The sequence below is a fragment of the Gardnerella sp. c10Ua_244 genome, assembly GCF_055818055.1.
The window spans coordinates 57,672-115,342 of sequence record NZ_JARFVS010000001.1 but is presented as its reverse complement, the minus strand read 5'-3'; the positions used below and the strand labels follow the sequence as shown (position 1 = coordinate 115,342).

The window sequence follows — 57,671 nt, the reverse complement described above, 5'->3', positions numbered from 1 at the left end:
GGTGAAATTTCGCAAATTCAAGCTGCAGTGCGGAAATTAGTTGAGAATGCAATTACGTATTCTCCAAAAAATTCTACAGTTTCGCTATCTGTGTCACTTTCAACAGATGGTCAATACGCTGTGATTCGTGTTGTAGATCGCGGAGTTGGCATTGATTTGCAAGATCAGTCGCGAATTTTTGAACGATTCTATCGTGCGAATAATCAAAATAGTCAAAGCCAGGATGGCGTAGGTTTAGGGCTTGCAATTGCTAAGCATGTGGCACTTACACACCACGGAAATATTACTCTTTGGAGCATGCCAGGGCAGGGTACTACCGTAAGTTTTGCGCTACCAATTGTAAATAAATAAGTAGTAAATAATTCAGCAAGTAGGAAAGTTAGCGGTAAGTTAGCAAATCAGCAATAAACTATTTTCCTAAACGCCTATAGTCCCAGCGGTCAAAATGTTCCCAAATTAATAGCAGAACGCCAATAATTGTTCCCGATGCGCAAAACAACACAGGAAACCAAGTTGTAATATGCAATAATGCAACAATAAGCGCAATTATTGTTGCGACTAACCACGCGATCGTTCCTATAGAAAAAACCTTTCGCAAATCAACTTGCAGCGGTTTCGGCGCTGCTTTTCGTGCATCAGGATTAACTATAGGTGCGAATTTCATACTTCCAACCATACAACTTACCGAAGTCTAAGTGTGACAAGTGCAGCTTAAGCGCGAAAATTGGCGGATTTAGGTTGTGTGCGTTTCTTACATCCTAACCACGTTGTAACCTTTCACATAGAAGATTGAAGGAAAGTCAGTTGGGGGTGTAGCGTTTGTGCGCTGCGTTCCACGTTTAACATAAGAAAGTGATTAGTATGAGACATGCTGCACATGGTGCCACAAAAGCAAAGAGGCGTGGTGATTCGCCGCTTTCGCTGTTTGTAGCTCAGCATGGTGCGCATGGTGCGCATAGTGTGCGCGGTATGCGTTCTGTTCAGACTAATCGTGTTAGTGAGCGTTTGGCTGCGGTTGCTACTAGCAATGGTGCTGTTGTAGAGCTTCCAGAAGCTGTTTCTGAGCGTTTACAGGAGCTTGTTCCTCAAAGCAGGCGCGCGCTTAGGTTGTCTAAGCTTGCTAATGAACGTCGTCGCAATGTAATACTTTCGGCTTCTCTTGTTGCAATGGTTGGTACTGTTGCAGCTACTATGGCTTTAACTAAGGTTAATAGTTTTGCTTCTCGCGCTTCCGAATTTGAGCCGTCTATGACTGCAGTTGGCGACGCATCTTCAACAGTTTCGCGTTCTAGCCAGCGTGAGTCTCTTGATCCTATGGCGACTATTAATAACACTGTTGACTCTATTGAGAATGCTGCTAAGAAATTGCATAATGCGGATTCTGCTGATGCTGCAAATAGCGCGAATGAAAATAGTTCTGCCCGCTCGGATTCGAAGCATAAAAACTTAGCCAGTAAGGTTGCTAATTCAGTACAACCTGGCACTTTTTCTACTATATCTTCGAAGTCTGATTCGTGGAATTTAGGTTCTGATTCAGGCTTTAATATTGCGGAAATGTCGCGTTCTGCTGCGAATAATCCTAAGGTTGCTTTGTTGATAGATAAAGACTTTGACGTTTTGCCGAAGGGCTTTAATCCAAATCACGCAACTGGGGATACCGGTAACGCGTATGAGTTCAGCCAGTGCACGTGGTGGGTGTATATTCGCCGCCATCAGTTAGGTTTGCCTGTTGGCTCGCATTTTGGCAACGGAAATATGTGGGCTGATTCTGCGCGCAGTCTTGGCTATTGGGTAGATAATTCCGCTCGTCATGTTGGCGATATCATGGTGTTCCGCTCAGGTCAGGCTGGTTCTGATCCATTCTATGGGCACGTTGCAGTTGTTGAGAAAATTAATTCAGACGGTTCTATTGAAACTTCTGAATGTGGCGCTTCTTACCAAGGACGAACTTTCTCGCGCAAGTTTGACGCTAAGAAAGTTTCTCAATATCAGTTTATTCATTACTAAAGCTGCATTACTGAAGCTTCGTTACTAGAGCTGCTTTGTTTGTTACTAAAATTAGTTTGTTTATTACTGGCGTTGCTATTTTTCTCGTATGTAATACCCAGATGATACACTACGGAAAGTATGCTAAAACAAAGTAGAATTTTCTCAGTTTTTGTATCAGCTGCCGCTGCAGCTTCAATGCTTACTGTTATGGTGCCATTCGCCATGGCAGAATCTTCGCATGAGCTTTCCGACTCAGCTGTCACTTCTACGCGCGCATTTCCAAAGGTGACGAATGTGCGTCGCGATATTTTAACTGAATCTACTTCTACTGATGTCGACGCAAATTCCCATTGGGGTGGTATAGAAAGCTTGAATGTACCTCAAACTAAGACTCCTAGCGAACAAGCTGCTGAAACGGCACGCCGTGCTTTTGCTGGAAATGCCGCTGCAAGCCGTTCTGGTTTCCGCAGTGGTGCTGAGCAGGTTCCTCTTGCTTCTGTAGTTCCTCCTGACGGTAAGTCTGTTGCCTCTCTTTTGAATTTTGCTACTCAATTCTTAGGCAAAGTTCCGTATCGTAGTGGTGGCAATACTCCTGCTGGATGGGATTGCTCCGGTTTTGTGCAGTATGTTTTTGCTAGTGTTGGTGTTTCTTTGCCTCGTACTTCTGGAGCGCAGGCAACTGTTGGAACCCCAATCCCAAGTTTGGCTCAAGCGCAGCCTGGAGATATTATCGCGAATGCGCAGCATGCTTCTATTTATGTTGGTAACGGCATGGTAATTAATTCGCAGCTTGCTGGCACTAAGTACGATCCTATCCGCTGCGTGTTCCCAGGCGGATACTCTATTCGTCGCGTTCTGTAGTTTCTATAGCTTCTGTAGAGTTTCTGTAGTCATATATCGCAAAACTGGCCAACACTCAATCTAAAATTACGCTACAATAGTATTTACAAGTTGTGCGCGAGTGACGCTGCTGTCGCAAGTGCAAGTATGAGGAGGTTGGCAATGATCCCAGAAAAAGCTGTATTGGTTGGAGTTGACGGCTCGCACGCGAGCTATAAAGCGGTTTGGTGGGCTGCAAATTACGCAAAGCATGCTGGGTTGCAATTGCAAATTGTTTGCGCTTATTCGTTGCCGAGTTATGCTGCTGTTTCTTTTGATGCCACTTACACTGCGATTGGTGACGATAATGCAGCTCATCACGATGCACAAGAAATTCTATCTAAAGCAAAAGCTGTTGCTCTTGAGCAGGGTGTTGACGCGACTACGCTAATTGTTACGGGCGATCCTTCTTCGGTTTTCGTGGAGCTTTCTCGTAACTATCAGCTTATTGTGATTGGCAATCGCGGCAAAGGTGGCTTGGCAGAGCGTTTGCTCGGCACAACTAGTTCTTCGCTTCCAGCTTATGCGTATTGCCCAATTGTGGTTGTGCCTTACACTGACGATGACGGTCAGCGTATTCATTTGAATAATACGATTACGCGTGTGGCTGTTGGCTCTGACGAGTCGAAGTGGGGGCTTAAAGCTCTTGAAATTGCGGCTGATTTGGCGGATAGCTGGCATGCTGAGCTTGATGTTATTTCTGCAGTGCCAAGAGTGCAAGGTGCTGAGGGCGATACCGCTGTTATGGGCTCGTACATGGAGGATCTTGAGGAGCGCGTGAAGCCAATTTTGCAGCGTTTGCCGGATTTGCAAATTCATCGAACTGTTGTGCCTGGTTCTGCTGTTGAAGCTTTGACTCAAGCTAGTTTGAATCATGATCTTGTGGTTGTTGGTTCTCGCGGTCGCGGTGGCTTTACCGGTTTGCTGCTTGGCTCGATTAGCCAGGGATTGTTGCAGCATTCTTCGAGGCCTGTGTACGTTGTGCCGCGCAAGTATGTGGAATTTAGTGCAGCTCAGGTTGCGGCAGCGCAAAAGCAGCATTCTGAAGCGTCTATTGACGATATTTCCGGAGTGCATGAGGTTGATGTGCCGAAGGCTGGTAAAGAAGCTGCTAAGGAGATTGAACAAACAATCGATCCGCTGCGATAATGCAACGACTGCTTGGGATAACGCTCGCGTTGCTGCGACGACCTGCTTGAGCGCAGCACAGCGCGCGCGAAAGCAACTCGGAGCGCCGAGCTTGCTTAGGGTTGAAAGCACGGTGTGCTTTCAACGCAAGCGAGGTCTGCCTTCGTCTCGATTGACGAAGGCAGGGCAGGTTAGTGTGGTTATGCTTTAGAAACTAGGTTGTGTTTTGTGTGCGCTGACGACCTGCTTGAGCATTGAATTACTAGCGTTGACTTGCTTTCTGCGCGCGTGTCTCATTTTGCCCATTTTGAGACACTGGTGCAGATGAGTTACTGCGTTATTGTCTCTGTTTGGTTGTTTTCGGACATTAGTGCAGATTGCGTACTGCATTAGGGTCTCATTTTGCTTGTTTTGAGACATTCGTGCAGATTGCGCTCGCGCTGATTACGCTCGCGCGCGAAACTCGCGTTGGAAGTCCACTGGACTTCCAACTTAAGCGAGTTTCCGCTCCGAATTGCCTTCGCGCGCTAAAATCGCAGCGCGAAAGCAGGTCGTCGCGCTGCGCGCGTGTCTGAAGACCGGCGTAGTGAAACATTTGCCGGAGTTTTTACTGGCGTTTGTTGTTGGTTTTGCCGAAGCTGACCACATTTGCCGGGGATTTTATCCCACATTTGGAGCGCGCAGGTCATCTAGTCTTGCGGCTTTTGCGGCTCTTGCGACTCCGCTTCAGTATTCTCGCGCTTTTTCAGCATAAAACGCGCGCGCCTGGCATCTCGCTTAGCTTTCTTTTCAGCGAGCTTTTCTTTATTCATCTCGATTGCGCGCTTGTAAATCTTAAGCAGCTCACGCGCTTGGCTCTTAAAATCGTTATTTTTCGAATACTCGAGCACGTTCGCCTTAAGCTGAGCCTGCTCAGCCTCGCTCATATTCAAAACTTTACTAAAAACAGTTTTAAAATCTTCCTTAGTATCCCACTGATACCCGTTTTGACCGCTGATAATCTGCTTCTCATTCGGTACATCATGCTTTACAAGCGCAAACAGACCGGAAGCCATTGCTTCTAACATCGAAAGTGAGTGCATTTCGGAAAGTGATGCGGTTGTGTAGTAGTCCATTGCGTGCAAATACTTTGGAATTTCCGTGTGAGCAATAGGCCCAAGCAAGCAAATTCTGTCGTCAAAACCATTATCTGCCACGCGCTTGCGCAACGATTCCAAATCAGGACCGCCGCCAATAACAAATAAGCGCGCTTTTTCGCGAGGAAAATCGCAATACATAAAGTTGTCAATTAATTCTGAAATATTTTTTTCAGCGCCGATTCTACCAACGAAAACAAACAGCTTAGTAGAGTCAGAAACGCCATATTTTTCGCGGAAAGCTTTGCGGAATGCAAGTCGCTCAGGCGTTGGTAGGAACTTTTTATATTCCACAGCATTATTCAGCACAATTACTTTTTTATCAACCTTCTGACGGTCAATATATGCCTGTGCTTTAGGAGACATGCTCGTAATAATTGTGGCATTTTTCGAGAATCGCATAAAATATTTCGCCGAAATATTGCGAGAGAACTCAGTAAAATGCTTTAAGCCAATGTAAAACAGGAATTTATCGTATTCTGTATGAAGCGTGTAAATAACGGGAATATGCTCTTTTTTTGCTACTTCCAAGCCGATTTCGCCAATGCCAAATTCGTTTTGAATATGAATGACATCCGGCTTAAATTTAAGAGGAAGTTGCTTTCGCATGTGACCAATCGGAAGCGCAACGCGGTATTTGTAAAGCTTTTTAAGCAATATGCCCGGAACGTAAACAACTCCATCTTCAAGCTTGGTTTTGCGCTGTTTTTCGGAGCCGACCGTGACTACTAGCACTTCATGCCCAAGCTCTTCATACATCTTTTTGAGCATATAAGACTGTGTTGCGACGCCATTTATGTACGGTGGATACGTTTCGGTAAAAATAGCGATTTTCAAAGTTTCCTCCGGTTGCATACATGCATGCGTAGCGTCATTATTGCGCAAATATCTTGTGTACTCAATTGTGCCACACGTGGTGAATTTTAGTGTGATTTTTCGCGACTTTTGGTGCGACTTTTGGCTTATTCTAGCTGCGAACCGTAACGTTTACGCTAACTTGCGCGCCTTTTTCGAGCGTATGCTTAACAGTACAACCCCTGGAAATGTGGCGTTCCATGCGCTCTTTTAGTGCGGACGCATCTTCCTCGCTCAGCGCAGGTTTTGCCGAAGTCGCGTCAAGAGTGACGTCTTCTTGAAAACGCAAGTATGCGCCTTCCTCCGCGTCGTACGTGCCGTTTACTACAACTCGCGCTCCAGCGCCCTCGCCAATAGCGTGTTCTGCAGCGTACTGGCTGCTAAGAGCTGTGCAACCAGCTAAAGCGATTTGCATTAATTCAACCGGGTTGAACATGCCTTCGCCGTGACCAAACTTCAAGCTCACACCGTCGTCGCTGTGTGCTTCCCAAGTGCCGTCCTCGTTGCGCTCTACCCATAATCTTCTAGACATTTTTGCTCCTTTGCTGTAGTCGTATTTGTTCATGTTATCGTAAGGATTGTAACTTTGCGTTCAATTGCAGAAGTTAGCGTTTTGCGTGGTATGCATATGGTTTTACGAGCGCAATTCTTTAAATTTATTAGCACTTTGTTAACATGGCAGCATGGCTTTAACAGAAGAAGAACTTGCAGCAATTCGCGCGCGTGTACCACAAAAACCGCTTTCCAGCATCCCAACTCCTTACGAGGATTTAGTGCGAAAAATCCTTACGGAAGGCACCCTAAAATCAGATCGCACAGGCACTGGTACGATTTCGCTTTTTGGTCAGCAAATCCGCTTCGACATTAGCAAATATTTCCCGCTTATCACCACGAAAACCGTGTTTTTCAAAGGACTTGCGTACGAGTTGCTTTGGTTCCTTAAGGGTTCGAGTAACGTGCGTTGGTTGCAGGAAAATGGCGTTCACATTTGGGACGAGTGGGCGGACGAAAACGGCAACTTGGGTCCTGTTTACGGTGTGCAGTGGAGGAGTTGGCCGGCGCCAACCGCGGAAAATCCAAACCGCACAATCGACCAAATCGCAAACGTGCTGGATCTTATGAAGAATCACCCGGATTCTCGTCGCATGATTGTTAGCGCTTGGAATCCTGCGGAAGTTGAGCATATGGCGTTGCCGCCTTGCCATTCGCTTTTCCAATTTTACGTTGCTGACGGCAAGCTTTCGTGCCAGCTTTACCAGCGCTCTTGCGATATGTTCCTTGGCGTGCCGTTTAACATTGCGTCTTACTCGCTTTTGACGATGATGATGGCTCAGCAAGCAGGTCTTGAGCCGGGCGAGTTCGTGTGGACGGGCGGCGATTGCCATATTTATGACAATCACGTTGAGCAGGTGCTTGAGCAGCTTTCGCGCGAGCCGTACCCGTATCCGCAGCTTGAAATTCGTAAGGCGGATTCGATTTTTGATTACGATTACAGCGATTTTAAGGTGGTTGATTACAAGCATCATCCGACGATTAAAGCACCGGTTGCGGTGTGATTGATTGCAAATTATTTTGCTTGATTTTGCTTGATTTAGTTTAATTTTTAGCTTGTTTTAGCGTGTGAGGTGCGTATATGGCAAACAGCGTGTCGCATAATTTCCCTGTGCGACTGATTTGGGGCGAGGCTTCTGGTTTGGACGGCAAGCCCGGCGCTATGGGCGTAAACGGAGGCATGCCGTGGCGACTTTCGCCGGATTTGCGCTATTTTAAGGCGATGACTATCGGCTGCCCTGTGATTATGGGTCGCGGTACATGGGATGCGACGCCTCCGAAATTCCGTCCGCTTCCGGGTCGCGAAAATATTGTTGTTACGCATAATCCTGATTTTGTAGCAGATGGAGCGCGTAGTTTTACTAGCATTGACGCGGCTTTGGATTACGCGCGCGAATGGCTGGAAAATAGGGAAGTGCTGGAAAGTCAGGAAAGCGTATCTCAAAACGTATCTCAAGACTCGCCTCAAGATGGCCCAGCAATCTGGGTTATTGGCGGAGCTGCGATTTTGCGCGAAATGCTTGCGAATTATCACGCAGACGCAGCTTACGTAACGCAAATTGATGCGAAAGTTGCAGCGGACACATTTGCTCCGAATATTCATGCATTAGTTGATGCAGGAAAATGGCATGTTGTGCGCGAAGGCGAGTTTGAGGAAGCGCCGCTAAAAGTTGGTAGCGAAAGCAATCCTGCACGATACCGGTTTATGGTATATGAGCCTGCTTAGTAAACGAGAAATCGCAAAGTAAACGAGACAGCAAAATAAACGAGGAAGCATGACTGAAGAATCAAGCAAAATCAAGGTAGACGCACGTCACCCATACACTGTTATGACGGTTTGCACAGGCAATATTTGTCGCTCGCCAATGGCGGAAATTGTGTTGCGCAACGAGTTTCAATTGAGGGGATTGGGCGACGTTGTTGCCGTGCGTTCCAGTGGTGTAAGCGACGAAGAGTACGGAAATCCGATTGACCGTCGCGCGCAAAGGGAATTAACTAAGCGCGGATACAGGCTTCCTGCGTCGCATTTTGCGCATCGAATTGAAGCGGATGAGATTGCGGAAACGAACCTGTTTTTGCCTATGACGGCTTCGCATATGCGTTCGCTTTTGCGTTTGCTGCCGGCGCAAAAACGCGAACTTGTGCACATGTACCGTGCGTTTGACCCGTCACTTCCTAAGCCGCAGTCTGGTCGCGAGATGTTGCTCGACTTGGCAGATCCGTGGTACGGAGGTCCTCGCGAATTTGAGGTTGCGATGGATCAGGTTGAGCAGTGTGCGCCTTATATCGTCGATTGGGTTGCCACGCGCATTGAGAGGGCTTGAAAGCGGCAGAAACTTTACAGCCGCGCGCAGTTTATGTCGTTTGCGCGCCAAAAAGCGGTAGAAACTTTATGTGCGTGTAAAGTAATGGTCGGTTGTGCGCTTGAAAGTCCAGTGGACTTCCAACGCGAGTTTCGTAAGCGAACGCTTATAGCGCGAGCGTTTTCTCACGTTTGCGAATATAGTTTAAATTTGTAGGTATAGTTTTACAGGCATCAATTACCGCTCTGTTACTTTTAGTTGGGAGGATTTATGGCAGATTTGGCTGTCGAAGACGTGCGCGCTCGCGTGCAAAACGCCTGGAATGACGTAGTTTCCGTGCTGAATAAGAAGATTTCGCTGGCTGCGGTGTCAGCTAAGGGCATTGCTGGCGAGCATATGCGCAAGTCCGCGCAATACGTGGCTGGGGTATTGCGTGAGGTTGGTATTGACGCGCGCGTCGAGCAGTCCACGAATCCGGACGGCACTCCTGGAGCTTTCGAAGTGGTCGGCTCGCGCATCGTAAACCCAAGCGCGCCAACGGTTTTGCTCTACGCGCATCACGATGTGCAGCCAGTGCCGGACCCATCTGAGTGGGAAACCAACCCATTTGAAGGCACAGAGCGCGACGGTCGCCTCTATGGACGCGGCTCAGCCGACGACGGCGGCGGAATCGCAATTCACTACGGAGCTTTGCGCGCACTGAGCGACGATTTGCGCGTAAATATTAAGGTTTTCATCGAAGGCGAAGAAGAAATGGGCTCGCCAAGCTTCATTCCTTTTATCGAGTCGCATAAAGCCGAATTTGAATCAGACGTAATTATCGTTGCCGACTCCGGCAACTGGTCCGCCGAAATCCCAAGTCTTACAACGAGTTTGCGCGGAAATACCGACGTGGACGTGAAGGTTAAAGTGCTCGGCCATCAAGTGCATTCCGGTCAGTTTGGCGGCCCGATTTTAGATGCTTACACGCTCGCTTCCATGCTTATTGCCTCGCTTTACAACGAGGCTGGCGATCTGGCAGTGCCTGGAATTGAAGCACAGGAGCCGGTTGGCGGTTTGCAGCGCGATTTGGACGAAGCGCAAGTGCGTGCCGACTCTTCCGTGGTCGATTCTTATAAGCTTGCCGGCACCGGTTCTCTCGCAGCGCGCATGTGGACTAAGCCGAGCTTGACGGTAATCGGCATGGACGCACATCCTGTTGAGGGCAGTTTTAATGTGATTGCGCACGAAACTAAGTTGCGTCTTTCGCTTCGTACCGCGCCTTCGCAGCGTCCGGAAGAAGCGCAAAAAGCTTTGTGCGACTTCTTGGTATCTCACGCGCCTTTTGGTGCAGAAGTTACTGCAGAGCCGATTGATAACGGCATGGGTTGGGCAATGGATCCGGATGCTGTTGCAACGAAGGATGCGCTCGCTTCTATGCGCGATGCTTTCGGCGTGGAGCCGGTAAATAAGGGCGAGGGTGGTTCGATTCCGTTTATTCCGGAGCTTCAGCGCATCTTCCCGAAGGCGCAGGTGCTGGTGACGGGTCCGGAAGATCCTAAGTCCAATGCACACAGCCCGAACGAGTCGATTTCGCTTTCTGGTTTGCGCGGAAATATTGTGACGGAAGCGCTGCTTTTGGATCGATTGGGCGAGTAATTCTGGCTAATTTTGCGCGCAGGCGGCATAAACTTTGCAACGCTGTAAAGTTTCTGCCGCTTTTTGCTGCGTAGCCGACTTTTTCTTTACACGCGCGTAAAGTTTCTGCCGTTTCCTCCGCGTCTGCATGCGTCTAGTCTGTTGAGTAATCTGCAAACATGACATGGAATCCATTTGCAAAGAAAACTGCCAATAATGAGGGCGCGTCTACTCCTTCGTTGCAAAAGAAAGTAGCGGATGCAGAATCGTCTGTAGCGACGAAATCTCGCGAAAAAAACGCGCCGACTCCTAAGCGCAACGCTGCTCAGGCGCAAAAGCTTCGCCCACTAGTACCAGCAGATCGCAAGGAAAGCGCAAAACGCGCGCGTGCTCGTCTTCGCGAATCTGAGAATTTGCAATACAACGCAATGCGCACTGGCGATTTGGCGCATATGCCAAAAATTGAGCAGCTTCCGTGGCGTGTGTATATTCGCGATTACGTGGATGCTCGAATTAATATTGGCGAGTTTTTCATACCAGTTGCAGTGCTGATTATGATTTGCTTGTTTGCGCTATCTAAGTTTGTGATTGTTTATTTTGTTTTTGCAGTGTTCTTGTACGCGTATTTGTTTGCATCTGTAATTGACATGTTTGTTATGTGGCGTAAGTTGCGTAAGGAGCTGATTCGTCGTTTTGGTGATGTGGCTGTGTCGCGCAAGTCGCGTTCCGGCATGTACGCATTCAGCCGCGCTATGCAGCTTCGTCGCTGGCGTTTGCCTAAGCCGAGTAGCGCAAAGCGTGGTAACTGGCCGAAGTAAGTGCAGAAATAAGTGCAAATTTATTAATATTTGCACAAGCTACTATTATTATTTGAGATACTCAAAATAACGCGAATATCATGGGGTAAACGCATGGCACAAGATAAAGCACAAAGCAAATCGCAAGGCGCGTCTCAGAGCGCGACGCAAGGTATGAAGAAGCCTAAGAAAAAGCAGGGCATGTTCTCGCAGATTATACGTATTTATAAGTACACGCATTCTGACGATAAGCAGCTGCCTTTGTGGTTGTCTTGCGCGTTTGCTGCACCGATTTTGGTTGCTGTAATTCTTGGAATTGTATCTCGTTGGTCCATTTTGATGTGGATTATGATGTTTATTACAGCGGTGATGCTTGGCTTGCTGCTGTTTACTGTTGTGCTTACGAAGCGTGCAGATAAAGTTGGTTACGCAAAGTTGGAAGGTCGCCCGGGTGCGGCTGCTGGCATTATTTCTGCGATTAATAAGGGCGGTTTTACTTTTCCGCAGCAGCCTGTGTGGGTGGACGCGCGCACGAAGGATGCGCTTTGGCGAGGCACTGGTTTTAACGGAATTTTCCTCGTTGGTGAGGGTAATTACGAGCGTTTAATGCATGCTATGGATCGACAGGAGCACGCTATTAAAAGCGTTACTGCCGGATCTAATATACCTGTATACCGTATTGCTGTTGGTAATGGCGAAAATCAGGTGAAGCTTAAAGAATTGCGCGGAAAGGTGTTGCGCTCGAAGACGCTACAGCCTGTGAAGCACAAGTTTGCGTTGTTCGATAAAATTCATCCGAACCGCCGATTCTTCCTTACTAAGACAGAGCTTGCGATTTTGAATGAGCGTTTGCGCACGTTGCAAAGCAAGAGTGGATTTGGCATTCCGAAGGGCATCGATCCAACGCGTCCTCAGCGCATCAGCCGTCGTGCAATGCGCGGTAAGTAAATTAAGTAAATTTTAGTGTTTTAGCCTTATTGTTGCGTGCGTAAGTGGCGTTTGTTCGTCGCTTGCGCACATTTTTATTGATGCGACGACCTGCTTGAGCGCAGCACAGCGCGCGCGTTTGGAGGGTTGGCGTCGACGCAGTGCCGTACAATCGTCAATCGACACGGGTGCTCTGTGTTATCTCGCTTATGCAAGCGCGAACATTCAGAGCTGAGAGAAAACCGCTTGAACGTGAATCCGGGTAATACCGGCGCACGGAGGTCTGTTTTTCCCGTGCCTGGAGAGGTGTTGCAAGGTTTCTTTGTAACGCAAAGTATTGCATGTAACGCATCACGATGTAACGCGTTTGACGCACAACATCGTAATGTACACATGTAACGCAAAATATTGCATTGCGCACAATGTAACGCATTGCAACACGTAACAAGAAAGGCACATTTTTATGTCAGAAGAAAATTATCAGTCCAACATGCAGTGGCGTGTTGCAGACATCGCAGTTGCTTCCGTAATTGGCGTTGTTTCTGCTTTTATTTATTGGGTTGTTGCCATTTTTAGTGAGGTTCCATGGACTGCGCTAAACAGCATTCTTCCAGGTTTTGCAGGTCTTATTAACGGTCTTTGGCTCTTCGCTGCTCCTTTGGCCGCAGTAATCGTGCGTAAGCCGGGTGCTGCTATTTACGCTGAAGTCGTAGCTGGCGTGCTCGAAGCTTTGATGGGCAATCAGTGGGGTGGTGCTGAAACCTTCGCTATTGCAGTGGTTCAGGGTTTGTTTGCTGAAATTGCGTTCATTATTTTCGCTTACAAGAAGTGGAATTTGAACACAATGATTCTTTCCGGCGCATTGACTGGTATTGGTTGCTGGGGTTACACCTTCCTCGGTAAGTTGCAGGCTGTTAGCGTATTCGGCAAGTATGGTCTTCCATACTTCGCCAGCACAGTGGTTTCCGGAATTGTGTTTGCTGGTGTTTTAATGTGGTTCTTGTATGTGGGAATCGCTAAGACCGGCGCGTTGGATCAGTTTGTGTCCGGTCGCGAAATACGCGAAAAATAGCGAATAACGTATTAAGAAATAACTAAAATCTATCATTGCCATAAAGGATTTACTATGCCTGATGCTACTCAATCGCAAGAATCTGAAACTTTCCTTCCAACAGATTTAAGTGATCGCAAGAGTATCAGCAACGCTAGTGACGCAAGTAGAGCTAGTGATAACGCTTCTAACGCAAGTAACGCTGAACTTCGTTTTGAGAATTGGGGTTATCGTCATGCTTCCCGTCGCGCTTTTGCTGTGCGCGGGTTGGACCTCACGATTAAGGCGGGGCAGCGCGTGTTGCTGCTTGGTGCATCAGGCATCGGTAAATCCACGATTTTAAGCGGCGCGGCAGGTCTTATTGGCAATGATTTTGTGGCGAAAAATAGCGCAAAATCCCAGCAAACCACTCTCGTCGAAGATGCCGATGGTGGCGTGAGTGAGGGTTGCGTTTTGGTTGACGGCGTGCCAGTTCGACGTGCGCGCGGTCGAGTTGGTTTGGTTTTGCAAGATCCGGATGCACAGGCGATTTTCCAGCGTTTGGGGGATAACGTTGCGTTTGGTCCGGAAAATATGAACGTTCCGCGCAGCGAGATTTGGGATCGCGTGCGCAAAAGTCTTAAAGAAGTTGGGTTGGATGGCTTGCAATTGCATCGCTCAACTTCGCATTTAAGTGGCGGTCAGATGCAGCGTTTGGCGCTTGCTGGCGCGCTCGCTATGCAGCCGAGTGTGCTGCTTTTGGACGAGCCGACTGCGAATTTGGATCCGGATGGCACGCAGCAGATTGTTGGTGCTGTGCGCGCGGTTTTGGATTCGACGCATGCCACGATGGTGCTTGTGGAGCATCACGCGGAACCGTGGATTGACATGATTGACCGCGTGGTTGTGCTTGGGCTTGAGAATGATGAAGCTGCGAACGGAAAAGCTGCGAACAACGAAACCGTTCACGACGACGATATTGCGCGCGCGGCTTCTTCGCGCACGGTGATTGTGGCGGACGGCACGCCAGACGAGGTGTTTAATCGCACCGATTTGGACTTTGAGGATCTGGGTATTTGGCTTCCGGAACGCTACAAGAAAAACGTAAAATCTTCTGCAAATGAATCTTCCGTAAGTAATTCTTCCGCAAATGCAGAATCTTCTGAAAAATATTACGAAAACTGCAGTCCAGCAGAAGGCTACGGAGAAGTGCTACTTTCCACGAAGGACCTCGCAATCAGCCATAATAGCGAGCCGATTGCGCGTCACATCAACCTTGAGTTTAAAGCCGGACAGATTACGGCTTTGGTCGGCGCGAACGGTGCTGGAAAATCAACGCTTTCGCTCACTTTGGCTGGTCTTTTGCCGGCAGTAAGCGGCGAGGTTGTGGCGAGTGATGCTCTTGCTCAAGGCGCGAATGGTACGGATCCAATGAAGTGGAAGTCGCCTGATTTGGCGAAGCGCATTTCGTACGTTTTTCAGAATCCGGAGCATCAGTTTGCGTGTGGTTCGGTGTTGGATGAGGTTATGTTGGGGCCGCTTCGCACGGGTGTTTCGGCGGATGAGGCGCGCGCGAAGGCTCAGGAGTTGCTGAAGCGATTCCGTCTGGCTCGTTACGCGAAGGCGAATCCGTACACGCTTTCGGGAGGTGAAAAGCGTCGTCTGACTGTGGCGGCGTCGCTTGCTGCGGCTCCGCGTGTGCTGATTTTGGACGAGCCGACTTTTGGGCAGGATCGCAAAACTTGGTTGCAAATTATTCGCTTGATTGCAAGCCTTCGTAGCGAGGGTGTGAGCATTATTGTGGTGACGCACGACCGTGAGCTGGTTGAGGCGTTGGGTGCGCGCTTGGTTGAGCTTGTGCCGGATGTGAAAGCTGAAGCTGCTGAAATGAGTGCTGCTGAAGTGAGTGCTTCCGAAGTGAAATCTTCCGAAGCGCTTTCCGCAACTACCGGTGCAACCGACATTTCGCGTATCAAAGTGAGTGCTGTAAACAATCGCGACGAGGAAGCGAAGCTTTCCAGCAAATCGCCACTTCTTGCGTCAATTAATCCAGTATTTCGTATTTTTGGAGCGTTTGCGGCTTCGATTCCGCTGCTTTTTACGCTTGATTGCGTTTCTGCTTCGGTTGCGTTGCTGCTGGAATTTGTGATTTTTGCGTGCATTAAGCTTCCGCCATGGCGTGTGATTCGCCTTTCGTGGCCTGTGTGGGTGGGCGCGCCGACTTCCGCGCTCACTGTGTTGCTATACGGCAAAAGTGGCGGAAATACTTGGTTCCAGTGGTGGCTGATGCATGCTACGGATCGTTCGGCTATGTTGGCTGTTGCAACTTCGCTTAGGATTTTGGCGATTGGCGTGCCGTCGATTGTGATGGTGATTGGGCTTGATGCTACGGATTTGGCGGATGCTTTCAGTCAGGTGCTACATTTGCCGGATCGATTCGTGTACGGCGGTTTGGCTGGAATTAGGCTGTTTGGCGTGCTGCAGGATGATTGGGCGGCGCTGACTGCGTCGAGGCGTTCGCGCGGTTTGGGTGATGAGCATCGCGTGAGGGCGTTCTTCCCGCAGTCGTTTGCGCTGCTTGTGCTTTCGATTCGACGTTCGACGACGCTCGCTACTGCTATGGAAGCACGCGGTTTTGGGGGAGTTGGTGCGCGTTCGCACGCTAGGGTGAGTCGTGTGCGTGCACGCGACTGGTGGATTTTTGCTGTGTGCGCGATTGTGCCGTCGGTTGCTGTTGCGGCTGCGCTTTACTTCGGCACCTTCGCCTTCCTCGGCGGCGCGTGAGTTTTTCTGTGCGCGCGATGGCTGCTTTTGATAGCGGCTTTTGCTAGCGGCGCGTTATTTCCTTTACACGGCTGTACAGTTTCTGTCGTTTTTTCACGCGCAAACGACCTTTCCTTTACACGGCTGTACAGTTTCTGCCGCTTTTTGCTTCGCGTTCCCAGTCACAATCTAGTTTCTAAAGCACAACCACACTAACCTGCCCTGCCTGCGTCAATAAAGCCGCAGGCAGACCTCGCTTGCGTTGAAAGCACACTGTGCTTTCAACGCTAAGCAAGCTCGGCGCTCCGAGTTGCTTTCGCGCGCGCTGTGCTGCGCTCAAGCAGGTCGTCGCGCATCCTCACTAGCGTGTATACTTTCTCGAGTTGCGGGCCTGTAGCTCAGTGGATAGAGCGTCTGCCTCCGGAGCAGAAGGTCGTGGGTTCGAATCCCATTAGGCCCACTTTTGATTTTCTACTTTTGGTCGTGCCTGTCTATTCGTTGCTTTTCGTGTAGTGTTTTGTAGAATATTTGCATATGCGCTGGTGCATTTAAAGAGTCATCGAATGCTATTGGGGTAGTATTCGCAAAAATAAAAGATATTTATCCATAGTTTGGAAAAGGGGAATACATAGTATGGACAATCAATGCGATTCGGGTATAAAGAAAACATGTGCAATTAGTAAATTGCCTGTGAAGCTTTCGTCAATAGATCAGATAAAACATCTTAAGAAGCAAGGTATAACTTTTAACAAACAATCTGAAGATTCTGCAATTTCCTACCTTTCAATCTTCTCATACTATTTTGAGACTTGTTCATATAAAAAATTGTTTAGCAAGAGAGTTGGTGGATCTAGAAACGGTCAGTATATTGACTTGGATTTTGATCAATTATGCAAAATAGAGCAGCTTAATAGGATGTTTCAAATACTTTTGCTTCTAATAACTTTAGCTATAGAGCATGAGGCAAAAGTTAAGTTAATGAAAATGTTTACTGAAAATCCTGAAGAAGATGGATACTCCATTGTTGAAGATTACATGTCTAGTCTTTATAACGATGACCGCAAAATACTAATTGCTGAATTAGAACGACTTAAAGATGGGAAATATAGCAGAGAATCGGCGGCAAAGTATACAGGTGGAATGCCAATTTGGGTATTTGTTGAAGGTATTACATTTGGAACATTGTTAAGATTTTATCGTTTTTGCGCAAAAAGATGGGGTAGTAGAGAGATGCAGAAGGAGCATCACTTATTGTGCAGGGTAAAATCCGTCCGTAATGCTTGTGCTCATTCTAATTCAATATTGGATGGAATTACTGAAAAGAGTTTTGACAACGTGCTTTTGCTTGAAGAAGTAAGTAAAGCTATTGAAGCTGTAGGGTTCAATAAGCGTGCGAGGCGATCGAATATGTGTAATGCGAAGATGAAAGAAATAGTGATAACTGCATATATGTATAAGAGATTTTTGTCTAGGAATTATCAATGTGATGAATGCGTGAATGATCAAAAAAGCATTATTAGATACATTGCAGGAGGATTTATAAAAAAGGCATCTGAGTACACAAAAGAGTATGATAAAGCGAGTAAATTTAACTCATTGCTTGCTTTTATTTGTACTGTTATTGACAGTTGGATATGTGAAAGATAGAATTGAAAATGCTTGAAAACCTTAGGGTTTTGGGGGGCGGAAGTGCGAGAGTGCATCTGCCCCGATTTTTTTTTGCGCGCAAACGACTTTTTCTGTACACGGCTGCACAGTTTCTGTCGGATTTTCTTGCTGACGCGACGACCTGCTTTCGCGTTGCACAGTATATATAGCATGGCATATAGTGACGAATCTCACACAGTATATAGCGACGAAGCACACAGAATACAGCAGCGCAGCACACAACACACACAGCATATACCAGCACAGCATATAGCGGTGCGATGCATGCGTTATAACAACATGTAGTGCTTTGGGTTGGGGAAGTGGTCGGTTTTTAGACACGCCGAAGATGCGATTTTTGCGTTTTGGCGTCGGAAATTATGCGTTATAAATGCGTTTTACAGTAGATTTTTTAGCGATATTCGCGAATTATAGAAATTTTTTTATATGCACAATTATAATACGTGTTTTGCTTGAAATCCTTCATGGGGGGGGGGGTATAAATATTAGAGGCTTTTGGCAACCATGCTTGCATATAGGGCATAAGGGTATGTTATACTGACTACCTGTGGTTGGCTCTGTCTATGGTATTTGCAGTAGTGAGTGCACAAGATTTTAGTGCACCGAGCATTGGCATCGCATGCAGGTTGAGTGCGTGAAGTCTTAAAGATTAGAGAGTTGGAATTTGAGATATACTGCGGCTTGTGCAGCAGTGGAGGACTAGGAAGGCGAGAAAATGTTACCAGCAAAGTTCCGTGGATTCGCATCACGCGTGGGTCGTCTTGCGTCGCGCGCTTTGGTCTGGCGTAAGACCAGTGCTGATGGCGCTGTTCGTACTTCCAGCACCGCAGTTATTTCTTCCAGCAATGCCAATACTTTTGGCACCGCCAACACTTCTTTCGACAATGCAGTCACTTCCCAGCAGCGCAGCTACTTCCGGCAGCGTCACCATCGCTCGCGCACCATGCCCAGCACACACACTCTTCGTCGCGCGCTCTTCGCAATGCTCGTATCAGCCGCCACCATAGTAACCATGCTCATAGTGCCGCCGGTAAAAGAAGCAAATGCAGCTAATGTTAGTTGGGATTACATTGGTAATGGATATATTTCTCCTAACTCTGTTGCGAGTTGGGATGTATATAGGGATTTCGATGTTCAGCCGCCAGATATAAATACGGTAACCGTTAATGGAAAGAAAACGACAACTATTACTTGGAATGTTCTTTTTAACGCAAATGGATGCAGAATTAAAAAAATAGAAAATCCAGGTGCAGTGTGTAATGATGACAATTTTGGACATGCATATGGTGGTAGACCTGATTTTTATCTTATTCTTCCAAAAAACATCAAGGATAATACTATAAGAATTACAAGGTATCGTACAAAATTTGTTAGCTCTGATGCTAGGGGTAAAAAGTTTGCTTGGGAAGAGCGAGGCAAAGATCAAACTCCGAGTGATTTTAATGGTGGTAGTAATGCTACGCGCTTACCGGGTGATTCTGATTATGAGAATTTCTGGAAAGCATCTGTTGAAAAATGTGGTTTAAGTACAGATGCAACATGTGAAGTCGATACATGGCGCCGAGCTGGTAATTTTGGTAGATTATTTAAATCTTGGGAACAAGATAACGATGCGGATTCTATTCGCTGGATTGTTACTGCAGAAGTTGAAGAAGGCGTTGATCCTTATAAGTTACCTTTTATGGCAGGTTGGATTTCCTACTATGGAGATAAGCATAAGTTTACAGTTTTTGGTCCGTATGATCATGATGGCGACGGCATACCAGACTTGGAAGAGTTTAAGTATGGTTTAAATCCTAAAAATGATGATGACATCCAATTCCCAAAGAGGTCTAAAGAGGACGCTGTTTACGGTGAAGTTACTTCCGTGAAACCGTATATAAATACTGGTGAGTGGGTTGGTGATTCTTATAACGGCGATTTTAAATATTATAAGGACATGCCAAATCATGGGGGCAGAACTACGTCTGAGATGATTCCAACTGATGCTGGAATAGAATTTACGTTTAAAAAGAATGAAATTGGAAATAGTGAGATACTTCCGCCCGGTGTTACTAAGACGTATAATCCTAATAATATGCAGCCTGGTCAAGCCTATATTAATCCAAGAACAGGCGAGGTTAAGTATAGTCCTAAGGCTTCTGATAGAAACAAAACTATACATTTTGATGTTCAAATAAACTATCCTGATCCTAAACCTAACAATTGTAAAATGAACAATTCAATTGTGAAGGTCAAAGGCGTTGATATACACGTTGTTTCGCAGGCGTCCCGGTATAACCCTTACTATGACGATACTACAGTAAAAGCTGGTGAAGAAAAGAATTCTCCAAATCCAAAAGACAGGGGAGGGAAGAAATTCCCATCTGGCACTAAGTTTAAGGCAGAAATTTATAATAGGTATCAAAATCCACCAACTTGGGCAAAGATTAATAACGAGTCCACTGGTGTTGTCACTTTCCACCCAAATAAGTGGGTTCCTGCTTCTAAAACTGGTCAGCCTGAGAAGAGACCTGTAGTTGTGCATTATCCTGATGGTTCAACTTCGAAGGATAAAGATTCTGGTAATCATGGTGATCCAGTTAATGCTCCAGTGTATGTAACAAGAGATAACCCTGGCACTGGTGACTTGCAGCTCCATATTCATAAGAACCAAAATGGTCAAGAGATTGACTACAACGATGGATTCGTATTCCGCAAGAATCGTGAAGTTAAGCCACAACCATGGATAGATTCTTGGTCAGTGCAGGAACCTGGCGATATTACTATTCGCTCTGTGTGTGCTGATACTACAAATCCTCTGAATCTTAAGTTTTATCTTAACGGTATTAATGGAATAACAATAAATGGTGAAAAACCGTGGCCTCATGCTACTGATGAGGAACAAGAAAAGTGCCGAAATGGTCAGGGCTGTGCAGCAAACAAATTATTTGATAGCACAGGCAGAACCATGGAGCGTACGCGTGGTAGCATCACAGGAAAGCCACTAAAGGTTGGCAATTACCAGTGCACTGTGTATGCTTTGAAGCCTAAAGCTTTGAAGAAATTTGAGGATGCTGCTAAAAAGAACAAAGATATTGAAAAGCAAACCGGTTCTCCTACCAATATCATTAATCCGGATACCTTCAAGGGTTTAAGAGAAGATATTGATTATACATCTAGGACTGTGCCAATTAAGGTTCACTCCGACGCGCATTATTATAACCCTCAATACGATAAGGTATATGTGCAGGCTGGTGGTAAGTCTAAAGAATCGGCTGCTCCAGTAAGCCATTCTGGTGCTAACGGCGTGAAAGGTAATGACAAGAGTCAACAGGAGCTTGTGCAGAATGGTACTAGGTTGCCAAAAGGCACTTGGTTTGAGCTAAGAACCTATCCTAAAGATAATGAACATGTTCTTACATGGTATAAATTTGTCAATAAGCAAAGTAACAAGAAATCAGGCAAGGATGAGCCTGAAGATAGTACTACTGACGCTAGATATGGCAAAGTTACTTTTTCTCCAGAAAAAACTGTAATGCTTGGTGAATATTTTGCTCCTGTAATTGTGCATTATCCAGATGGTTCCACTTCTGAAGATCCGGATTCTGGTAATCTTGGCAAGCCTGTATATGCGCCTGTAGAGGTAACTAGTCAACCGATCCAAAAAAATGATTTAAAGCTCAATGTTTATTCGCAATATGGCGGAAGACGAATTGAAAACAATGATAAAAATGGTATGCGTTTCCGTAAAGATGAAGTGTTAGGCGACGCTACTGGTAACACTAAGCCAATGTTCTTTGACTCATGGTCAAGTGCTAAGCAAGGAAAAATTTATCAGCGCATGCTTTGCTATAAAAAGAATCCACAAACTGGTAAACCTGAAAGCTATGAGATTGATGGTATTAATGGTCTGACACTTGCCGGTCGAAAAGGTAATACTACAAGCGGTGAATTTATTGATAAACAACCATCACAATGGACAAGAGCTACTGAAAAGAATAAGTATGAATGTACGGTTCATGGTAAAAACTGCAACCGTAACCTTTACTTATACGGTGATGAGCATGATACCGTAGAGCGCACTTGGGGTTGGTTACATGGCAAGGTTAAGGAAAATGGCGACTTTGTGTGCACTGTGTACGCTATTAAAGACCTTGAAAATAAAGATGGTAAGCATGGTGATTTACAAAATAAGTTTGATAAAGCTGTAAATGACTTTGTAAAGAAACCTGCTGATCGCAAGTTTGAAGAGGTTATTAAATCAGTCTTAACAGATAAGCCGGGTAGTGAAGATAGTCCTCAAGAAGCCACTCAAAGGCATATCGATTGGGATTCGGTAACCTTCCCAATTCATGTGCATAGTGATGCTCACTACTACAACCCAGAGTATAAGACTATTAGCATGGAGGCTGGTACCAAACAAGCCACTGAGGTGCCTAAGAGCAAGAAGAATGCCAACGATGCTAATACGTTGCAAGACGATGTGCGCGAAGGTGATCTACCGGACGGAACTTGGTTTAAGTTTAAGAAATCTTTAAGCTACACATTCTTTGAGGATGATCAAGATAATAAAGCTGACTCTGGTGATTCAGCTAAGAATGGCACGGGTCAGTTTGGCAAGGTGACGTTCCGACCGCACAAGTGGTTCCCTGTTGGTTCTGACAAAGTGCAGGTTATTGTGTACTATCCGGACGGTTCTACTTCTGAAGATCCGGATTCTGGTAATCTTGGTAAACCTATTTATGCGAAGGTAGACATTACGCGATCGCATGATGAGGATGCTGGTAATTTACGGCTGAATGTTGGCGATCGTGAAGGTAGCGGCGATTGGAATGATACTACCATCAAACTCACTAAGGGCGAGGAACTTAGTACTTCTAAAAAGACGACCCGTTGGCTTGATTCATGGTCCAAGTATAAGCCTGGAAAAATCAATTTGCGCACAATTTGCAATAAGATTAATTCAGACGGCACTAAGTCTCACTACCAGTCGGGCGGTATTGCCGGCATTAAGATGCAAGATGTAAAGATTTGGGATCATACTGAAGATGCGTCAGCGCAGAAAGCTTGCGAGAAGGATGCAAGTCAGTGCCACCCTGATAGGCAGCTGTACGACGATTACATTGCAAATGGTAACTCAAAAGATACCACTGAGCGTACTCGTGGGTGGATTAAAGGCAAGGCTAACGAATCCGGCGACTACGAGTGCGTAGTTTACGCGATTAAAGCAAAACAGTTTAAGAATGACAATAACGATTTGCTTGCTAGATTCGATGCAGCTGTTGGCGCACTTAACAAAGATGCAAGTAAGAATAACACTGATCCTTTGAAAGATTTCAAGTGGAAGCTTGATGGTAATAACGGCAACAAAAACGCGGTTAAAGGTGTTGACTACGCGTATCGCGCAATACCAATCCACATTCACAACGACAACCACTTCTACAACCCGAAGTATGTTGATGTGAGCGTTACGGCTGGTCAAAAGGTTGAGAATGCTGTGCCGCAAAGCGTTAAGAGTGCTAACGGTGCGGATAAATACCAGGATGTTGTGAAGGCTGGTGCGCTTCCGGACGGAACTTGGTTTGAGTTTAAGGATGCCACAAACGGCTTTGAGGTAAATGCTGACGGCACTGCTGGAAACAAGGTGTCTTTAGACTGGTCGTATTGGGCTTCTAATAACGCTGCCGATAAAACCGGTGAGCAAAGCAATAAGCCTGACAATCCTTCCAAGCAAAAGAATGGCAAGCACAGTTCCAAGGATGACGGCACTCGCTACGGCAAAGTGACCTTCCACCCAGATCAATCTGTTGCTCCTAAAGCGTACTTGAAAGAGATTGTCATCCATTACCCGGATGGCTCCACTTCGGACGACTCGGATTCTGGTAACAACGGCAAGCCTGTGTATGCGAAAGTTACAGTTGGAGGCCTCAGTGGAGCTGACAAGGATCTTAAGATGACATTGCTAAGATCCCAAGACGCTGATCCTGTTCATGACACGCTTGGTAGTGGTAATTCTCTTACTGTTATGAGCGGCACGAGCCTTACTAAGAATCCGTATGTGCTCGCGTGGAGCTTGAAGGATCGTAGCAATATTTCATTGCGTATGATGTGTGCTAAGCAAGGCGAGCAAAAGTGGAGTCGCGGGCTTGACGATACGCTCAATATGCACCTGAACCAGAATTATGGCGAAAGTGTAAAGCCGTGGGCTTTTGCAAATGCTGATCAGCGAAAGTCTTGCAGTCAAGACAGTAAGAATTGCATGGCTAACTTGCTGTATGGCTTTACGAAGGATAAAGATCCGAACAGCATAGAAAGTGCTGTGTCTCGCAGTGAAGACGATATTGCTGGCGTACCTCAAAAGGCTGGAAATTACACGTGCGCTGTGTTTGCGTTGAAGCCGAATGCGCTGACGGTGTTTAATAACACTGTTAATGGAAGTCTTATTGAAGGTAACAAGTATTCGTCTACAAATATGCAAACAACTCAGCTTGCCGGCGTAACCGTTGGAAAAGACTGGAACAGAATTGCTGTTAATGTGACCGTGATCGATCCGCCTAAATTCGCTCTGCCAAAGACCGGCGGAATGAACTGGAACGTGCTGCTTGGTGCGTTTGCTGTGATTGGCACGGGCGTGATGGCGGCTGGGTTCTTCCTTGAGCAAACCAAGTGGGGGCGCGCGATGCTCGAGGCGTTGCTGCGTAAGACACTGCTTAAAGATTTTATCTGCAAAACTGCCAAAAAGCTTCGCGCTTTAAGGCGACGTAGCGAAAGGTGGCGATGCTGATGAAAATTTTCTGCAGCTTAAAAACTGCAGTATCAACGTTCCATGTGCTGGCAATGGCATTACGCGTTACACAGTGACGTTACACAGTGACGGTAATTATGCCGACATATGGTTCGGATTTAATCTTGCTGCGCGCGGCGCAAATCGTAGCCGCCGACAGAGTTCATGCGGCTTTGCGATGACTCCGCCGACCGTGCGCAACACAAAATAAAACAGTAAACGTATTTTCCTCAAAACCTGCCCACAAGGGCACTAAAAATAAGGAGAAGAAAGTGAATAAATTCACTAAACAATGCGTGGCGGCATTCGCCTCGCTCGCAATGGCTGGCACGCTGTGCGTCGCCGGCGCCGTGGTGGCAAACAACGTGGCATTTGCTACGGGTAGTGAGAAAGCAGCTGCTCAGCTAGCACCTTGGTCTGAAGCTGGTAAGAAGCTGAAGGGTAAGATTACCATCAATAAGAAGGATGCATCTAAAAACAATGGACCTTTGCAGGGTGCCACATTTACCGTTCAGAAGGTTACTCTTATTAAGAGCGATAATGACCAGACTGGTCTTAGTGTAGATTTAACTTCTGAAGATGGCTGGACTAAGCTCGCTGCTAAAGTAAAGCAGCTTAATACAACACCTCTTGATGAAACCAAGCTTACATTAGATACCGTAAAGGAAAAGACTACCGATCAAACTGGTAAGGCTGAATTTGATAACCTTGATTTGGGCTTGTATTTAGTGAAGGAAAAGTCTGCTCCTGCTGGCTATGCAACTGATGTGAAGCCATTCTTCATGACTGTTCCAGAGATTACGCGTGAAGCCAGTGCTAAGAACAACACCTACACATATGAAGTGTCAGTTGCGCCTAAGAACACCAATGTTAAGGATAATGTAACCAAGACCGCTGATAATGGAAAGATTGTTGGTGCTGGTGATACATTGCCTTACACTATTACTGCAAAAGTAAACAAGAAGAAGTCCGATGCTGCTGATTCTAAGACTGGAATTACGAAGGATGAGCTCCAAGGTTTTGCTATTTACGATGACGCTGTAACTGCGGCATATGATTCTGTAAAAACTGACGTAGTTAAAGAAGTTAAGATTGAAGGTCAGCAGAATGCTATGACTGCTGATGATTACGTTGTGACTTCTTCCGCATTGACTAAGCCTGAAGATACAACTCGTACTCGCATCATGGTTAAGTTTAAGGATGCAGGTCTTAGAAAGATTGCAACTGTTGTGAATGGTGCAAATGGCGCTGATGTTAAAATTACTGTTAAGTTAGAGTTTAAGTTGAAAACGGATCTTTCTAATTTTGTTGGTTCCGATAAGAAGTTAGATAACAAGTCTGGCTTCGTTCCAGGTCACGGTGCCGGCGTTCCAGATACTCCAACTCCTGGCGGTGACGCAACAACTGAGTTCCGTAAGTTCCACATCAAGAAAGTTGATGCAACTGATAAAACAAAGCTTCTCAACAAGGCTGAATTCAAGGCATTTGCTGATCAAACTGAAGCTAAGAAGTGTGCTGCTGACCCAACTGCTGCTCAAGCTTGCGATAAAGCAATGGCGGGCTTTACTGACACAGCACAAACTAATACTGAGGCTACCATCACCACAACTGGTGTTGATAAGACTGCTAGTGGTGTAACTAAAGATTATGTTGCTAAGGTTACAGATGCTAACGCTAATAGCAAGATTTATCTTGTTGAGGTTAAAGCACCAGAAGGTTATGCTCGCTCTGAGCAGCCTCATGAAATTTCTTTAACTTCTGCTGAGTCTAATGCAACTGCTCAGGAAATTGAAATTGTGAACGTCCCAACCAAGGATAATGGTTCTTGGTTCAACCTTCCAAAGACCGGTGCTGCAGGCGTGATCATCTTCGCGTTGGCTGGCATGTGCTTGGTTGCTGTTGGCATGTTCATCTTCTTGCGCAACCGCAAGAAGGATGAAGAGCAGCAGGCTGCCTGATTGTAATTGGTGACTGCTGAGAAAAAAATCAGCAGTCACTGCTACATGAATGTAAATATCTGTTTGCATGGCATAAATATTGGAGCTGGGTGCGACTTGTTGCTCCCGGCTCTATATTTGTACGCTTTAATTGAACTAACTAGCGAGCGCAAAATCAATAAATCGTAAATCAAATCTAAATCCAACGAAAAACTCACGAAACGAGGAAGCATGAAATTAAACGATGCTGTTGCTAAAGTATATGCTTTCCTCAACAAAATCTCCCTGAATATCCCCATCGTAAGTAAGCTTCTCAAAAACCAAACAAACGCAACTCAAACTAACGAAACCAACTTAATCGAAACCAACTTAACCGAATCAAACGCAACCGAAAATAACGCAACTCAAACCCACGCAACCGAAGCAAAATCCACCGCAAGCAATCACAAATCTAAACAAAAATCTAAGCTCCGCCGCATCGTCGAGCCAATCGCATTCGTGTTGGCAGGCATTTTGTGCTTCAGTTACCCTGTTGTTTCAACGCTTTGGAATAATCGCGTGTCGAAGGAGATTTCTAACGCGTACGACAAGTATAACCACGATCAGGCTGGTGACGTGCGTCGCGCTCACATTCGCGCCGCGAAGCTTTACAATAAAACTCGCAAAAATATGCTTACCACGGATCCGTATGGTTCGGATGGGCAAAAAGACATAACTAACACGCCTGAATACAAGCGTTATCTTAAGGCACTTGAGGAGCCTATGGGCATTATCGGCATCGTAAAAATTCCGAAGATTGGCGTAAAACTTCCTATTTATCACGGCAGTTCGCAGGAAGTTTTAGCGCACGGCGCTGGTCATTTGTACGGCACGGATTTGCCGGTTGGCGGCAAAAACCGCCACACAGTTATTACCGCGCACACGGGTCTTGCGGATGCAACCATGTTCGACGATTTGGTGAATTTGAAGAAGGGTGACTATTTCTACCTCGACGTGCAAGGCGAAACTTTGCGATACAAAGTGTTCCGCATCAGCGTGGTTGAGCCACACGATATTAGTTTGTTACAGCGCGAAAAGGGGCGCGACTTGGCGACTCTGCTAACGTGTACCCCGTATGGCGTGAATTCGCATAGGCTTTTGGTGACGGGGTATCGTGTGCTGCCGGACCCTGTGAAGGTGCCGGGTGACCACGTGCAATGGCCGCTTTGGATGACGCTATTCGTGATTGCAATGGCGTTCTCATTGATTATTTTGTCCATGATGATTGCCGCGGCAACGTCTAAGCGATGGCGACAGCTCGACATTCGCGGCAAGCATTTGCTGGTACTTTCGCGCAAGATGCTGCGTAAGTTGCGTCGCGAGTAACGCAACGACCTGCCTGAGCGCAGTATTGCGCGCGTTTGGAGCGTCGCACAACGCTAATCCCTCCAAATGTGAGAAACTTTCCTCGCGTTTGGAGTGCTAAAGTAGCGCAAACCCTCCAAACGTGAGATAACTCTCGCGCGAGCGTAAAATTTAGGTCAGTTGCGCATATCGTCGGTTGGCTGAAAAATTTACGGTTTATATTGCGCAACGCACTAACATTAGTTGGTAAACCAGCAATATTTTTTTAAAAAACATTGTCAAAATGCAAGGTTTTTGAAAAATTCTGTAAATTATATGTTAACTACAGATTTTTTACATGTTACTTGTGGAAAAGTGTTTGCGAGGAAATGGCGTAATTTAGCCATTTTTTCTATCCTAAATACAAATTTTTCAAATTTTATTTGCTAAATTAACAAGTTAAAAAAATTTTTTCTCTTTAAACAAGTGCTAGAGTATATGAAAAATATTTTGTTGCACTTGCAAAAATACACCATTATTTGCTGTTTGCATGGGGGGGGGGTATATCTCTTATGCGATATTTAGCGGAAATGATTCAAACCAGCGTAACAAAAATATTTACACCCGCATGAAAAATTTTGGCAGCCAGTATGAAAGATTTTGGCAGCTGGCATGAGTTTGTGATAGCTAGAACCGAAATTTTTCCGGGATAACAACCACCATTTTGAAGGAGAGTATGTTTATGAAGTTCAAACGAACGTCATATCTGACTCGTTTAGCAGCATTAAGTGTGGCCGCGGCGACGCTTATGGTGCCGCTTGGTACAGTTCCTGCGGCATTTGCAAAAAATGATAATGAAACTAAAAAAGATGAGAATGCACTTGTCTCTAAGATGCTTGATTCATCTTTAAAAGATAATAGTGAGATTAAGTCTATAGAAGATTTACGCCATGTTAATCCAACTCTTGCTAAAGCTTTTGAGAATTACAGTAAAAAAGATCAATTTAATAAAAATTCAAATGCTCAAGTGACTGTTGTTGTTACGTTGAAAAATAATCATCCGAAACTCACGAATTATGACGAAAAAGCCAACATTCATGAGCAGAATGTTTTAATTAACCGCGTAAAGTCAAAGTACAATATGACGGTTCGTCGCCAAGTTGGTTATTTAATGAGTGCTTTTGAAGCTACTCTCCCTGAAAAACACGTTCAAGATTTGAAACGTGAGCCAGGTGTAGTTTCTGTCGCAAAAGAACGTTTATATCATCCAATGGAAAATACTGCACGTAATTTGCAAGGTGTGCAAGCTGCGTTTAAAAAATATCATCTTGATGGCACTGGTATGTTGGTTTCCATCATCGATACGGGCATAGATCCAACTCACCAAGATATGAAGCTTGATGCTTCAGCTAAGACGCATCTTCGATTACAACCAACAGGTAAAGGCAACACTACTGACAAAGTGCCTGCAGGTTTCAATTACGCTGATGAAAATACTAATTTCACAGACTCGGGTGCGGAACAGCACGGTATGCACGTTGCCGGTATTGTGGCTGCTAACGGCGATGAGACTGGTGCTCCTGCATCTGAACATAATCGTGTTGATGGCATAGCTCCAAACGCTCAGCTGCTTGCTATGAAAGTATTCTCAAACGTGCCGGGTTCGCATGGTGCTCGGGATGTTGATATTGTTGCTGCAATCGAGGATTCTGTAAAGCTTGGTGCTGATGTTATTAACATGTCTCTCGGATCAGATAACGGTTTCGGTGGAACTTCTAATGCTACATCTCTCGCTTTAAAGAAGGCTCACGAAGCTGGTGTGCTTCCAGTTATTTCTGCAGGAAACTCCGGCTTGAACTTCTCTGAAAGTGGTGGCATAGACGATGTTCTAGGTAAGTGGGATGATGCAACTCTTGGTTCTCCATCTTCTTATCCTTCTGCTTTTAGCGTTGCTTCTGTAGAAAATTCAAATATTACTCAGCAGTCTGCAAATTGGGTTGGAAAAGATGGCAAGTCACATACTTTGCCGTACAGCTATTCTATTGGTTCTTTAACAGATGCACTATCTCAGCATGAACTTGTGGATGCTAAAAAAGCTACTAAAACTGATGTTAAAGATCTTGATCTTAAAGATAAGTATGCTCTTGTAGAACGTGGTGGCATTACTTTTACGGAAAAGTTTAATAATGCGATTTCTAAAGGTGCTAAAGGTGTGATTGTTTACAATCACGACAAAGATTCATCCTTATTCATAGGAATGGGTGGATTGGACAAAATCAAAGGTTGCTTTGGTGCGTCTATTCCTCGTTCTTATGCATTAGAAATTAAAAAAGCATTAGATAATGGTGAGAAAGTAAAGATTGCTTTCACTGAACAATTCGTTACTATCGCCAATCCGGATGATGGGAAGCCTTCTAGCTTTACTTCTTGGGGTCCAACTCCAGAATTTGATTTTAAACCTCAGATTGCTGGCATCGGTGGTAATGTTTGGTCCACGCAGAATGGAAATAAGTACACCAGCATGTCTGGTACTTCTATGGCTGCTCCAAACGTTTCCGGTCTTTCAACTTTGGTGATGGAAAGCTATAAGAAGCGCTTCCCTGAGCTTTCTGCTAAAGATCGCGCGAATAGGGTACGTCAGGCATTAATGAATACAGCAAGTATTATTGGGCATAAAGATTCTGCAAATAGTAAGAAAATTCCTTATGCTCCTCGTCAAATCGGTGCTGGCTTAGCTCAGGTCGATAAAGCTGTTGCTACTAACGTGATTGCAACAGTCGATGGCAATGCGTATGTGGCTTTTAAAAACGTGAATTCTGATTGTAACTTTACGGTTACTTTACATAATTATGGTAAGACTCCAGTAAAATTTGCTGTCCCAGATCAGGATGTTGTAAATGAGTCTAATGAGGTTAATAAAGATACAGTAACCTCTATTAGTGATACTGAAACGTTGCAATCAAAAACGCGTGAAGTTACGGTAAAGCCTGGCAAAACCGCTGATGTTAAGTTTACGTTAAGCCCAAATCGTTCTAAAGGCAATCATTATATTGAAGGTTGGGCGCGATTTGAATCGCTTACTGATACTCAGCCAGATGTTTCTGTGCCATATCTTGGCTTTGTTGGCGATTGGAACGATGAACCTATAATGGTAAAACCGGGAGAAAGCTATAGTGCAAGCCACAGTGATCTTACGACATCATTGCTTTCGGTAGCTGGTTTTATGGGTAAACTTCCGGTTAATAATGAAACGAAGCCTTATGTACTTGGCGAATTTTCACCTGCAAATAGAGATGGCTGGATGGATTATGTTGTTCCATCTATGGCTATATTCCGCGGTGCATCTGAAGTAAAATATTCTGTGTTGGATTCACATAATAAAACTAAGATTGTTCTTGGAACAGAACACAACGTGAATCGTTCTACTATTTCTAATGTTGGAGCAACCGATGGTTTAGCTGGAAATTTCGACGGGTCTGTGTGGAATCCAAAAACAAGTAGGTTTGACATTCTTCCTGATGGATGGTACACGTATCGTATTCAAGCTCGCTTAGGAGATAAGTTTGATTGGCAAACTTATGACATGAAGGTAGCAATCGATAATCATGGACCTAAAGTCACAGTATCTGATCGTGATGCTAACGGCAATGTGAAGATTGTTATTAGTGATGAGTTAAGCCCTGATCCTGGCGTACCAACTATTCATCTTCCTGGTGTAAAGGATGCCTTGAACTATGGTGATGAAGACACTCAATGCCCGTTGAATGAAGCAACTCGTACGCGAGTGTGCAAGACTATTCACATTGGTAATGAAGCTCAATACATAGATGTGCTTGTTCGAGACAATGCTATGAATTCAACTGAGGTTAAAAAGGTATTCGACACATATGCTGTGAAGAAACCGGATGGTTCAGAAGAATCTAAGAAGAACAAGAAGTTTATTATTCCAAATGAACAAAAACTTACTTCTCAACAAATTAAAGCTAATGCTCTAGAAGAAAGTAAGACCGACCCAGATATTAATGGTAAGTTCTATCTTGAGGGATATCTCACTAAAGATGTTGCTTCTATAAAAGCTTATGTGACTCCTGAAGGCGGTAAAAAGCAGGAAGTCAAATTAGCTAAAAAGCGCAAGGGTGAGAATACTTTCTATGCGTTTGTGCCACTGAAAAATGGTGAAAATACTGTGATGCTTAAAGCTTTTGATAGTAAGGGTGACCGTATTGGCAATAAGAAACTTGTTTTAAAGTTTAATGCACAAACACCTAAGATTACTGTTGATGGTCTTGACAACAAGGGTAATTTGCCTGTAGCTGCAGATGGTAAAGTAACTGTTGCTGGTAAAGTAACTGATACTCCTGGAGATACTGTAAAGCTAACGCTTAATTATCAAAAGGCTGCTGACAACACTACTGCAGCTAATGCAGTTGCTGGTTCTGTGAACAATCATGCTTCTGGTTCTGCCTCTGAATCTACTACTAAAGCTGTTTCTGGTGCTAATACAACTTCAGCAGCGAATATTAATGCAAATGTGAAGCAAGCAGATACAGCTGCAGCTAGTAAAGAAACTGAAGAAGTAGTAACTGTTGGTAAAGACGGTAGCTTCAAAACAGTTATTACTCCTGCCGCTAAAGCTGTTATGGTAACTCTTGTAGCTACTGATTCTGCTGAAAACACTACAACTATAGGTTTGGCTCTCGCTGGTCGTTCAACTCCTACGCCTAAACCTGCAGCTGCAACAAAAGATTTCATGCTTACTAATGCTGGCTCTATGGGTTCTTATGCGTGGTTAATTCATAAGAAGAATAATGGTCCAGACGTTATTGGCACTGATTACTTTGTTGCTCAAGGTGATGTGAGTTCCAAAGTGACTAGCGTGGTGTTTACTCCAGCTTCGCGTTTTGATGCTACAACTAAGAATCTTGTAACTCCAAACCCATTGCGTGCTGAAATTAAGAACGGAAAGTTTAGTGTAAAGCTTCCAATGCATCCGGGTATAAATGATTTCCGCTTGCAGGTGAACACTAAATCAACTGACGAAGATGCTGATGAAGACGATGAAACGAATGTAATCGATACTCCTGCAGCATTCTACTTCGACATTACGCCTCCAACAGCACATTTCGATACTCCAAAACTGTATGGTCACACGTTGTTCACTAATCGTGACACAGTGACTTTCAGTGGAAATGTATCAGATGATGCTTTCGGTCAAAGTTTGCGAATTAATAATGATTCTGTAGGTGATTTCTACACTTTGGACACGAATGGTAAAGAAACAACTCGTCGCCAATTCTCAACTGACATTCAAGTAGACAATGGTGATAAGTTGCTGCTGCACTTAAGTGATCAGGTTGAATCTCATTTACTTGGTGTGATTCCAGTTGTTCTTGATGAAGTTGATCCTACTGTTAAAGCAGGTTTGGTTGAAGGCGAAGAAATCACTGATGGTCACGAAATTACTGTTAAAGCAGAAGATGATAATTTGAAGTCTTTGCGCGTTATGGTTGATGGTCATCCAGTAGCGTATACGGAAAATTATCTTCCAACTACAGCAGTAGAGGACACATTAGTGGATGTTTCTAAGGTTAACGATAATCCAACTCCAGATAAGCCAAGTTCTACAACATTAACGTTGAAGATTCCTACTAAGAAGTTGGTTGATGGTACTCACACTATCACTATTGAGGCGACCGATTTTGCTGGTAATACAGCAAGTGACGCAAGTAATAATGCAAATGGAGCTACTGCATATACATTCACGGTGAAGAATGGTGTGAAGCCTGGTGAGAATCCAACGAAGCCAAGTAATTCAGGAACCAAGGATGAGTCAACTCAAACTGATTCTGCACCAATTCCTCCTGCTTCTACAAAAAAGATCCAAAAGTCTCTTGCTGGATTAGAAACCAAGAATGTCACAGCTGGAAAGGAAGTAAAGATTTATGTTTCTGGACAGCCTGAAGCTGTGAAGAAAGCCAAATCCGGTGATCGCATGTATGCGTTCATTTACTCTGATCCTAAGGATCTTAAGGGTGAAGATGGTCATGAATATGTGACAGTGCATACTGATGAAAACGGTAAGTACTATTTCAAGGCTTTGATTCCTAGCGGATATTCAGGTAAGCACACAATCTTACTTATGGATGCAAATGGTAACCAGATTGCTTCTGGAGAGGTATCTGTATCTTCCTCTGCTTCTTCTGATAGTGGCAGCCAAACTGGTTCTGATAATAAGAATAATCAGAACCAGAATGGTAGCGGTAATGCTGGTAATACTGGTAACTCTGGTAATACTGGTAATAGCGAAGGTGGAAGCACGGGTCACGGTAACGGTAGTGGCAACAACGGTGGCAGCACTAGCGGTAATGCAAGCGGTAATACTAGCGGTAATACTAGCGGTAATGCCAGCGGTGATACCAACAATAATAGCCGCGGTGGTAATCATGGCGGTAGCCACAGCTCTAATCATGGCGGTAGCCACAGCTCTAACCACGGCGGTAATCATGGTGGAAAATCCTTTACTACTGGAGGTAATTCCAGTAATAATTCGGAGTCGTCCTCAAAGGATGATGCGGATTCTACTAATGCGGGCGCATCCGCTGCATCCGGCGATGCCGCTGCCAATGGCAACGCAAGTTCTTCCAATGGCAACGCAGGTGCTGCATCTGGCAACGCTGCTGCAAAGCAGAAGGCTGCTGAAAAGGAGCAGGCTGACGCTAAGTCTGCCGCCAAGAAGATGACTTCTGATTTGGCGATGACTGGTAGCAGTGTGATTGGCATGGTTGTGACGTTTATGGTATTGCTTGCAAGCGGTGCTGTAACGTTTAAAACTCGCCGCCATCATACGCACACAAGCAAGTAAATAAACAAAATAAGTAAATAACATAAATAAACAAAGAGCACTTTTCATCTTCTAGTAAGATGGGAGTGCTCTTTTTGTATGTAATATATTTTGGAGAATAATCCATAGTTTGTTTTACATATTAATTTGCTTCATCATTCATTCACGTGGATACTCGTTCGCTCGCCAAATGCGAGACAAGTTCCCCGTATTTGGAGCAAAACACAACCTAAAACCCTCCAAATGTGAGAAACTTTCCTCGCTTTTGGAGTACCACACAAACCTACGTTTAGTAAACCCACCATCCAAAAACAACTGAGCTCTTGTTCTAAACAAACAAGAGCTCAATGAAATCACGTGTAGGAGCAACCTACACAGGTAAATTAGAGTCTACCACATCCCCTTAGAATTTGCGTTTGTCATGTTATATTTCGTGGCGAATGTCAAACTAAATGTGCAATAATGTACAATATTTTCATGTCTGCTAATACATTTTTTACTTTGCAAGAAGCGCAACAATTTTGTGGCGTGGCTAGATTTAATCGTTATATGCGCGATGCAAATAATGATTTAGGTACAGCTATGCTTATATGCAAATCGAATCATGAATTAGCAGGAATATTGCATGAGCAGATTGGATACGTAGAAATATGCGTGCGTAATTCAATTGATTTAGAACTTCGTAAACTTGCGTTGAAAGAAAAGCAAAATGAGGAATGGACCAATCCTCTGTATACGCCAGATTTGGTTAAAGATTTGATTGAAAATCAAATCAAGCAAGCGAGAGAAATTGCAGTTCACTCGCATGATGGTAGAAGCGTAAATCATGATGACATTTTATCTAAACTCATGTGGGGAACATGGGTAAAGCTTGTTGGATCTTCGGAAACAAAAAATAGCAATCGCATTCAACAAAAACTTTGGAAAGATGCTGTAGGCAATGCGTTTCCATTTGTGAACTGTTCAAAAATGAATAAAGAGTACGATGAGGATAGAAGAATAATAGCAAAAAATCTTATTTATATTAAAGAGATTAGGAATAAAGCAGCTCATTTTGATAATTTATATAACATAGCTAGGGGAAAGAGGAATCTTACGAACGCACTGTTTACGCTACTTCATGCGGTTAATAAGTCGTTTACAACTGGATGGATTGATCCCTCAAAAATACGTAAAGCTGCTAATAAATATTTGGAACTGATGATTGGTGTTGATGATTAATACTGATGATTGGTGTTGATGAAGTAAACGGTATGAAAGCAAATGCGTAAGTTGCGCGAACTGCCTGCCTGAGCGCGCGCAATGCTGCGCTCAAGCAAGTTGTCGCGCCCGTGTTTGGAGGTCTTTGGTGGGTTTTTGCTCAAATCGAGGTAACGCTCTCACCGTGTAAAGTTTCGGTCAGTTGCGCATATCGTCGGTTGGCTGAAAAATTTACGGTTTATATTGCGCAACGAACCAACATTTGTTGGTAAATCAGCAATATTTTTTTAAAAAACATTGTCAAAATGCAAGGTTTTTGAAAAATTCTGTAAATTATATGTTAACTACAGATTTTTTACATGTTACTTGTGGAAAAGTGTTTGCGAGGAAATGGCGTAATTTAGCCATTTTTTCTATCCTAAATACAAATTTTTCAAATTTTATTTGCTAAATTAACAAGTTAAAAAAATTTTTTCTCTTTAAACAAGTGCTAGAGTATATGAAAAATATTTTGTTGCACTTGCAAAAATACACCATTATTTGCTGTTTGCATGGGGGGGGGGTATATCTCTTATGCGATATTTAGCGGAAATGATTCAAACCAGCGTAACAAAAATATTTACACCCGCATGAAAAATTTTGGCAGCCAGTATGAAAGATTTTGGCAGCTGGCATGAGTTTGTGATAGCTAGAACCGAAATTTTTCCGGGATAACAACCACCATTTTGAAGGAGAGTATGTTTATGAAGTTCAAACGAACGTCATATCTGACTCGTTTAGCAGCATTAAGTGTGGCTTCGGCGACGCTTATGGTGCCGCTTGGTACAGCAAATGCTAAAGACAATAGTGCTGAGAACAATAATCTCGCACAAGTTGTAAATCAAAAGAATAAGAATAATAAAACAACCAAGTATCTTGATCCTAAGATTGTCAGCAGAATAGTTAATAATCCATTTAACAGGACTGGTTCTTCTAATAAGCCTGTAACTGTTATTGTTACTTTGAAGAAACAGCCAAAACTTCCTTCGAAACAATCTGAAAACAGTAATAAAGCTGACCAGAATCGTCTTATTGGAAAATGGTCTTCAAAATATGGCATGACAGTACGTCGCCAATTTGGTTACCTGATGAATGGTTTTGAAGCAACGTTACCAGCTAACAAAGTTGCGGCTTTACGCCACGAACACGAGGTAGCTTCCGTTGCAAAAGAACGTTTGTATTACCCTCTTGAAAATTATGCTCGCGGTTTGCAGGGTGTGAATGAAGAATTTAAGAAGCGTGGACTTGATGGAACCGGAATGCTTGTGGCTATTATCGATACGGGCATAGATCCAAGTCACCATGATATGAAGCTTGATTTCAAAGCTGAAAAAGCTCGTAAGATTAAGAACACATTCCCATCTAATGGTGTAAAGTTCACTAATAAAGTTCCTGCGGGCTGGAATTATGCTGATGAAAACTACACTATTACAGATAGTGGTGCAGAGCAGCATGGCATGCACGTAGCTGGTATTGTGGCAGCTAATGGTGATGATGAGAATAAGCCAGCTGATAAAAACGGTCATATTAACGGCATTGCTCCAAATGCTCAGCTACTTGCAATGAAAGTATTTTCGAATAAGCCGGGAGCGCACGGAGCTCGTGATGCTGATATTGTTGCCGCAATCGAAGATTCTGTAAAGCTTCATGCCGATGTTATTAACATGTCTCTCGGCTCAGATAACGGTTTTGGTGGAGCTTCTAACGCTACATCTCTCGCTTTAAAGAAGGCTCGCGAAGCTGGTGTGCTTCCAGTTATTTCTGCAGGAAACTCCGGTTTAAGCTTTTCCACATCTGGAGGAACTAATGATGCATTAGGAAAGTGGGATGATGCAACTCTTGGTTCACCGTCTTCTTATCCTTCTGCTTTCAGCGTTGCTTCTGTAGAAAATTCTTATATTATTCAAACCGCTGGTTCATATACGGATAAAGCTAATAAGACAACTGAGATTCCTTACTCTATAGCCTCAGGAAAAGCTGATGGTAAAGAACATGAGATTGTGAATATCGGTCTTGGCAAAAAAGATGAAGTTAAGGATTTGGATCTTCATGGAAAGTACGCTTTAGTTGAACGTGGCGCAATAGCATTTAGTGAAAAATTCCAGAATGCTATTGATAAGGGTGCTGATGGTGTAATCGTTTATAACAAAGCTGGCGATTCGGCACAGTTCCTTGGCATGGCTGGAGTTGATAAGTTCACATGCTTTGGAGCATCAATTCGTCGTGAAGATGCTTTAAAGATTGTTGATGCACTCAAAGCTAATGCAAGTGGTACAGTTAAGGTTTCCTTCTCTGATAAGACAATGGGCATTGCAAATCCTGATAAGTTGCATCCTTCTAGCTTTACTTCTTGGGGTCCAACGCCAGAACTTGATTTTAAGCCTCATATTGCTGGCATCGGCGGTAACGTGTGGTCTACTCAGAACAACAACAAGTACACTAATATGTCTGGTACTTCTATGGCTGCTCCAAACGTTTCCGGTCTTTCAGCTTTGGTGATGGAAAGCTATAAGAAGCGCTTCCCTGAGCTTTCTGCTAAAGATCGTGCTACTCGTGTTGAACAAGCCTTGATGAATACGGCTGAGATTCTCAATAATTCCAGCAATGTACCATTTGCTCCTCGTCAAATCGGCGCTGGATTAGCTCAGGTTGATAAAGCTGTTGCTACTAACGTGATTGCAACAGTCAATGGCAATTCGTACGTGGCTCTACGCCAGGTTAATGGAGATCGTAAGTTCACTGTTAAACTGCATAATTATGGAGATAAGGCTGTAACTTATGAAGTTCCTAAACAAAATGTTGTTAATGAATCTAATAATGCTAATGCAGAAACGACTACCTCTATTAGCTCAGAAACATTAGCTTCTTCGACTAATACGGTTACAGTAGATCCTAAGTCAGAAAAGGAAGTAGAGTTTACATTAACTCCAGACGTGACTCGCGACCATTATGTTGAAGGTTGGGCGCGTTTTACTTCAAAGACCTCTGGGGAACCAGATTTGGCTGTTCCATATCTTGGCTTTGTTGGCAATTGGGATAAGGAACCAATTCTTGTAAAGCCTGGTGAAGAGTATCTTAAAAATGCAATTAATATGACTACTTCGCTTATTGCTGAAAGTTATTTTGGTGATGTGCAAGTTAATGATGAAGCTCCTGTTCATTTAGAATTTTCTCCAAATGGTGATGAGTTATTTGATAAGATACGACCATCACTAGCATTATTCCGTAATGCAAGTCTAATACAGTATTCTGTTTTGGATAATTCTGGTAAGACTGTTGCAGAAGTAGGAGAGGAACATGACGTTTCTCGTTCTAATTTCTCAGAATTATTACGCGATCCAAGAGCATTAAATAGTTCTGTTGAATTTGATGGAACTATTTATGATAAGACATCTACTGATATCGCGCATTGGAATAAGAAGCTTCCTGATGGCAAATATATTTATCGAGTAAAAGCTTGCTTGACTAAGGATATGTGCCAGACGACTGATATGCATTTTAACCTTGATACTAAAGCTCCAACCGTTACAATTAGCGAACCTGATAAAGATGGTGAAATTACCATTACAGCTCATGATGAGTTAAGTGAAACATTGAGTGAACCAGGTGTAAGAGTTAATGGTAACAGTGATTATATCAAGGTTGATGAGAAGGACTGCAGTGAAACTCATGACGCAAATGGCTATACTCGCACTTGCAAAGTTAATGTAGGTAAGGATGCTTATTACGTCAATGTCAGTTTGCATGATGGAGGTTTCAATGAAACCAATACTTCCAAAGTGTTTAAGGGATTTGCTAATAAAAAGATTCTCATAAATAATGAGGTTAATCTTAAGAATATTGGCATTAAGGATGTCACTGCTAAAAAAGATAACGGTGTTGATAAATACAGCATCGAAATCTCTGGACGTATTGCTGATGGTTGCAAGGATGTGAAAGCTTATGTTCAATCAGGAACTGAAGCAGAAGAAGAATTAGCTGTTAAGACAGATGATTCTGAATTTAGCTTTACTGCTCCTATTAAATCAGGTGCTAATACAATAAAAGTTAAAGCAAAAGGTTCTGATGGTAAAGAAGTAGTTGAAACTCTTGCAACTAATTTCGACGGAAAAGCACCAATAATTAAACTAACTAATGCAGATAGTAATGGGAATGTAACAATTGACCAAACTGGTGTAGTAGAAGTTAAAGGTGAAGTTAAGGACGATACTACTCCAAAGCAGAATCTCACATTTACTGTCAAGTATAGTAAAGATGAGGTTGTTGGTGGTGAAGTCCAGACTGAACAAGTGGAAGAGCCTGTAAATGTTGCTACTGATGGCTCATTTACTGTAAAAGTTATTCCATCTGCTAGTACATATTCAGTTACCTTGGTTGCTAATGATGGAGTTAACACAGCTACTCAGAATGTAGGTTTCGCTAATCGCGTTATGCCAACAAAGACAGAGCCAAAGCTTTATAATATTTCACTGAGTAATGCTAACAGCTTAGGATCATACAACTGGATTGTTCCTGGAAATAGTGGTACTTCGCTCGATTCATTTAATGCAAACGGCAAAGTAAGTAACAAAGCTACAGAAATACTATTTACAAAAGCTAATCGAGTTAAAGATGATGGTTCGGGGTATGAGGACTTTGATCCTATAGCTGCAACAATCACTAAGTCCACTAATGCAAATGCTGATTCCACATTCACGGTAACTCTGCCAATGCATCCTGGAATAAATGACTTTAGGATGATTGTTAAAGAGGGAAGTGATGTGGTATTAGACACTCCAGTTGCTTTCTATTTCGACAGACAGGCTCCAGAAGTAATGTTTAGCACTCCAAAGTTGTATGGCGGCAGAATATTCACTAATAATGACACTGTGAAATTCAAGGGTGTTATTAGTGATGATTTTGCTGGCTATACTCTTAAGATTAATAATCTTATTGCTTCAGACAACTTCAGTACTGATTCTAAAGGCAAAGAAACTAATGCTCAGAGCTTCGATAGAGATGTTGAAGTTAAAAATGGAGAGTTTGTGTTAATCCAAGCCATCGATCAGATGTCTAGTGCACTGTATGGTCGTGCTCCTGTTGTTGTTGATAAGGATGCTCCTTCTGTGACACTTGGAATAAAGGACAATGATCATGTTGAAGCAAATCGTAAGATTTCTGTAACAGCTAAAGATGATCATTTGAAGTTATTGCGAGTGAAGATTGATGGTAAAGAAGTAAATCATGCAAGTAATGGTCTTAAAGAAACGGATATTAAGCTGAGTAAGAATAATCCTTACGATGCTACTTTTGCCGATCTGAAAGATCTGAAGGATCCGCTGAAGGTAGATGTTGATTTCAATTCACTTTCTGCCGGAAAGCACTTAATCACAGTTGAAGCTGTTGATTATGCTGGTAACGTTGCAACGAAGAATACTTCCGCAGAATTCGTCGTTGAAAAGAAGTCGAATGATGGTCATGGGAACGATCATGGTTCCTCCTCTGTAACTGTCAATCCTCCTTCCACCTCAACTCCAGCACCTAAAGCTCCTGAATCTACCGCAAAGCTAGATCAGTCGCTTAAGGGAATCCTTGTTGCTGGTGAACATATGAATAATGTTGTTCGTGCTGGTAAGAGCAATCCTGTGAAGTTGTATTTCGCTGGCATGGATGCTCCTGCTAAGGGTGATGCTGGCTCTAAGTCTCACAAGACTAAGGTCTCTTCTGCCACGAGCGAGTTCATCAAGGAACTTAAGAAAAACAAGGTTGCTTACGCTTATGCTTACATGTATTCTTCGCCTGTGTTATTGAAGGGCGCAGATGGATCTAAGTATGTGAAAGTAACTTTGGATAAGAATGGTCAACCTCAGTTTAATGTTGTGATTCCAGCTGGCTACTTCGGTAAGCATACGATTGTTTTGCTTAACGACAAAGGTGAGCAGCTTGCTTGGGCTAACGTGTGGGTTGTTCCTGAGAATGCTACAGCGTCCGATGAAACAGATGCAGAGATTAACCTGAAGTATTCGGAGCTTCATTCTGGTACTGGATTCGGCAACGGATTAGGTGCTGGTTCTGGATTTGGCACATTTACTGGCACTACTTACGTTGGTACAGACGGAAATGCCTCCAACGGAAGTGCCAACGCAGGTGCTGCGAATGGCAACGCTGCTGCAAAGCAGAAGGCTGCTGAAAAGGAGCAGGCTGCCGCTAAGTCTGCCGCCAAGAAGATGACTTCTGACTTGGCGATGACTGGTAGCAGTGTGATTGGCATGGTTGTGACGTTTATGGTGTTGCTTGCAAGCGGTGCTGTAACGTTTAAAACTCGCCGCCATCATACGCACGCCAGCAAGTAAATAAACAAAATAAGTAAATAAACAAACAAAAGTAAATAAACAAAGAGCACTTTCATCTTCTAATAAGGTGGGAGTGCTCTTTGCTCCTTTTTTATTATTATTGGAGGAATTATGAAGCTAGCTGATTTTGCAGAGTCTGCTCGCGCGCTATTTAAGCGGCTGACTCGTATGCGCGCTAATAAGTCCTCCAAAAGTGCGGAATCTTCCGCAAGCTCTGGAATCGCTGCATCTTCCGAAAATACTGAATCTGCGCAGTCTACGCAGTCTTCGTAATCTTCATCATCACAAGAGCAATCTTCCCCAAAACCAATGTCCACACTTCGCAAGCTGGCTGAGCTGATTGCGCTTGTTACTATTGGCGTTTTGTGTTTCAGCTATCCTGTGGTTTCTACTTTGGTCAACAATCACGCTGCCAAAGAACTCTCAATCTAGTACGATAAATTAAATAAGGAAAAGACTAAAGAAAATCGCGCGGAAATTTTGGGAAAAGCGCGTGAATACAACGCTCGCCACAAGGCGATTATTAGCGCGGACCCGTATAACGGCAATAACGACTACATGGACACTCCCGAATATAAAGAGTACGAAAAAGTGCTTAGTGATGTCGATGCTGAAGGCGTTGTGAAAATACCGAAAATTGACGTGAGGCTGCCGATTTACCATGGAACTACTCAAGATACTCTCGCGATGGGAGCGGGGCATTTGTACGGCACGGATTTGCCGGTGGGCGGCAAAAGCAGGCACACGGTTGTGACGGCGCATACGGGTATGCCGGATGCCACAATGTTCGACGATTTAAACACGCTGAAAAAAGGTGATTACTTCTACTTTGACGTGCAAGGCAAGACTCTTCGATACAGAGTGTTTCGCATAAATGTGGTGGAGCCGAACGATATTCGTTTGTTGCGGCGCGAAAAGGGGCGCGACTTGGCGACGCTGATTACGTGTACCCCGTATGGAGTTAACACGCACAGGCTGCTCGTGACGGGGTATCGTGTGTTGCCGGATCCTGCTAACGTGCCGGGCGACCATATGCAGTGGTCGTTGTGGATGACGTTGTTTGTGATATCGATGGTGATGTCTGCGGTGTTGATGGCGATGATGCTGATTGCGTCGTTGCGAAAGAAGAATGGTGTGAGTAGTGTGCAAGGCAGGCATTTGCTGGCGGTTTCGCGCAAAATGTTGCGTAAGTTGCGCAAACGACCTGCCTGAGCGCAGCAATGCGACACGCCGGCTTGCGTGCAAGCTCATTCTGAGTATAGTAGTTACTCGGTTCGCGAAACGAACCAAGATAGCCAACGCCCCTTTAGCTCAGTTGGTTAGAGCAGCTGACTCTTAATCAGCGTGTCCAGGGTTCGAATCCCTGAGGGGGCACAAGCAAAACCCAAGCTTCATCGCTTGGGTTTTTTCGTATCTAATCTCTCCGTCACGCATATGCAGCAGCGCGCGTTTGTCCTTCTTTGCAGTCAAGCTGGAAACATGACCTCGTCAAATATGATGCCGCAATTATTCCAGGATGATGCCCAGCTTGAACAGCCGCAACAACAACCACCGCTTACGCCGCAACAACCGCTGCTAAATTTAGCACAGTCGCAGTCGCAACAAGTTCAGTCGCAGCTGCAATCACTTACGCCGCAGCAAGCTCAGCCGCGACAGCTCCCTCTAAAAGCCGCCGACACGACTGCCGAAAATCCATGGCCTGTTGCCGTTTTAAGCCAAAAGTTCCACAGCGCCGTAGAACGCTGGCCAGCCGCGTGGATTGAGGGTCAAATCGTCGAAATTAACATGCGCCGCGCTTCTTCCGGTTACATCACCCTTCGCGACAGTAATGAAGAAGTGTCGATTTCCGTAATGGGCTTCAGCAATTTCGTGCAGCAGGCGCGCGAACTTCGCCAGGGCGACCGCGTAGTCGTTCACGGCAAGGCGGATATTTGGGTAAAAGCCACGCGCTTAAGCTTCGTCGCAGACGAAATCCGCCGCGTCGGTGCAGGCGACTTAAAAGCGCAAATTGACGAGTTGCGAAAAAAGCTTAAGGGCGAGGGCTTATTTGACGCTGAAAATAAGGTTCCGCTGCCGGAATTTCCTAAGTGCATCGGACTTGTGTGCGCTCCTCAAGCTCGCGCGGAGGGCGATGTTATTACGAACGTGAATTTGCGCTGGCCTGTTACGCGCTTCAAAGTTATTCACGCGCACGTGCAGGGCGTGCAGTGCCCGGCGGATATTATTGCCGCGATTAAGCAGCTCGACGCGGATCCAGAAGTTGACGTTATTATCGTTGCTCGCGGCGGCGGTAGCTTTGAGGATTTGATTGGTTTTTCAGACGAAGGCGTGGTTCGCGCTACTGCTGCGTGCGTGACGCCGATTGTGTCTGCAATTGGCCACGAGGACGATTGGACGCTGATTGATTTGGCTGCAGACATGCGCGCTTCGACTCCTACGGATGCTGCAAAGCGCGTTGTTCCAGACGTACGCGAGCAGTGGCAGCTTATTGATAACGCGTTGCAAACTATGCGCATGCGAATTTCTGCGCGCGTCGACAATGAGATTCGCCTCGTTGAAGGTTATGCGAATCGCCCGAGTCTTACGCGCCCGAGCACTATGCTTGAGCCGCACGAGCGCTTGGTTGAGCAGGCTGTTGAGCGAATGCGTCACGGTTTGGTGCGACTTCTTGACGACGCGAGTTTGACTGTTGAGAAGGCTCACGCAAGCTTGACTGCGTTAAGTCCGCAATCGACTTTGAATCGCGGGTACGCTGTTGTGCAGCTTAGCGGTGGGCGAGTGCTTGACGACGCGGCTTTAGCGCAAGTTGGCGACGATATGACGGTTACGCTTAAAAGTGGCGTGGTTCTTGGCAAGGTGACTGGAACAAAGTCAGCTGTTACTAAGTCTGCTTTCATAAAGCCAAGTAAAAAGTCAAGTAAATAATTTTTTAGATATTTTAGATATTTATTTAGATACAACGAAAGGTTAGATATGAGTGAGAAAGTAACGAAAAAAGCGGAAGAATCAGCAGAAAACACAGAATTTGCAAGCACACTTACGAAAGAAGAGCGCGCTGCGATTGAGGCGATGCCGTACGAAGAAGCTCGCGAAAAGCTGGTTCAGGCGGTTCAAGCGTTGGAAGCTGGCGGTTTGACGCTCGATCAGTCCATGCGTCAGTGGGAGATTGGCGAGGCGTTGGCAAAGCGCGCGCAGGGTTTGCTTGCCACGGTTCGCGCTAAGTTGGACGCGGCGCAGGCGGAGCAGTCGGCGACGGCGGCTACGGCTGGCACGCAGTCTAATCTTGAGGATTAGCACTCGCTGATTATGCGCTCAGGCGGCATAAACTACTCGCGACTGAGTCGTTTTGGTCGGATTCTTGCGAAAAAGTGGCATAAACTACTCACCCTTGCACTGTTTCTGCCGTTTCTGCTGCGCGCCGCAGTGACACGCCATAGTGTATAATTGCCATTTGTTGCCTCGGTAGCTCAGTGGATAGAGCACCACTCTCCTAAAGTGGGTGTCGTCAGTTCGATTCTGATCCGGGGCACTTTTATGTGTGGACGTTGTGCAGTTTATATTTGTGCAATGGTGTTGTGTGCTGTATAATTCGCCTATTTTTTGTTGACAAATATTAGTTTCTTTCGTATAATTGAGTAGTGGTGAAGCCAGGCAGTGTCTGGTTCGCGAAGAGCCAATCAAGCGATTGATTGGCTCTTTGTGCATCTAATAGCGGGGGATTGGTGGGGATGATGGTGATTTATAAACCTTTTACTACTATCAGACAACAAATAGAATTACTTAAGTCTAGAGGAGTAGTGTTTCCTGATGAGATTAAAGCTATGGAAATACTTGAAAGAGAAGGTTACTATAGCGTTGTAAATGGATATAAAAATCCATTTCTTGAGTCAAAAAATTCGAATAAATATGTTCAAGGAACAAAGTTTGAACACATTTATTATCTTTTTAAATTTGATCGTGAACTTCGCAGTGTTATCTTTGCAGCTACAACTAGAGCAGAAGCATTGTTAAGGTCATCATGTTCATATTGCTTTAGCCAAATGCACGGTAATGAAGTTAATGCTTACCTTAATGAAACTAACTATGAAGATCCAAAGGAATCAGGTGGTTTAATTAAAGCATTTAATCGAATTATAGAAAATAATAAGTCAAATAATCAAAAATTAAATATAGGAAAAGAGTACATACGACATTGTATCAATAATCACGATGGGCAAGTTCCATTATGGGTTTTATCTAATGATTTGACTTTCGGACAGATGTTCTGGTTTTACAAAGCGCAAACTAAATGCGTTAGAGGTTTGGTTGCTAAAAAATATACTGAACTTTATAATTCTTCACACTGTTCTCAAAAAGATATTACGTCAATAAAAATTGATTCTATTTATAGAAGAATTAAAGAGTTCAGAAATATTTGTGCGCATGATGAACGTTTGTATTGTGCTAGACCGCATAGTGATAATGCAACAGTCTTTCAGCTTATTAAAGATTTCGACATATTATTAGAAACTAGCTATTATCTAGAGTTTTTAGAGAAGATTGAAAAATTACTTGTTGCGCTTTGCGATAAAGTTCCAAATTGCTCTAAAAATGTTATTGAATGCATTGGAATGTCTAGTATTGATGAATTTTATGATTGGAAAAATAAAATTAAAGAGAATAGTAACTTGCCTGTTCCGAATGAAGCAACGCTTAAGTCTATGAATCACGCTAATCAAATTATGAATGGCAAAATTTCTGAAGACGGTATTGTTTTTAGCAATGTTAAGGAAGCTAAAGCATTTTTGGATAATATGTCATGAATATGTCATGAAAATTATTCGCGAGTCGCGAAATTCTTCCTAATGTTAGGGGATAGTGTTAGATTGTTTCTAACTTAAGCGATGATCCGTTATCGGCGGGGAGTTTTCGGAAGAACGGCGAGGAATCGTAAGATTCTAGCTTATTAGAACCGACGGGGTTGGCCCGCACAGCCAAACACGAGAGGCTATGGGAATAGTTCGATTGCGTTGCATATTTGTGTTACGCACTTGCGTTATGCATTGCGATACACGTTACGTAATCATCTTATAGCAAGCGAGGTGGTACCGCGGCAGTAACTGTCGTCCTCGCAGGGAAATATTCACCCTGTTGAGCGAGGAGAGCACAGTGAGCGAATCCACTAATCCAGCAGCAAACGCGTCCGAAAATACGTCCGCAAATCACGTATACCCAAAGGTAAGTGTTTCAGCATCAACGCAAGAAAACTCCGGCGCGCAAGTTGCACCAAATCCTTCCTTCCCAAAGCTTGAAGAATCAGTTCTCCAATACTGGGATGCAAACAACACTTTCCGCAAGTCAATCGAATACCGTCCGTCCGGCAAGGGTAGTCAAAACGAGTTCGTGTTCTTCGACGGACCTCCATTCGCAAACGGTCTTCCTCACTACGGCCACCTGCTCACAGGCTACGCAAAAGACGTCGTTCCGCGCTATCAGACTATGCGCGGCCGCAAAGTAAACCGCGTTTTTGGTTGGGATACTCACGGTCTTCCTGCAGAGCTTGAAGCGCAGAAGGAGCTCGGCATCGAGTCGGTTGAGCAAATCGAAAAAATGGGCATCGCAAAGTTTAACGATGCTTGCCGCGCCAGCGTTTTAAAGTACACAAACGAGTGGCAAAACTACGTGCATCGTCAGGCTCGTTGGGTTGATTTCGAGCGCGGTTACAAAACGCTGAACATTCCATACATGGAATCCGTTATGTGGGCATTTAAGCAGCTTTACGATAAGGGCTTGGCTTACAAGGGTTACCGCGTGCTTCCGTACTGCCCGAAGGACCAAACTCCACTTTCAGCCCACGAGCTTCGCATGGACGCGGATGTGTACCAGAATCGTCAGGATACTACCGTTTCCGTTGCCGTTAAGCTTCGCGACGAAGCCGACGCTTACGCAGTATTCTGGACCACTACTCCTTGGACTGTGCCAACCAATTTCGCAATCGTAGTTGGCGCAGACATCGACTACGTGGAAGTTCGCCCAACTGAAGGCAAGTTCGCAGGTAAAAAGTTCTACATCGGTAAGCCTTTGCTTGGCTCCTACACTAAGGAACTTGGCGAAAATTACGAAGTTGTGCGCGAGCTTAAGGGCGCTGATATGGCAGGCTGGCGTTACTACCCAGTATTCCCATACTTTGCAAGCGATTCTGCGCTCGCCGAAGGCGGCACTCCTGGTCCTAACGCTTTTACGATTTTCACTGCAGATTATGTTGACACCGCTGAAGGTACTGGCCTCGTTCACCAGGCTCCTTACGGCGAGGACGATATGAACACGCTTAACGCGCACGAAATTCGCAGCGTTGACGTGCTCGACGCAGGCTGCAAGTTTACAAGCGACTGCCCAGATTATGAAGGCTTGTACGTTTTCGACGCCAATTTGCCTATTTTGCGTAACTTGCGTGCAGGCGACGGCCCGCTCGCTCAAATGCCGGAAGATCAGCGCGCGTTGCTGTTCCAAGAAAAAAGCTACGTGCACAGCTATCCTCATTGCTGGCGTTGCGCAACTCCGCTTATTTACAAGCCTGTTTCTAGCTGGTTTGTGTCTGTTACGAAGATTAAGAAGCGTTTGCTTGAGCTCAATCAAGAGATTAATTGGATTCCTGGAAACGTTAAGGATGGCCAGTTTGGTAAGTGGCTTTCTAACGCTCGCGATTGGTCGATTAGCCGTAACCGCTTCTGGGGTTCGCCAATTCCAGTGTGGGTGAGTGACGATCCAAAGTATCCTCGAGTAGACGTATACGGTTCGTTGGAAGAACTTAAGGCTGATTTTGGCGACTATCCGCGCGATGACGATGGCAATGTGAATATGCACCGTCCGTATATCGATCGTCTTACTCGTCCAAATCCGGATGATCCTACTGGAAAGTCGCAAATGCACCGTATTACGGATGTTCTCGACTGCTGGTTTGAGTCTGGTTCTATGCCTTTCGCGCAATTCCATTATCCGTTTGAAAATAAGGAATTCTTCGAAGAGCACTTCCCATGCGACTACATCGTTGAATATATTGGTCAGACTCGTGGCTGGTTCTACACGCTTCACATTATGGCTACGGCTCTATTCGACCGCCCAGCTTATAAGAACGTGATTTGCCACGGCATCGTGCTTGGTTCCGATGGCCAGAAGATGAGTAAGCATTTGCGCAATTACCCGGATGTGAACGGCGTTTTCAACGAATACGGTTCGGACGCAATGCGCTGGTTCCTCATGTCTTCGCCAATTTTGCGCGGTGGCAATTTGATTGTGACTGCAGACGGCATTAGGGATACGGTTCGTCAGGTTATGCTTCCAGTTTGGAGCTCGTACTACTTCTTCACTTTGTATGCGAATGCTGCAAACGGTGGTAAGGGTTATGACGCTCGTCGCCTTCGCGCGGATGAGGTTGCAGGACTTTGCAACATGGATCGTTATTTGCTTGCTCGCACGCGTTTGCTTGTTGAGCGCGTAGAAAAGTGCTTGAACGAGTTTGCGATTAGCGATGCTTGCGCAGCAGTTGGCGATTTTATTGACGTGCTTACGAATTGGTATATTCGCGGCAGTCGTGACCGCTTCTGGAATGAAGACGAGACTGCTTTCAACACGCTTTACACTGTGTTGGAAGTGTTCATGCGCACGATTGCTCCTCTTGCTCCTATGGAAGCTGAGGCTGTGTGGCGCGGTCTTACCGGCGGCGAATCCGTGCATTTGGCTGATTGGCCGTATTTGGTTGAGCCTGAAACTCTTTCAGACGGTGAGAAGAACCCTAAGGCTGGAACAGTCACTGAGCTTGGTGCTGTTCTTGCTCATGACGATGCTTTGGTTGCTGCTATGGATAAGGTTCGCGAGGTTGTGTCTTCTGCGCTTTCGTTGCGTAAGGCGGAACAGTTGCGCGTACGCCAGCCATTGGCAAACTTGACGGTTGTTGCAGAAAATACTGCTGCTGTTGAGCCTTACGAGCAGGTTCTTGAGCGCGAGCTTAACGTGAAGAATGTTACATTCTGCACTTTGGAAGACGCAAGCTCTCACGGCTTGAAGATTGTTCACGAGCTTAAGGTGAATGCGCGCGCTGCTGGCCCTCGTTTGGGCAAGCAAGTGCAGTTTGCTATTAAGTCTTCTAAGAGTGGCGATTGGCGAGTTGACGAGTCTGGCGCTCCTGTTGTTCAGACTCCAAACGGCGAAGTTGCGCTTGTTGAGGGCGAATATGAGCTTGTAAATCGCGTTGAATCTTCGGATGCTCAAGCGGCTGCGAATACGGCTTCTGCTGCAATGCCAACTGGCGGTTTCGTTATGCTCGACACTGCTTTGACTAGCGATTTGCTTGCTGAAGGTTACGCTCGCGACGCTATTCGCGCTGTTCAGGATGCTCGTAAGGAGAACGGTTTGGATATTAGTGACCGAATCGCTTTGACTTTGAGCGTGCCAGCTTCGGACGTTGCTAAAGTTGAGCAGTTCCGCGATTTGATTGCTGAGGAGACTTTGGCTACGAGCTTCGAGATTGTTGAGGCTGATTCTAGCGCAACTGAGCTTAGCGTAACTCTTAAGCGTGCGTAAAACACAACTAACAGCTAATTAACTAAACAAAGCGTGCCGGTGTATTTCAATACGTCGGCACGTTTTGTTTTTATTTATTTCTTTTATTGACTACCGCGTTGTAGCTATTCTAAAGAATTTCATTATTCTCAATATCCATTCAGGCATAATAAATGTGACGTGCTTTTGTTCATTCGAGTGGTTTTGTATAGTTGGATGTTCCAAATCAAAGTACTCAAGTACGTCTTCACCGTTATCGAATTTTCTATCAATTTCTTTTCCGCTTATTTCTTTACTCTTTGTGGTGTTTTTCATAATATTGTTCCTCTTTCTTTCGTGATCTTCTTACAGAAATAATACGAATTCGATTATTTCTTTTTGTTATTACTGCGGTCCAATGTTTGCTGTCTATCTTTCCAAAAACTAAGTAGCGAGCGTCGTCATTTCCTGAATTTTTGGATTCGATTTCAGTTATTTCATTATTCCAAAGTATTTGAGCTTTTTTGAAACTGATACCATGTTTAGCTAAATTTTTTAAGCTCTTTGCAGGATCGTATTCAAAATTCATACTCACCTTCTATCGTCTATTTTAACGTAAAATAGCATCAATTGAAACTATTTTTAATGATTGTTGTTTTGTATTAAGTATCGTAAATGCTTTAAGTCGGCTTTCCTAGATTTTTTACGCATTGTGGTTAAAGGCTATTTATAAAAGCGCGCTACCGCATTGAGCTTGCTTGAAGCGCACAATGCAGCTTCAAGCAAGGGCAATTAATTAACATTTTTTGGATTGTTGGTCGTCAGATTACGCTTTCTTAAGAGAATAAAGAAAGCGTAATCGAGTGCGCGCCGATGCTGAAAGCACACTGTGCTTTCAGCATTGAGTCGGTGCTACCGCATTGGGTCGCTTTTCGCGCTACGCTTAATCGAAAAGCGAGTCAATGTGACACCCCGTTTTCTATGGGTTCCTATAGTGTCGATAAGACAACAATACAAATTTTTACTCGATTTGTGTTTTGCGTTAATTTATATTGCATGATATTCAAAAAGAAAGTGCAGGTGACGAAATGAGTAAAGATGAGAAGGGTCGGTGTATTTCGTTCACGCTATAAGCGTGATTCATCTAGCGTCACCGTTCCTACTGGAAATAATTCTGGCATTATTATCGGAAGTATAATTATTGCAATTTTTGTGATTTTGGCAATTTTTGCCGATGCTTTTACTGCAATCACTGGCAATAATCCTTATGATGAGCATCCAGAATATTTAGATTTTAATTCTGTTCCAACAGGTTTTGGTGGCATTAATTTCCAGCATTGGTTTGGTGTTACGCCACTTCGTGGTCTTGATATTTTTGCAATTGTGGCTCATGGCGCGCGCGTATCTCTTGGAATTGGCGTCGCTTCTACCATAATATCGCTATTTCTTGGCATCGTAATCGGCATGATTGCAGGGTATTTCAGTGGTTTTGCAGATGCTTTGCTTTCGCGCACAATGGACGTGTTCTTCGGTTTCCCGTTCCTGATTTTTGCGATTGCTTTGTCTGCTGTTGTGCCGCAAGATTTTCCGCGTCCGCTTCTACTAATACTTGTTTTAGGATTTTTTGGTTGGCCAAGTATTGCGCGTTTAGTTCGCGCTCAAACTCTTACGCTTAAATCTCGCAATTTTGCAGTTGCATCTCGCGTAATGGGAGCCGGTACGTGGCATGTTCTTCGTGAACAAATAATGCCAAATATGATGCCGTTGTTGCTTGTGAATGTAACGTTCCTTATTCCTGGACGAATTGGAGCTGAAGCTGCGTTGTCTTTCCTTGGCGTTGGTATGAATCCGCCTTCGCCTTCGTGGGGTCGCGCTATTGCGGAAGCTGTGCAGTGGGTTTTAGTTGACCCATGGTATTTACTTTTCCCTGGAACTGCACTGTTCTTGCTAACTTTCGGTTTTAATCTTGTTGGTGACGGTTTGGCCAGTGCTCTTCAGCCTCGCGCTAAAAAGGCGGCGACGGCATGAGATATAAGGAAAATATTAGTAATAGCGATACAAAAAATAGTAATAGCAGTACGAAAAATATCAGCAATAAGCAGAATGTAAATAATACGCAGAAGAAAAATATGCAACAAAATATTAGTAATAACAGCAATAATGAATCCGCAAAAAACCCGCGAATTATTAGCAAAACCGTAGATTTTCTTACGTTTTTAATAAAGCGTTCAGCAAGCGCGGTACTTGTTTTAACACTGATTGCAGTTGTATTATTCCTTATTTTCTTTATGCTCCCAGCGAATCCTGCGCAACTAGCTTGCGGAAAGCCGTGCACTCCTGAGCGTTTGGCTCGAGTTTCCGCATTTATGGGCACGGACGCGCCGTGGTATGAGCAGCTTGGAAACTATATTCGTGGGATATTTTTTGGACGAGAATTTGGAACTAATTCTGCATCCTCAGGAATTTCAGCCGCTGGTGACGCAATTATCTGCTCGTCTCCATGCTTAGGCTGGTCCTTCACGCTTAACGAACCAGTCACAGATCTTATTATGAGCCGTTTTGCTGTGACAGCTTCTTTGGCGATTGGCGCTGCATTACTTTGGGTAATTATTGGTGTAGTAACCGGAGTGATTTCTGCTTCTAAAGAAGGATCGCTTTTTGATCGTGCATTTAGAGCGCTTTCTTCAGTGGGGATTTCGTCCCCTGCTTACCTGATTGGTATGCTTGCAATACTTGCTTTTGCAGTATATCTGCCAATTTTCCCTACAGGCGGTTATGTGAATTTTTCGGATGATCCTTTAGGTTGGCTGCAGCATTTGCTACTTCCGTGGATTGTTTTGGCGCTTCTTAACGCTGCTTATTATACGCGACTTACTCGTGCTCATATGCTTGACGAGTTGCAACAGGATTATATGCGCACTGCCTTGGCTAAGGGTATGCCGCGAACGAAAGTTATAACTCGTCACGCTCTGCCTAACGTAATGCTTCCTGTGCTAACAATGTTTGGCTTGGATCTAGGCGGTTTGCTTGGCGGTGCTGTGATTACTGAGAGAGTTTTCTCTATGCAAGGTTTGGGTTCGCTACTTCTTGATTCTGTTAAAAATCTTGATTTGCAAGTGCTGGTTGGTGTGACGCTTTTTGCGGCTGCGCTTGTGATTGTTGCGAATCTTATTGTTGACATCTGTTATCGTTTCATCGATCCTCGTGCCGCAGTCTGTTAGTGCCTTTCGAGTGAAATTGTTAGTGGGCGAGGACTAAGCGCTTGCGTTTGCTTGATGCTGCTCGTGTCAGCTCGCTCACTTTTTCTCAAGTTCAAAAATGTTAAATAGCTTATGCGCGAGTTTTAAAGAATTAAATTTTAAATAGAAAAGATTAAAGAAATAAGGGGATTATTATGTTCATTTTCAAAAATAATACGGCTTCAAAGAAAATTCTTGCTTCAACAGCAGCTTTTTCACTACTTACAATTTCACTACTTTCGCTTTCAGCTTGCACAAATTACAACTCTGGGAAAACCAGTATTACGAACACTTCCGTGCTAAATTCTAATCCTAAAAAAGGCGGAACTTTTACAATATTTACGTCAAATACGAATATGAATTTCGATCCAGCGCGCAGTCAGGGTTTGCCAATTACGTCAAATAATTTCATCTTCCGCGCGCTTACTACTTGGAAAGTAAATCCGGATTTAAGCAAGCAAACGCGCGTAGTTCCAGATTTGGCAACGGATACTGGCACAACAAGTGACGGCGGAAAAACTTGGAAATACACTCTTAAAAAGGGTGTTAAATATGAAGATGGAACCGAAATCACTTCGCACGATATTAAATTTGGTATTGAGCGCTCGTTTGCAGATTCGTTAAGCGGTGGTTTTGGATATCACAAAACTCTTCTTGTTGGAGCTGAAAACTATAGAGGACCATTCGACGGAAAGTCGCTTGATTCGATTGAAACTCCAGATAATCAAACGATTATTTTCCATTTGAAAGCACCTTTTGCAGATTGGCCGTGGGTGACATCTTTGGCTGCATTTGTGCCAGTTCCAACTAGTTCAGGCGATGCTCAGACATATAGTAAAAGGCCGAAATCTTCAGGACCATACAGGATTGTGCAGAACGAAGTTGGAAAGCAAGTTGTAATGCAACGCAATAAGTATTGGGATTCCAAGCTTGACAGTACTCGCACAGCTTCTGCAGATGAAATTGTGTGGAAACTTGGTTCAGACACTACTGTTTCAGCTCAGTCTATGATTCAAGGAAATACGGATACAAAAGCCGCATTTTTGGCTGATTTTGTGCCGCCTGCTCAGCTTGCACAAGCTCAAGCGCATCCTCAATCTCGCAAGTTGCTAACTACTAGTAGTGATGGTGCTCTTGAATATTTGGCTATGAATACGCGCAGAATAACGGATATCAATGTTCGAAAAGCGATTCAGTATGCTGTTGATAAGCAGTCGTATCGAACTGCGAAGGGCGGCGAAATTGCTGGAGGTTTTGCTACTACGCTTATTACGCCTGGTATTTCTGGTCGAAAGCAGTTTAATTTGTATTCTGAAGATCCTCGAGGGAACGTTGAGAAAGCTAAACAACTGTTGAAAAAATCAGGTAAAACCGATATTAAGTTGATTCTGATTGCTCGTCCGGATCAAACGCAAGTGGCATCTTCTGTGCAATCAAGTTTAAAGCGAGCTGGTATTAAAGTGACGATTAAAACTGTTGACGCAGTAAACTTTACGGATGCAATTACGTCAAATTCCGGAGATTACGATTTGGCTTTGGCTTCGTGGCAGCCTGATTTTCCTTCTGCTTTTGCGAATTTGGGACCGCTTTTTGATTCTTCGCAAATTGGCGGCGGTAACTGGAATATTTCTCGTTATTCGAATCCTAAAGTAGATGCTTTAATTCGCGAAGCTGTGCAAACTGTTGACGAGAATTCGGCTCATAAACTGTGGCAAAAGGCGGATCACGCTATTATGGAAGATTCTCCTGTTGTTCCGCTTATTTACTCGCATAATACGTTTATTCATGGAAGCGGTGTTGAGAATTTCTACATCGGAAGTTTTCCTGCTTACCCTAATTATGCAGCTGTGTCTTTGAATAGGTGATTGAAGATGACGAATTTGGATGCGCAAGCTTTGGATAATAAAGATTTGGATGCGCGTAAAAGAATTGTTATAAGCGTTGAAGATTTGTCGGTTTCGATTGACGGTAGGCAAATTACACGCAATGTTTCTATGCGATTGCGTGCTGGAATGGTTTCTGCGTTAGTAGGCGAGTCCGGTTCTGGAAAGTCACTTACTGCGCTGGCTCTTATGGGATTGCTCGATAATAATGCGCGTGTTGAAGGGAATGCGGCACTTCTTAACGCTTCGGATGCTAACGAATCTTTTATAAATTTGCTTAGCGAAGATGCCTCTTATGAGCATATTCGCGGTGGTATGATTGGCATGATTTTTCAGGAGCCGTCCAGTGCGTTTAATCCTGTGAAAACAATTGGCAAGCAAATAGAAGAAGCGCTAATATATCATCCTGAAAAAGCAGGAAAGCTTAGCCAAAGAGAGCGTAAGAAGCGTGTGATTTCGCAGCTCCTCGAGGTTGAGTTGAGTGATGCTGAGCGCGTGTATCGTTCTTATCCGCATGAGCTTTCTGGCGGCCAACTCCAGCGTGCGATGATTGCTATGGCTTTAATAAATCGTCCACAAGTTTTGATTGCAGACGAGCCTACAACAGCACTCGACATCACCACGCAACGAGATATTTTACGTCTTATACGTAATTTGTCGGAGAAATTACAGCTTGCTGTGTTAATTATTACGCACGATATGAGTGTTGTGCGCGCGCTCGCAGATGAAATGTATGTAATGCAAGGCGGGAATGTTGTGGAATCTGGCGAAGTTCAGCATATTTTTGCGAATCCTAAGCACGAATATACGCGCACTTTGCTAGATTCTGTTCCTAAATTTGATATGCAATATGCTTCAAGTGGTGATTCTTATGAAAGTATAGAAGAAGTAGCAAAAGCAATTGCTAAGAATATTGCTAAGAATATTTCTGAATCTCCAGGTTCTGAATCTCCAGTAGTTGAAGTTCAAGGCGTAAGTGTGAAGTATTCGCATGCTCGTTTTAGCAAAGATTCAAATAAGCTTGCTCTCGCTAATGCAAACTTGCGCATTAACTCTGGCTCTACACTAGCTTTAGTCGGGGAGTCTGGAGCTGGGAAAACCACTATTGCAAAGCTTATTTCTGGGCAAATCAAACCAAATTCAGGATTAGTGCTACTTAATGGAGAAAACTTAAACAGATTAAACAATAAAGTTCGCCGCCAAGCATTATCGCGAATTGGATACGTTTTTCAAGATTCAGGTTCCGCACTAAATCCGCGTAAAACCATTGGCTGGAGTATTGCAGAACCATTACTTTTACACACGAATCTTGATGCCAATGAGCGTTTAGAGCGCGTTGGAGAAATGCTTAATCAAGTACAACTGCCAGTTGAATTCGCAAGCCGTTTTCCTCACGAGCTTTCCGGAGGTCAAAGACAGCGCGTAGGTATTGCGCGAGCGTTGATTTTGCAGCCTTCTCTGCTTATTGTGGATGAGCCAACTTCTGCGCTTGACGTAACAGTGCAACGTTGTGTACTTAACTTATTGCATGATTTGCAACAAAAATACCGTTACGCATGCTTGTTTATTACTCATGATGTTGGCGTTGTGCAAGAAGTTGCTAGCGAAGTTGCCATAATTAGAAATGGCAGCGTTCAATATATTTCGTAGTATGTTTTCCTAGTATGTTGACACTCGCCATTACGATAGTAAGCGTTTTTAGGAGGTAGTTTATGGCATCGTCGGCAGCAATTGGCGTTTTTGATTCTGGGCTTGGAGGCATTTCCGTAGCTCGTCAGTTGCATGCTGCTCTTCCGCATGAGCGAATTATTTATTTCGGCGACTCTGCAAACGCGCCATACGGCATTAAAACGCCTGAAGAAGTTAAAAAGTTAAGCTTTGCAATTGTCGAGCATTTTGTTCGCCTAAATGTAAAAGCTGTTGTAATTGCTTGTAATACTGCCACTTCCG

At 44.4% G+C, this 57,671-nt stretch carries 33 protein-coding genes, 3 tRNA genes and 1 pseudogene (2 of these 37 cut by a window edge); 32 read left to right on the top strand and 5 right to left on the bottom strand.

Translation table 11 applies throughout. The features are described 5' to 3' along the window. Positions 1 to 351: the final stretch of a sensor histidine kinase gene (locus P0108_RS00455; RefSeq protein ID WP_012913906.1), read on the top strand. 918 nt of this gene lie to the left of the window's left edge; 351 of the gene's 1,269 nt are visible here — the last part of the coding sequence; its start codon lies beyond the left edge, outside the window; its stop codon occupies positions 349 to 351. A 58-nt stretch (positions 352 to 409) separates the two neighbouring features. Here P0108_RS00455 and P0108_RS00450 read toward each other — a convergent pair whose 3' ends face one another. Further along, on the bottom strand, positions 410 to 676 hold the full coding sequence (locus P0108_RS00450; RefSeq protein WP_012913907.1) for a DUF2530 domain-containing protein: 267 nt from the start codon (positions 674 to 676) through the stop codon (positions 410 to 412). 185 nt (positions 677 to 861) lie between these two features. Here P0108_RS00450 and P0108_RS00445 point away from each other — a divergent pair, with 185 nt between their 5' ends. From P0108_RS00445 to P0108_RS00435, 3 genes are all read left to right on the top strand, one after another. Continuing rightward, complete coding sequence (locus tag P0108_RS00445; RefSeq protein WP_076002664.1) at positions 862 to 2,007, top strand: CHAP domain-containing protein; 1,146 nt, start codon at positions 862 to 864, stop codon at positions 2,005 to 2,007. Positions 2,008 to 2,127: 120 nt separating this feature from the next. Then, the gene (locus tag P0108_RS00440; protein ID WP_102155392.1) at positions 2,128 to 2,850 is read left to right on the top strand and encodes a C40 family peptidase; all 723 of its coding nucleotides are present in this window, start codon (positions 2,128 to 2,130) and stop codon (positions 2,848 to 2,850) included. Positions 2,851 to 2,991: 141 nt separating this feature from the next. Beyond that, complete coding sequence (locus P0108_RS00435) at positions 2,992 to 4,017, top strand: universal stress protein (RefSeq protein ID WP_004105206.1); 1,026 nt, start codon at positions 2,992 to 2,994, stop codon at positions 4,015 to 4,017. A gap of 668 nt (positions 4,018 to 4,685) precedes the next feature. On the opposite strand, the gene P0108_RS00430 is transcribed toward P0108_RS00435, so the two are convergent. Together P0108_RS00430 and P0108_RS00425 are read right to left on the bottom strand one after the other, a co-directional pair. Continuing rightward, the gene (locus tag P0108_RS00430; protein ID WP_050770734.1) at positions 4,686 to 5,969 is read right to left on the bottom strand and encodes a glycosyltransferase; all 1,284 of its coding nucleotides are present in this window, start codon (positions 5,967 to 5,969) and stop codon (positions 4,686 to 4,688) included. A gap of 130 nt (positions 5,970 to 6,099) precedes the next feature. Further along, positions 6,100 to 6,519: an OsmC family protein gene (locus P0108_RS00425; protein ID WP_102155386.1), complete on the bottom strand. Its 420-nt coding sequence runs from the start codon at positions 6,517 to 6,519 to the stop codon at positions 6,100 to 6,102. A 151-nt stretch (positions 6,520 to 6,670) separates the two neighbouring features. On the opposite strand from P0108_RS00425, the gene P0108_RS00420 reads away from it, so the two are divergent. From P0108_RS00420 to ileS, 23 genes and pseudogenes are all read left to right on the top strand, one after another. Then, on the top strand, positions 6,671 to 7,543 hold the full coding sequence (locus P0108_RS00420) for a thymidylate synthase (protein ID WP_116442616.1): 873 nt from the start codon (positions 6,671 to 6,673) through the stop codon (positions 7,541 to 7,543). A gap of 77 nt (positions 7,544 to 7,620) precedes the next feature. Next, complete coding sequence (locus tag P0108_RS00415) at positions 7,621 to 8,265, top strand: dihydrofolate reductase (RefSeq protein ID WP_174143468.1); 645 nt, start codon at positions 7,621 to 7,623, stop codon at positions 8,263 to 8,265. A 49-nt stretch (positions 8,266 to 8,314) separates the two neighbouring features. Continuing rightward, positions 8,315 to 8,863 carry a low molecular weight protein-tyrosine-phosphatase gene (locus tag P0108_RS00410; protein ID WP_116442618.1) on the top strand — a complete coding sequence of 183 codons (549 nt, stop codon included), beginning with the start codon at positions 8,315 to 8,317 and terminating at the stop codon, positions 8,861 to 8,863. A gap of 249 nt (positions 8,864 to 9,112) precedes the next feature. Next, on the top strand, positions 9,113 to 10,480 hold the full coding sequence (locus tag P0108_RS00405; RefSeq protein WP_004105198.1) for a dipeptidase: 1,368 nt from the start codon (positions 9,113 to 9,115) through the stop codon (positions 10,478 to 10,480). Positions 10,481 to 10,638: 158 nt separating this feature from the next. Continuing rightward, the gene (locus tag P0108_RS00400; protein ID WP_004105197.1) at positions 10,639 to 11,277 is read left to right on the top strand and encodes a DUF3043 domain-containing protein; all 639 of its coding nucleotides are present in this window, start codon (positions 10,639 to 10,641) and stop codon (positions 11,275 to 11,277) included. Between the two features lie 153 nt (positions 11,278 to 11,430). After that, positions 11,431 to 12,204, top strand: a complete 774-nt coding sequence (locus P0108_RS00395) for a DUF4191 domain-containing protein (protein WP_102155780.1) — start codon at positions 11,431 to 11,433, stop codon at positions 12,202 to 12,204. Between the two features lie 442 nt (positions 12,205 to 12,646). Next, complete coding sequence (locus P0108_RS00390) at positions 12,647 to 13,255, top strand: ECF transporter S component (RefSeq protein WP_076002672.1); 609 nt, start codon at positions 12,647 to 12,649, stop codon at positions 13,253 to 13,255. A 54-nt stretch (positions 13,256 to 13,309) separates the two neighbouring features. Then, a complete protein-coding gene (locus P0108_RS00385; protein WP_473730669.1) occupies positions 13,310 to 15,997 on the top strand; it encodes an ATP-binding cassette domain-containing protein in 2,688 nt (895 codons plus the stop codon). A 366-nt stretch (positions 15,998 to 16,363) separates the two neighbouring features. Beyond that, positions 16,364 to 16,436: transfer RNA gene (locus tag P0108_RS00380), tRNA-Arg, on the top strand. 173 nt (positions 16,437 to 16,609) lie between these two features. Further along, on the top strand, positions 16,610 to 17,623 hold the full coding sequence (locus P0108_RS00375; protein WP_473730668.1) for an Abi family protein: 1,014 nt from the start codon (positions 16,610 to 16,612) through the stop codon (positions 17,621 to 17,623). A 736-nt stretch (positions 17,624 to 18,359) separates the two neighbouring features. After that, on the top strand, positions 18,360 to 24,410 hold the full coding sequence (locus P0108_RS00370) for a Rib/alpha-like domain-containing protein (protein WP_473730667.1): 6,051 nt from the start codon (positions 18,360 to 18,362) through the stop codon (positions 24,408 to 24,410). A gap of 272 nt (positions 24,411 to 24,682) precedes the next feature. Next, positions 24,683 to 26,368 carry a SpaH/EbpB family LPXTG-anchored major pilin gene (locus P0108_RS00365; RefSeq protein WP_415692923.1) on the top strand — a complete coding sequence of 562 codons (1,686 nt, stop codon included), beginning with the start codon at positions 24,683 to 24,685 and terminating at the stop codon, positions 26,366 to 26,368. Between the two features lie 210 nt (positions 26,369 to 26,578). Further along, complete coding sequence (locus P0108_RS00360; protein ID WP_102155371.1) at positions 26,579 to 27,712, top strand: class C sortase; 1,134 nt, start codon at positions 26,579 to 26,581, stop codon at positions 27,710 to 27,712. Between the two features lie 700 nt (positions 27,713 to 28,412). Then, positions 28,413 to 34,532 (top strand): S8 family serine peptidase, encoded by a 6,120-nt coding sequence (locus tag P0108_RS00355; RefSeq protein WP_473730666.1) that lies wholly within the window; start codon positions 28,413 to 28,415, stop codon positions 34,530 to 34,532. A 441-nt stretch (positions 34,533 to 34,973) separates the two neighbouring features. Then, positions 34,974 to 35,732 carry an Abi family protein gene (locus P0108_RS00350; RefSeq protein ID WP_102155368.1) on the top strand — a complete coding sequence of 253 codons (759 nt, stop codon included), beginning with the start codon at positions 34,974 to 34,976 and terminating at the stop codon, positions 35,730 to 35,732. 722 nt (positions 35,733 to 36,454) lie between these two features. Beyond that, the gene (locus P0108_RS00345) at positions 36,455 to 42,082 is read left to right on the top strand and encodes a S8 family serine peptidase (protein WP_473730665.1); all 5,628 of its coding nucleotides are present in this window, start codon (positions 36,455 to 36,457) and stop codon (positions 42,080 to 42,082) included. Between the two features lie 111 nt (positions 42,083 to 42,193). After that, a pseudogene (locus tag P0108_RS00340) lies at positions 42,194 to 43,294 on the top strand (class C sortase). Between the two features lie 88 nt (positions 43,295 to 43,382). Next, positions 43,383 to 43,456: transfer RNA gene (locus tag P0108_RS00335), tRNA-Lys, on the top strand. Between the two features lie 120 nt (positions 43,457 to 43,576). Continuing rightward, positions 43,577 to 45,007, top strand: coding sequence for an exodeoxyribonuclease VII large subunit (gene xseA / locus P0108_RS00330; RefSeq protein WP_473730739.1), 1,431 nt, complete (start codon positions 43,577 to 43,579; stop codon positions 45,005 to 45,007). A gap of 48 nt (positions 45,008 to 45,055) precedes the next feature. After that, the gene (locus P0108_RS00325; protein ID WP_410310998.1) at positions 45,056 to 45,376 is read left to right on the top strand and encodes an exodeoxyribonuclease VII small subunit; all 321 of its coding nucleotides are present in this window, start codon (positions 45,056 to 45,058) and stop codon (positions 45,374 to 45,376) included. Between the two features lie 162 nt (positions 45,377 to 45,538). Continuing rightward, a tRNA-Arg gene (locus P0108_RS00320) sits at positions 45,539 to 45,611 on the top strand. A 199-nt stretch (positions 45,612 to 45,810) separates the two neighbouring features. Beyond that, positions 45,811 to 46,884 (top strand): Abi family protein, encoded by a 1,074-nt coding sequence (locus P0108_RS00315; RefSeq protein WP_473730738.1) that lies wholly within the window; start codon positions 45,811 to 45,813, stop codon positions 46,882 to 46,884. A gap of 346 nt (positions 46,885 to 47,230) precedes the next feature. Next, complete coding sequence (gene ileS, locus P0108_RS00310; protein WP_410311000.1) at positions 47,231 to 50,641, top strand: mupirocin-resistant isoleucine--tRNA ligase; 3,411 nt, start codon at positions 47,231 to 47,233, stop codon at positions 50,639 to 50,641. 90 nt (positions 50,642 to 50,731) lie between these two features. Here ileS and P0108_RS00305 read toward each other — a convergent pair whose 3' ends face one another. Both P0108_RS00305 and P0108_RS00300 read right to left on the bottom strand, forming a co-directional pair. Then, entirely contained in the window at positions 50,732 to 50,935 is a 204-nt protein-coding gene (locus P0108_RS00305) for a hypothetical protein (protein WP_410311001.1), read from the bottom strand. Beyond that, positions 50,913 to 51,188: a BrnT family toxin gene (locus P0108_RS00300; RefSeq protein WP_288231277.1), complete on the bottom strand. Its 276-nt coding sequence runs from the start codon at positions 51,186 to 51,188 to the stop codon at positions 50,913 to 50,915. Before P0108_RS00300 ends, P0108_RS00305 begins: the two co-directional genes overlap by 23 nt. Positions 51,189 to 51,697: 509 nt before the next feature. On the opposite strand from P0108_RS00300, the gene P0108_RS00295 reads away from it, so the two are divergent. From P0108_RS00295 to murI, 5 genes are all read left to right on the top strand, one after another. After that, the gene (locus tag P0108_RS00295; RefSeq protein WP_064622007.1) at positions 51,698 to 52,627 is read left to right on the top strand and encodes an ABC transporter permease; all 930 of its coding nucleotides are present in this window, start codon (positions 51,698 to 51,700) and stop codon (positions 52,625 to 52,627) included. Continuing rightward, on the top strand, positions 52,624 to 53,820 hold the full coding sequence (locus tag P0108_RS00290) for an ABC transporter permease (RefSeq protein WP_102155364.1): 1,197 nt from the start codon (positions 52,624 to 52,626) through the stop codon (positions 53,818 to 53,820). Before P0108_RS00295 ends, P0108_RS00290 begins: the two co-directional genes overlap by 4 nt. A gap of 173 nt (positions 53,821 to 53,993) precedes the next feature. Then, on the top strand, positions 53,994 to 55,703 hold the full coding sequence (locus P0108_RS00285; RefSeq protein ID WP_102703405.1) for an ABC transporter substrate-binding protein: 1,710 nt from the start codon (positions 53,994 to 53,996) through the stop codon (positions 55,701 to 55,703). A 6-nt stretch (positions 55,704 to 55,709) separates the two neighbouring features. Beyond that, positions 55,710 to 57,371: a nickel ABC transporter ATP-binding protein NikE gene (gene nikE / locus P0108_RS00280; protein WP_064621668.1), complete on the top strand. Its 1,662-nt coding sequence runs from the start codon at positions 55,710 to 55,712 to the stop codon at positions 57,369 to 57,371. 62 nt (positions 57,372 to 57,433) lie between these two features. Next, on the top strand, positions 57,434 to 57,671 hold the start of the coding sequence (gene murI / locus P0108_RS00275) for a glutamate racemase (protein ID WP_102155360.1). It continues 536 nt past the right edge of the window; only the first 238 of its 774 coding nucleotides appear in the window; it begins with the start codon at positions 57,434 to 57,436; the stop codon falls past the right edge of the window.

Coding starts and splice junctions, on each gene's coding strand:
- xseA (WP_473730739.1), top strand. CDS start 43,577: ATGATGCCGCAATTATTCCAGGATGATGCCCAGCTTGAACAGCCGCAA.
- P0108_RS00450 (WP_012913907.1), bottom strand. CDS start 676: ATGGTTGGAAGTATGAAATTCGCACCTATAGTTAATCCTGATGCACGA.
- P0108_RS00405 (WP_004105198.1), top strand. CDS start 9,113: ATGGCAGATTTGGCTGTCGAAGACGTGCGCGCTCGCGTGCAAAACGCC.
- P0108_RS00425 (WP_102155386.1), bottom strand. CDS start 6,519: ATGTCTAGAAGATTATGGGTAGAGCGCAACGAGGACGGCACTTGGGAA.
- P0108_RS00355 (WP_473730666.1), top strand. CDS start 28,413: ATGAAGTTCAAACGAACGTCATATCTGACTCGTTTAGCAGCATTAAGT.
- P0108_RS00290 (WP_102155364.1), top strand. CDS start 52,624: ATGAGATATAAGGAAAATATTAGTAATAGCGATACAAAAAATAGTAAT.
- P0108_RS00360 (WP_102155371.1), top strand. CDS start 26,579: ATGAAATTAAACGATGCTGTTGCTAAAGTATATGCTTTCCTCAACAAA.
- P0108_RS00385 (WP_473730669.1), top strand. CDS start 13,310: ATGCCTGATGCTACTCAATCGCAAGAATCTGAAACTTTCCTTCCAACA.
- P0108_RS00325 (WP_410310998.1), top strand. CDS start 45,056: ATGAGTGAGAAAGTAACGAAAAAAGCGGAAGAATCAGCAGAAAACACA.
- P0108_RS00400 (WP_004105197.1), top strand. CDS start 10,639: ATGACATGGAATCCATTTGCAAAGAAAACTGCCAATAATGAGGGCGCG.
- P0108_RS00370 (WP_473730667.1), top strand. CDS start 18,360: ATGTTACCAGCAAAGTTCCGTGGATTCGCATCACGCGTGGGTCGTCTT.
- P0108_RS00440 (WP_102155392.1), top strand. CDS start 2,128: ATGCTAAAACAAAGTAGAATTTTCTCAGTTTTTGTATCAGCTGCCGCT.
- P0108_RS00445 (WP_076002664.1), top strand. CDS start 862: ATGAGACATGCTGCACATGGTGCCACAAAAGCAAAGAGGCGTGGTGAT.
- P0108_RS00395 (WP_102155780.1), top strand. CDS start 11,431: ATGAAGAAGCCTAAGAAAAAGCAGGGCATGTTCTCGCAGATTATACGT.
- P0108_RS00350 (WP_102155368.1), top strand. CDS start 34,974: ATGTACAATATTTTCATGTCTGCTAATACATTTTTTACTTTGCAAGAA.
- P0108_RS00410 (WP_116442618.1), top strand. CDS start 8,315: ATGACTGAAGAATCAAGCAAAATCAAGGTAGACGCACGTCACCCATAC.
- P0108_RS00345 (WP_473730665.1), top strand. CDS start 36,455: ATGAAGTTCAAACGAACGTCATATCTGACTCGTTTAGCAGCATTAAGT.
- P0108_RS00315 (WP_473730738.1), top strand. CDS start 45,811: ATGATGGTGATTTATAAACCTTTTACTACTATCAGACAACAAATAGAA.
- P0108_RS00415 (WP_174143468.1), top strand. CDS start 7,621: ATGGCAAACAGCGTGTCGCATAATTTCCCTGTGCGACTGATTTGGGGC.
- P0108_RS00435 (WP_004105206.1), top strand. CDS start 2,992: ATGATCCCAGAAAAAGCTGTATTGGTTGGAGTTGACGGCTCGCACGCG.
- P0108_RS00420 (WP_116442616.1), top strand. CDS start 6,671: ATGGCTTTAACAGAAGAAGAACTTGCAGCAATTCGCGCGCGTGTACCA.
- P0108_RS00300 (WP_288231277.1), bottom strand. CDS start 51,188: ATGAATTTTGAATACGATCCTGCAAAGAGCTTAAAAAATTTAGCTAAA.
- P0108_RS00305 (WP_410311001.1), bottom strand. CDS start 50,935: ATGAAAAACACCACAAAGAGTAAAGAAATAAGCGGAAAAGAAATTGAT.
- P0108_RS00375 (WP_473730668.1), top strand. CDS start 16,610: ATGGACAATCAATGCGATTCGGGTATAAAGAAAACATGTGCAATTAGT.
- P0108_RS00390 (WP_076002672.1), top strand. CDS start 12,647: ATGTCAGAAGAAAATTATCAGTCCAACATGCAGTGGCGTGTTGCAGAC.
- P0108_RS00285 (WP_102703405.1), top strand. CDS start 53,994: ATGTTCATTTTCAAAAATAATACGGCTTCAAAGAAAATTCTTGCTTCA.
- nikE (WP_064621668.1), top strand. CDS start 55,710: ATGACGAATTTGGATGCGCAAGCTTTGGATAATAAAGATTTGGATGCG.
- P0108_RS00295 (WP_064622007.1), top strand. CDS start 51,698: ATGAGAAGGGTCGGTGTATTTCGTTCACGCTATAAGCGTGATTCATCT.